Consider the following 47,524-nt stretch of genomic DNA (forward strand, 5'->3'; position numbering starts at 1 on the left):
GGTCGGCGTGTACGCCGTACACAGCACCACCTTCGATCTGGTGCTGATGATCGGCCTCGGCGTGTTCGGCTACCTGCTGCGCAAGCTGGACTTCCCGCTGTCGGCGGTGATCCTCGGTTTCGTCCTCGGCGAGCTGATGGAGGACAACCTGCGCCGCGCCCTGTCGATCTCGGCCGGCGACCTGAACATCCTCTGGGGCAGTCCGATCACCCTCATTCTGTGGGCACTCGCCGCGCTGATGCTCGCTTTGCCGGGCCTGCGCTGGTGGCGCAAGCGCCGCAGCCTGCAGGCGGCCCATGCCTAACTGGCTGCTCACCCCCGTCGCCGGCGCCGCCGGCGGCTACCTGGCCAGTCTGATCGGCTGGCCGTTGCCGTGGATGGTCGGATCGCTGCTGGCGGTGATCCTGCTGCGCTGCCTGGTGGGGCTCGATCTGCGCGAGGTTCCCGGTGCGCGCAAGAGCGGCCAGTGGCTGGTCGGTACCGGTATCGGTCTGCACTTCAGTCCGGCGGTGCTGGAGCAGGTGGTGCAACACGGCGGCCTGCTGGTCGCCGGCGCCCTGCTCACCAGCCTGACCTGCCTGATCGGCATCGCCCTGTTGCGCAGCGCCGGGCACGACCGTGCCACCGCCTACTTCGCCAGCATGCCCGGCGGCGCCAGCGAGATGGTCAACCTGGGCCTGCGCAATGGTGCCAATGCCGGCCAGGTGGCCGCGGGACAGAGCCTGCGACTATTGCTGGTGGTGCTCTGCGTGCCGGCACTGTTCCAGTGGTGGCTGGGCGTACCGCCCGCCCTGGCGCATGCCAGTGGCGCCGTGCAACCGGCCTGGCTGCTCCTGTTGCTGGCCGGCGGCGCCACACTGGCCCTGCTCGGCCAGCACCTGCGCCAGCCCAATCCCTGGCTGCTCGGACCGATTCTGGTCAGCGCCCTCGGTTGCGTGCTGTTCGATCTGGACCTGCGCCTACCGACCGGCACCAGCCAGGTGGGGCAATGGCTGATCGGCAGTGCCCTGGGTTGCCACTTCAGCCGTGAATTCTTCCGCGGCGCCCCGCGCTTCGTCGTCCTGGTGGTACTGGCTACGGGCCTGGCCATGCTCGCCGCCGGCCTGGCGGCAGAGGCCCTGAGCTGGCTCGGCAACCTCGACCCGCGCTCGCTGATGCTGGGCATGATGCCCGGCGGCATCGCCGAACTGAGCCTGACCGCCGAAGCCCTGGCCCTGTCGGTGCCACTCATCACCGGCCTGCAGGTGCTACGCCTGATGTGCGTGCTGTTCTTCGCCGAGCCGCTGTTCCGGATCTGGCAAAGAAGACTCTGAGACCACGTTTAGGCCCGCCCTGTGCGGGCCTCTTTTTATTCCCGGACACCACCGTTCAGGTGATCGCAACGCCGCCTCCGCTGATGATGGACAAGACTCCCGCTCGCCCAGACCAGGTCTTCACGCAGCAGAAAACACCAAACAGTTCTGCCGTAGCGAGGCGATCCGCTACCATGCGCGAACCTCCGCCATGCATGCCGCCATGTCTCACTCCGTCGACCCCATCGGTTATCTACACTCCTGCTTCAAGGAGAAATTCGCCATTCCTCGCCAGCCGCAACTGGCACCGGCTGCCCGTGGCGTGCTGGAGCTGGTAGCACCTTACGACCGGGCCGAGGCCATACAGGGACTGGAACAGGTCAGCCATGTCTGGCTGCTGTTTCTCTTTCATCAGGCGCTAGAGGACAAGCCCCGGTTGAAAGTGCGCCCACCGCGCCTGGGCGGCAATGCATCGCTGGGAGTGTTCGCCAGCCGCGCCACGCATCGCCCCAACGGCATCGGTCAGTCGGTGGTCAAGCTGGAGCGCGTGGAGCCTGGCCGACTCTGGCTCTCTGGTATCGACCTGCTGGACGGCACGCCCGTGCTGGATATCAAACCCTACGTACCCTACGCCGATAGCGTCGCCGAGGCGCGCAATGCCATCGCCGACGCCGCGCCTGCGCGAGTAACGGTGGCCTGGGAACAGAGTGCCCTGCAGCAAGCCCAGGAACATGGCCTGCGCCTGAACGAACCACTGCCAGAGTTGATTGAACAATGCCTGGCCCAGGACCCGCGCCCTGCCTACCAGATACCGCAGCCGGAACGCCGTTATGGTGTGCTGCTGTGGGATGTACAGGTGCGCTGGCACTACCCTGAACCGGGGCGGATTCTGGTGCTGGAAGTAGTGCCCGGCTAACGACCGACAGCCCTACTCGAACAGCTCCAGCTGCTCATGCCGACCGCGCAGGTCGTGCAGGCGCACGCCCACGCCGAGCAGGCGTACCGGTTTGTTGCCACGGCTGAAGGCCGCACTCAACAGCAGCTTGTAGCTGTCCAGATCACGGCGGGCGCCGGCCTGCTCCAGGGTGGTCTGGCTGAAGTCATGGAACTTGATCTTCACGAACGGCTTGTCCGGCCGGTAACTGGCGTCCAGCCGTGCCATGCGCGTGTCGAGCTGCGCCAGCAACTGCGGCAACTGCTCGAGGCAGGCCGCCAGGTCTGGCAGATCGTGATCAAAGGTGTTTTCCACGCTCACCGACTGCCGCCGACTGTTGATCTGCACGGCGCGCTCGTCGATACCACGGGCCAGGCTCCACAGACGCTCGCCAAAGCTGCCGAACTCACGCGCCAGGGCCAGCTTGCTCCAGCCGCGCAGATCCATGCAGGTGCCAATCCCCAGGCGCCCCAGCTTGTCGGCGGTAACCTTGCCTACACCATGCAGCTTGCCGACCGGCAGCTCGGCAACGAAGTCCTCGACCTGCTCGGGGGTGATCACGAACAGGCCATTGGGCTTGCGCCAGTCGCTGGCGATCTTGGCCAGGAACTTGTTGGGCGCCACTCCGGCCGACACTGTTATATGCAGCTCCTGCGACACGCGCCGGCGAATTTCCTGGGCAATGCGCGTGGCGCTGCCGGCGAAGTGCGAACTGGCCGAGACGTCCAGATAGGCCTCATCCAGCGACAGCGGCTCGATGATCTCGGTGTAGTCGCGCATGATCGCGTGGATCTCGCGCGACGCGGCCTTGTAGGCATCCATGCGCGGTTTGACCACCAGCAGGTCCGGGCACAGCTTGAGTGCCTGCCCGGTCGGCATCGCCGAACGCACGCCCCAGGCCCGCGCCTCGTAGTTGCAGGTGGCGATCACCCCGCGCCTGTCGGCCTGACCACCCACTGCCAACGGCCTGCCAGCCAGGCGCGGGTCGTCGCGCATCTCGATGGCCGCGTAGAAACAGTCGCAGTCGATATGGATGATCTTGCGCACGAATGCCCGCAAAGCCCCGTCTGGTATGCCCGGAAACCCCGAAGTCTACCACCCGTCTGGCGCTAAGCATCTGAAGGAAAACCACTTTTTCCAGGAAACAGGTTGACATCAAACACTTCGCCAGTAGAATGGCCGCCGCGGGATGGAGCAGTCTGGTAGCTCGTCGGGCTCATAACCCGAAGGTCGTCGGTTCAAATCCGGCTCCCGCAACCAGATACCCAAACGCCCCGATCAGGAAACTGGTCGGGGCGTTTTCGTTTGCGTCGACAAAATCCGCTTCCTCAGCCTTCCTTAAGGAAAGCAACGTTATGCTGCCGCACAGCCAGGCCACCATCGAGGACGCAACATGAGCTGGAAGAACACCGAACACCGTTACGGACACCTGTCCATCAGCCTGCACTGGCTGATGCTACTGCTGATCGCCGCGGTGTATTTCACCATGGAGTTTCGCGGGATTTTCCCCAAAGGCAGCACCGGCCGTGGCCTGATGATGCAGGCCCACTTCATGCTCGGCCTTACGGTATTCGCCCTGGTCTGGCTGCGCCTGCTGGCCAGGCTCGTGGCCCCCACGCCCAAGATCGTCCCCACCATTCCACTGTGGCAGGCCGCTCCCGCCAAACTCATGCACCTGGCCCTGTACCTGCTGATGATCGGGGTCCCCCTGGCCGGCTGGCTGATTCTCAGCGCCAAAGGCAAAGCCATTCCCTTCTACGGCCTGGAGCTGCCTGCGCTGGTCGGCAAGAACCATGACCTGGCCGAGCAGATCGAACACTGGCATGTGCTGGCCGCCGAAGCCGGCTACTGGCTGATCGGCCTGCACGCGCTGGCGGCACTGTTCCACCACTACGTCAGCCGCGACAACACGCTCACCCGCATGCTGCCCCGCCGCTCCTCATAACAAGTAGCGCATGACACGGAACGGCCCCGCCACCGGGGCCTACCGCTGGGCTAGAGTGAAATAGCAGTCTCCTCAGCCGGAACTCGCTCATGAGCCCAGCGCAGCAACGCCACCTCGCCAGCTCGCGCCCGAATCGGCAGCGCCACCCGTGAATCGCCCGCGCCCGCGGCTCTGGCTGCTCGGCCTCGCCCTGTCCAGCAGCCCGTTGCAGGCCGAAGAAATCGTGCTGGCCTCACCGTCCTACTGGTGCCCCTACAGCTGCACCGCCGGTGCGTCTGAAGAAGGCTTCACCATCGACATCATCCGCTGGATCTTCCAGCGCCACGGCATCGCCGTGCGTCTGGTCAACGAGAACTACAGCCGCGCCCTCAGTGATGTGCGCAGCGGACGCTACACCGCCTCGCCCTCGACCATTCCCGAGGAGGCGCCGGACTTCGTCTACCCGCAGGAGGCCGTGTCCTCCAACCGCTTCTGCTTCTATACCCGTGCCGACAGCGATTGGCGCTACCAGGGTCCGCAGAGCCTGGCCGGCAAGACGGCAGGCATCATCCAGGGTTACGCCTACGGCGAACGGCTGGACGCCTATATCCACGAGCATGGCGCCGACTTCCACAAACACACCGGTAACGACCTGACCCGCCGCCTGTTGCGTCAGCTGCAGCTGGGCCGTTTCGACACCTTCCTCGAAGAAGAAAACCTGGTCGCCTACACCCTGCGCCTCAAGCCGGGCAACGCCCCGCGCATGGCCGGTTGCGAACCGCGCAGCCTGGCCTACATGGCCATCGCGCCGGATCACCCCAGGGCACAGGCCTATGCCGACCTGTTTGATGAAGGCATGCGCGAAATGCGCGCCAGCGGCGCCCTGGCCGAAGTGCTCGGCCGCTATGGCCTGAGCGACTGGCAGGCCAGCCCCTAGCTAATCCTTCAGCCGCGGCTCGACCGGCCAGGCGTGACGGCCGTTGCGGCGATTGGGGCTACAGGTCTCGCGACATCAGGTGCTGCACCGCGCCCCAGGCCTGGAACTGCTCCAGCAAGGTCCAGCCACGCTTGGCGTAGTAGTCGGCGCGATCATGGGTGTGCAGGTACAGACGCGGGTATCCACGCGTACGCGCGGTGGCGCAGATGTGCTCGATCAGCCGCTCGGCCAGGCCCTGCCCCCGCGCCTCGGGGCGCACATACACGCAGGCCAGCCAGGGGCCAAGCTCAGCGCGCTGCGGCAGATCATCCCGGGCCAGGCCCGCACTGCCGAGCAACACATCGCCGTCCAGGGCGATAAGCATTTCCCACTCGCCGTTGTGCTGCCCGGCGGCAAACTCCGCCTGCCACTCGGCCAGTGGCTGCTCGGCGAACTCGTAGGGGAATTGCCGGTAGAGCCATTCGGCCAGCGGGGCGGCATGTGCGGGATGGTCACGAAGCCAGGCGAGAGTGGGCATGGGGTTCCTTGGCGACTGAGCGAAACGGGCCCGCACAATAGCGCACCGGGCGCCGCAGGACACAACCGTCGAGGCCGAAGGCAACAGCGCGCCATGCCGTACAGCAGGCGCGTAACAGACAGGGTGCAGGGCCTGCAGGCAGGCCCTGGCGGGGGATTAACGCAGCTTAGAGCTTGTCATCCTTCAACCCGGCGTACAGACGGGTCATCTCGTTGAGCTGGCGGAACATCGAGTCGGCGTTGACCGCCACGATGGTCGGCATGAAGGTCTTCGAGGAGAACGCCTTGCTGGTGAACTGCCACTTGGCGTCGGTCTTGCGCAGCGCCTCGGCGATCTCCGCGTTCGGCGCGCCGCTGGCCTGCAGCTCCTGCATGATGCTGCCGAACTCCGCGACCGAGGCGTTGAAGTCCGCATCCAGGTTCGGCGCCGCCACGCCCCAGGCACGCGCCATGTAGAACATCGCCGTACGCTGGGTCAGCACGCGGTTCCAACCGCTGCGGTTGATGGCATGTGAGGCGGCATCGCCGTTGTGCTGCTCGAACAGGTCGACCACCTGCTGGCACTGCTTGACCAGCTGCTCGGCAGACGCCAGCACGGCGGGCGCCTGGGCCTTGTCCGGTGCCGCCAGGATGCTCGGCTTGTAGGCATTCCAGGTGGTTTCGACCTGGGCCAGTGCCGCGCGAATCTCGTCGTTCGGGGCGTAGGCCTTGAGTTGCTGGTGGTGGTTCTCGAACAGGGCAATGCTTTCGGCGCGCTGGCGCGTGGCGTCTTCGACTTTCACATCGGAGCCGATCATCAGGTAGTCCTTGGCGATGATCTGGCCCAGGCTGCGCTGCAGCCCCGCCATGTTCATGGCCTCCAGCGGCGCCATCTGGGCCCAGCTGGCAAAACTCAACGACAAGCCGCAACCGAGCAGCAGTGCACGCAATACAGGTTTGATTGACACAGAAATTCCTTAATTCGCACGGGGCAAAGATCAAAAGAACATCGCTCACGACGCGAGCGGGGGCGCGGTGAGGACAGGGGATGCTGTTGAGTTCTTATGAAAATAGGCGCGCGTGATTGCGGAGCAGAACCACACCCGGCGCCGGCAGCAGGCGCGCATTCTACGCGATGCCCGGGGCTCGGGATGGATGGTGGAGAGAATTTGTTAGCCAACTAACAATAATGGTATGGGGAGGTTGACTGGGTTGTCAGGTATGGCGTTGGGCCATTATTTGGGGGTAAGGTCGGGCATCGACTAGCAGGGATGCGTTGTTCATGGCTGTGGCTGCCCGCCTGACTTCCTTGATCACTCCTGATGCCCCGAGCTTCACGGTGCGTTCTGCATCTGCGGCTGGCTCATTTCGGTATCGCCTGAAAGGCAGTTTTCGCCCTGCTGGGCGCCTCACTTTCTTTGCTTGTGCAAAGAAAGTAAGCAAAGAAACACACCCCGGCATCCGGGTCTCGCTGCGCTCGACTCCCCTCCTTCCGGTGCCGCTCCGGGGGCCGGCTTACAAGGGCCGTCCTTGGCCCTTTAAGCCTTTCGCCGCATCCATGCGGCTCACTCCCCTACGCAACACCTCCACTCGGCCTACTGACGGGGAGTTGGCGCGCATGAGGGTTTCGCGTTTCAGGCCGGTCGGAGTTGTCGGTTCGCTTCGGCGCGCGCTGATCGTGCCCACGCTCCGCGTGGGAACCATAAGAAAGGACATCTGAATGCCAACCTGGCTGATTACTCTGATCCCAACCATTTGCATGTTGGTACCGTGTGCGGGGCTATTCATTTATCTGAAGCGTCAGGAGCGGGAGGACAGAAAAAGTCCGCTGGTAGACGACCTTCTGCGCCTACCAGGCGAAACCCTGAATGAGCGCTTTCGCGAAGGCATCTTCGACCTTTGTGGTGTCTTTGCTGCATCGGTGCTCTTACCGGCAATTGGGCTATTAATGCTGCTCAACAGCTGGGTCGATCCAACGCGAATCAAGTTTGGCGCTACCGCAGTTATCGCCGCCGTGATGATTTTCGGTGGTGTGGCCTGGTCACTCTGGAAAGCTGTGAAAGTCCTACGAACGATCACTACGACAAAGCGTGGCCTGGAAGGCGAGCTAGCGACCGCGCAGCTACTCACCCCACTCTTGGCAGAAGGCTGGCAGCTATTTCATGACCTGCCGATGAAACGCAGCAATATCGACCATGTGCTGGTCGGCCCCACAGGCGTCTACGCCATCGAAACCAAGTACCGATCGAAGCGCCTGTCACTCAAAGGCAAGGAAAGCGCACAGGCCGAGTACGACGGCAGCTCTATTCGTTTTGCCGGCGGCGCGAACGAACACCTGCCGGTTCAGCAGGCGCAGGCAGTTGCTGGTGAGTTGAGCAAATGGCTACACGGCAAGCTCGGTGAGCCTGTGAGCGTGGCTCCCGTAGTCGCGCTACCAGGTTGGTTCGTAAAAACCACACATAAGCCCGGCAACGGCCAGGCGTATGTCATCAACCCCAAAGTCCATTACCTGTTCCAGAAGCGCCCCGCTCAGATCGAGCAGAGCATTCAGATACGCGTTGCGGCGGCATTGCGGGAACTCGCCGTACGCCCCGCCCCTGGCGCCAATCAATGACCGTACCTAAACACCAAAAGCTCGGGCCGGGATCGGGTCCCGTCAGGAGGCTGAGTGGAGTCGTTGCGTAAGGGGTTGAGCGGCATGGATGCCGCGAGAGCCGCGATGGGCCAGGGATGGCCCTTCGCGGCGGGCCCCTGGAGCAATGATGGAACGAAGGGAGTCTCGCGCAGCGAGACCCGGATGTCGGGTGTGCTTTCTCTTTGGTTACTTTCTCTTTGCACAAGCAAAGAGAAAGTGACTCGCCGGGAAGGCGAAAAACGAGACTATGATTCCGCTAGAGGTTTCGAACGTAAATCTGACCTTTTTTTCTAATGCATAGAGAAACCACAATGAACACCGAGGCAACGCTCGATAAAGCCATACAAAATCGAAAGACAGAAAACAAAATCGTCAAATCATCTGTAATAGCCTCTAGCACATGGACGACACTTATTGCCCCAATAATTATTGGCGCCGCAATAACCCGAGCGATACCAACCAACAACATAACACTTGCAGAAGGCATCTCCTACGTAACCTTTGCCGCCATACACATTCTATGCACAATTATAATATTCAGATCATCATCAATGCACTCACTATCAAATGACGCAGAAGAAATAATAGAAGAAAACAAAAAGCTGAACGAAGTACTTCTACCAGAAGCAATTCAATACTCTAAACTCCAGCAACTTCAAACAATCACATGCTACCTTGCAACATTAGAATTAGAACAAGCAATTGAAGAACTCAATAAATCAAAAAACCTGACTATCAGCGAGTTTATACAAACAGCAGACGGACACGTCGCAAGAATACTAAAACCTCTCAGCGACAATCGCGAAGACCTGTTCATGTACAAAGAGGGCTCTCTTTACAACATAGCTCTCTATATCCACGCACCCGAAACCAATCTTCTAAATATAAGATGGCGCGACTGCGATAAAAGACTTAACCAAACCAATAGAAGCTGGCAACCAGGCTTTGGACATGTAGGATTATCTTTCCTTCACAATGAAATCAAAATATGTCCAGACATATCAAAAAGCACTGAATTAACCAGTAGCTATACTGAGTCCGACACCAAACAATACCGTTCATTTCTGTCAGTGCCAATTTCTGAATGCCAGCGACCAGACCATGGGACAGATGGTGCTTCACAAAAACCTTTTGGAGTGATAGTTTTAACAAGTGCTGCGCCTGAGCAGTTCTCGCTACAGCGAGATAAAGTCTTGATGCTCACAATAGCCAAGCTACTATCTATATACATAGACAAGCTGCACAGTAGTTCCAGCATGATAGTCAAGGAGGAAAGCAATGAAGAGCAAGCCTAATTTCTTCTCGAACTATGTAAAGAGTGAACTTAGTACAGAAAAATCAATTTCAATGAGCTTTGAAGGCGAATTGATTAGCAGCCTCTCATCAAGCACATCCTTTGCAAAGGAATGGATCTCCACCGAGCAAGAGGAAGGAGCCAAATATTTGATTCATATCATGAAAGAAAAAGCAAAATTAGCCAGCTAATAACTCGTTGAGCCGTCGACAAAAAGGCCCGCTGTATAGCGGGCCTTTTTCTTTCAGTGTGAGTTTTAGAGTCACGCTAATGAGGTCGCCTCACTCCTCCGCTCAGACTTTCTCATCTGATACTCCCTCGCCGCCTCATGAAACGCCCCAATCAGCGCGTTGTAATCCGCCTTCTCCCAATAGCGATACTCCGGATGCCACTGCACCCCGACAGCAAACGCCTTGGCACCAATCACGCTGACCGCCTCGATCTGCCCATCCTCACACACCGCCTCGACCTGTAGCCCCTCACCGAGCCGATCAATCCCCTGCCCATGCAGCGAGTTGACGCTGATCTCGCGTTCGCCAAGCAGCTTGTGCAGCACGCCGCCTTCTGTGAGGCGAACACTGTGCATCGGCCCATAGGCCACATCATCCGGCACGCCCTTGCGCTCACGGTGGTCCATACGGCCTTCCACCTCATGCACCTCACGGTGCAGGGTGCCGCCGTACAGCACGTTGAGTTCCTGCGCGCCGCGGCAGATACCGAGGAACGGAATGCCACGCTCGATGCAGGCGCGCATCAGGCGCAGCACGGTGGCGTCGCGGGGTTTGTCGGCCAGGCCCAGGCCGGGGTGGTCGTCACCGTAGAAGCTCGGATGCACGTTGGACAGCGAGCCGCCGAACATGATGCCGGAGACGCTGTCGAGCACGGTGTCGAGGTCGAGATCGTCGGCGAAGGCCGGGATCATCAGGGGGAAGGCGTCAAAGCCAGTGACTGCCTGGATGTACTTTTCGCCGACCAGGTGAAACCAGCCGATGTCACGGTCGGTCAGCTGCCAGCGGCACAGGGGAAGGCCAATCATGGGTTTGCTCATTTGGGTAGTCCTCTTCTGAGAACCAGCCAGGAGTGATTGCGCGTCGGAAAAACTGCGTTAAAAGCGGGCTCGGGCTGCTCATTTACAGGGCGTAAACTCCGCGCCCTCGCCCGCTTTTGCCTTGTTTTTCTCTAGCGCACCCACTCCTGAACCGGTTCTAAATGGTTGAAGTGGGCTGCCCTTGGGAGAGCGGGCTAGCGGTTCACCAGAATCGTGAGTCCGCTCGCCCAAGGGGTGCCGCGTCCCGATCTTTGCCGGTTCACTGCACCAATGCCGCGCCCGCGCGGCAGGTTGTTCGGTGTTGCTTGGTGTTGCTCGGTCTGTGTGGGAGCGGCTTTAGCCGCGATTGAGACCCCGCTAAGAGCTATCGCGACTGAAGCGGAGTGCCGCCCAGCCGATCCCACAGAGGCGGCATTGGTGCTACCTGTGTCGCGGCCAAGGCCCCTCCTACAAATACAGAGCAAAAAAAGGGCCGGTCCGAAGACCAGCCCTGGTAGTGCTTAGCTGTTGCTGTTGCTCGGGAAGGCGAATTGCGCCGCCTCGTGAGTGGCGCGCTGCGGCCAGCGCTGGGTGATGGTCTTGCGCTTGGTGTAGAAGCGCACACCGTCCGGGCCGTAGGCTGCGAGGTCGCCGAACAGCGAGCGCTTCCAGCCGCCGAAGCTGTGGTAGGCCACCGGCACCGGCAGCGGTACGTTGACGCCGACCATGCCAACTTCGATCTCGTCGCAGAACAGGCGCGCCGCTTCACCGTCGCGGGTGAACAGGCAGGTGCCGTTGCCGTACTCGTGGTCGTTGATCAGCTTCATCGCCTCTTCCAGGCTGCCGACGCGCACGATGCACAGCACCGGGCCGAAGATCTCTTCCTGGTAGATGGTCATGTCGGCGGTGACGTTATCGAACAGGGTGCCGCCGACGAAGAAGCCGGCTTCGTTGCCCGCTACGCTCAGGCCGCGACCGTCGACCACCAGCTTGGCGCCTTGCGCCACACCAGCGTCAATGTAGCCCTTGACCTTGTCGCGTGCCGCGCCGGTGACCAGCGGGCCCATGTCCAGGCCGCAGGAGGTGCCGGCGCCGATCTTCAGGGCTTCGATCTTCGGTACCAGCTTCTCGACCAGCTTGTCGGCAACCTGATCACCCACCGCCACGACCACGGAGATGGCCATGCAGCGCTCGCCGCAGGAGCCGTAGGCGGCGCCCATCAGGGCATTGACGGTGTTGTCCAGATCGGCGTCCGGCAGGACCACGGCGTGATTCTTGGCGCCGCCCAGGGCCTGCACGCGCTTACCGCGACGGTTGGCCTCGGTGTAGATGTATTCGGCGATCGGCGTGGAGCCGACGAAGCTGATGGCTTTGACTTCCGGCGCTTCGATCAGCGCGTCCACGGCTTCCTTGTCGCCGTTGACCACGTTCAGCACGCCCTTGGGCAGGCCGGCTTCGTGCAGCAGCTGGGCGATCATCAGGGTCGAGCTCGGGTCGCGCTCGGACGGCTTGAGGATGAAGCAGTTGCCGCAGGCGATGGCCAGCGGGTACATCCACAGCGGCACCATGGCCGGGAAGTTGAACGGGGTGATACCGGCAACCACGCCCAGCGGCTGGAAGTCGCTCCAGCTGTCGATGTTCGGGCCGACGTTGCGGTTGTATTCGCCTTTCAGCAGCTCGGGCGCGCCACAGGCGTACTCGACGTTCTCGATGCCGCGCTGCAGTTCGCCGGCGGCGTCTTCGATGGTCTTGCCGTGTTCTTCGCTGATCAGGGCGACGATGGCGTCCTTGTTCTGCTCCAGCAGTTGCTTGAAGCGGAACATCACCTGGGCACGCTTGGCCGGCGGGGTGTTGCGCCAGGCCGGGAAGGCAGCCTTGGCGGTGTCGATGGCGGCGCGCAGGGTGGCCTGGTCGGCCAGCTCCAGCTGACGCACCGGCTCGCCGATGGACGGGTTGAAGACTGCCTGGGTACGACCGTTGCTGTGCACGATCTCGCCGTTGATCAGGTGTCCGATATTGCTCATGGGGCTATCTCTCGTATCTCGACTTAATTGGGTTCAGTCCCCTCTCCCAACGGGAGAGGGGTGGAAGCGGTGCATCAGTCCAGCTTGTTCAGGGTCTCGCCGACGGCGTTGAACAGGCGGTCCAGCTCTTCCGGCTTGGTGTTGAAGGTCGGGCCGAACTGCAGGGTGTCGCCACCGAAGCGCACGTAGAAACCGGCCTGCCACAGGGCCATGCCGGCCTCGAACGGGCGGATGGTCGGGTCGCCGTCACGCGGGGCCAGTTGCAGGGCACCGACCAGACCGCAGTTGCGGATGTCGATCACGTGCTTGCTGCCCTTGAGGCCGTGCAGGACGTTCTCGAAGTGCGGTGCCAGGGCAGCGGACTGCTGCAGCAGGCCGTCGCGCTCCAGCAGCTCCAGGGTGGCCAGGCCGGCGGCGCAGGCGACCGGGTGGGCCGAGTAGGTGTAGCCGTGGGTGAACTCGATCATGTGCTCAGGGGTGGCCTGCTGCATGAAGGTGTCGTAGATCTCCTTGGAGGCGATCACCGCGCCCAGCGGGATGGCACCGTTGGTGATCTGCTTGGCGGCGTTGATGATGTCCGGGGTGACGCCGAAGTATTCCGCGCCGCTCCACTTGCCCATGCGGCCGAAGCCGGTGATCACTTCGTCGAAGATCAGCAGGATGTTGTGCTGGGTGCAGATCTCGCGCAGGCGCTCCAGGTAACCCTTCGGCGGGATGATGGCGCCGGCGGAGCCGGACAGCGGCTCGACGATGACGGCGGCGATGTTGGAGGCGTCGTGCAGTTCGATCAGCTTGAGCAGCTCGTTGGCCAGCTCCACGCCGCCGGTCTCGGCCATGCCCTTGGTGAAGGCCAGGTGCGGCTGCAGGGTGTGCGGCAGGTGGTCGGCATCCATCAGCTGGCCGTACATCTTGCGGTTGCCGCCGATGCCGCCGAGGCTGGTGCCGGCGATGTTGACGCCGTGGTAGCCACGGGCGCGGCCGATGAACTTGGTCTTGGTCGGCTGGCCCTTCAGGCGCCAGTAGGCCTTGGCCATTTTCACCGCGGTGTCGGCGCACTCGGAGCCGGAACCGGTGAAGAACACGTGGTTGAGCTCGCCCGGCATCAGGTCGGCGATCTTCTCGGCCAGCTTGAAGGACAGCGCGTGGCCGTACTGGAAGCCCGGCGAGTAGTCGAGGGTGCCGAGCTGCTTGGCCACGGCCTCCTGGATTTCCTTGCGGCTGTGGCCGGCGCCACAGGTCCACAGACCGGAGAGGCTGTCGAACACGCGACGGCCCTTGTCGTCGATCAGGATGTTGCCTTCGGCGGCCACGATCAGGCGCGGGTCGCGCTTGAAGTTGCGGTTGGCGGAAAACGGCATCCAGTGCGCGTCCAGCTTGAGTTGGCTGGCCAGGGACGGGGTTTCGGTCTGCGGCATGTTCATCGTGGCTCTCCAGAGCGGCACTGTGGTCTTGTTGCAACGAAAGGTGCCACGGGCATAAAGTCACGAAAATCCAAATCTTCGAATATTTACTTTAGCTACGAGTAAACAATGAGCACACGCCGCCAAGACCCGCTGGCCCAGGTCAGTGATTTCGAGATTCGCCTGCTGCGCCTGTTCCGCAGCGTGGTCGAGTGCGGCGGCTTCTCCGCCGCGGAAAGCGTGCTGGGCATCGGCCGCTCGGCGATCAGCCAGCAGATGAGCGACCTGGAGCAGCGCCTGGGCCTGCGCCTGTGCCAGCGCGGCCGCGCCGGCTTCGCCCTGACCGAGGAAGGCCGCGAGGTGTACCAGTCGGCGCTGCAGCTGTTCGGCGCGCTGGAGAGCTTTCGCAACGGGGTCAACGGCCTGCACCGCGAGCTGCGCGGCGAGCTGCACATCGGCCTGACCGACAACCTGGTGACGGTGCCGCATATGCGCATCACCCATGCGCTGGCGCGGCTGAAAGAGAAAGGCCCGGACGTGCGCATCCAGATCCGTATGACGCCGCCCTCGGAAGTGGAACAGGGCGTGCTCGACGGCAGCCTGCATGTCGGCGTGGTGCCGCAGAGCCATCCGCTGTCCGGCCTGGAGTACCAGCCGCTGTACGGCGAGCGCTCGCTGCTGTACTGCGCGGTGGGCCACCCGCTGTTCTACGTGGATGACGAGCAGTTGGCCGAAAGCCGCCTCAACGCCCAGGAGGCCATCGCCCCGACCTTCCGCCTGCCCGCCGAGGTGCAGACCCAGTACCAGGTGCTCAACTGCACCGCCAGCGCCTCGGACCGCGAGGGCATGGCCTTCCTCCTGCTGACCGGGCGCTACATCGGTTATCTGCCGGATCACTACGCGCAGCAGTGGGTGCAGCAGGGGCGCCTGCGCGTGCTCAAACCCAACACCCGGTTCTATGATCTGACCTTGGCCTCGGTGACGCGCAAGGGCCGGCGCCCGCAGCTGGTACTGGAAACCTTCCTCGAAGCCCTCGCCGGCACCGGCGCCTGACAGGAGCAAGCCCCATTCACGCCAAGGATGCACCGCAGCAAGAGGCAGAACAGTTCTTCGCCCAGTTCGCCCACGACTTCGCCGCCGCCGACGGCGCGCTGATCGCCCAGCGCTACGGCCTGCCCTACCTGGCACTCGGCGGCCGGGGCGAAGCACGGGTGTTCACCACTGCGGCGCAGGTCGGCGCCTACTTCCAGCAGGTGCTCGACGACTACTTCCAGCGCGGCTGCCGGGGCTGCCGCTTTCACGAGCTGCAAGCCCAGGCGCTGGGCAGCGGCAATCTGTTCGCCAGCCTGACCTGGGAGCTGACCGATGCCACGGGCGCGGTGCTGCTCAGCTGGCGCGAGTCCTACACCCTGACCCGCACTGACGCGGGGCTGCGCATCCACAGTTCCGCCGATCACGCCGAGTAAGCTGGAACGCCCGTACCACATGGCTTTGCGCCGATTTTCCAGCACAAGCAACTGACCAGAACAGTCGATTTTCTGGCGCACTTCGGCCGACTTCTACCGGTACAGTTGCACTCCCCCTCAAAAAGCACACGTTTTTGACACGCAGGGGTTGTTTCATGACCCGTCGTGGGGTATCTGTGCGCACACGAAACCGATTACTCAGTACGGACTCTCAGATGCCAGCTGCTTCCTCCCCTGCCTCCAGCGCCGACAAGCCCGCCGGCCGCATCCGCCAGAAGAACGAAAAGGCCATCATCGCCGCCGCCGAAGTCGAGTTCGCCCGCCACGGCTACAAGGGCACCAGCATGAACAGCATCGCCCAGGCGGTGGGGCTGCCCAAGGCCAACCTGCATTACTACTTCAGCAGCAAGCTGGGGCTGTACATCGCCGTACTGAACAACATCCTCGATCAGTGGGACGCCACCTTCAGCGGCCTGAGCGCCGAAGACGACCCAGCTGTGGCGCTGTCGCGCTATATCCGCGCCAAGGTCGAGTATTCGCGCACCCAGCCACTGGCCTCGCGCATCTTCGCCATGGAAGTGATCAGCGGCGGGCAATACCTGACCGCCCACTACAACCAGGACTACCGCGACTGGTTCCGCCAACGCTCCGCCGTGTTCCAGGCCTGGATCGACGTCGGCAAGATGGACCCGGTGGACCCCGCCCACCTGATCTTCCTGCTCTGGAGCAGCACCCAGCACTACGCCGACTTTGCCAGCCAGATCAGTCTGTTCACCGGCAAGAGCAGCCTGAAGAAGGCCGACTTCGAGGACGCCGCCAACAACCTCGAACGCATCATCCTCAAGGGTCTCGGCCTGACGCCGCCGACCCGCAGCTGATTCCCTCCGCCTTACGCCTTCATGCCCAAGGCGCCTGCGCCAGCAACGTGGCGCAGCGCTGCTGGAGAAATTCGCGCAGCAGGCGCACCGGCATGCTGAGCTGATCACGATGGGCGCAGATCAGGTTGAGCGGCGTCGACTCGCCCTGCCAGCCCGGCAGCAGTAGTCGCAGGCGCCCCGCCGCCACATCACCGGCCACATCGAGCCAGGACTTGTACACCACGCCCTGCCCAGCCAGTGCCCAGCGCCGCACCACGTCGGCATCGTCGCTGGCGCGGTTGCCGCTCACCGAGAGCACCTGGGTCTGCCTGCCCTGGGTGAAGCTCCAGCGTTCGTGAACCCGGCCACCGAGCATGTACAGCAGACAGTTGTGCCGGCGCAGGTCGTCCGGCTGTTGCGGGGCCGCATGCCGTGCCAGGTACTCGGGCGCGGCACAGAGCACGCGGCGATTGGCACTGGCTACCGCCAGCGCCACCAGGCTGGAGTCTTCCGGTTCGCCGTAGCGCAGGGCCAGATCCACCGGTTGGCGGAACAGGTCGGTGACCCTGTCGCTGAGCAGCAGGCGCAGGCCCAGCTGCGGATGCTCGGCCTGAAAGCCATCGAGCCAGGGCAGCAACACGTTGCGCCCGAAATCCGAGGGCGCGGCCAGTTGCAGCACGCCATCGAGGCGATCCTTGCCACCGGCCAGCTGCTGGCGCCCGGCCTCCAGGCTGGCCAGTGCCGCGCGAGCGTGGGCCAGGTACTGCTCGCCTTCCAGGGTCAGGCGCAGGCTGCGCGTGGAGCGCAGCAGCAGGCGCGTTTGCACCTCCTGCTCGAGGCGCTTGAGGGCGGCGCTGGCCACGGCCGGCGAACAGTCCAGCTCGCGGGCGGCGGCGGACAGGCTGCCCAGTTCGGCGGTGCGCACGAACAGGGCCAGGTCATCGAAACGCAGCACGCGACACTCCTTTTTCAAAAAATAATTGAAAGAGACTCTATGGCAGCCGGGTTTTTCTCGCCAGAAAGATAAAAGAACATGCCGCCAACGCAGACTAAGCTGCATGCCACCGACTTCGCGGAGTGATCAGATGAAAGCCATCGCCTACTACCAGAACCTGCCCATCGACCAGCCCGAGGCGCTGCTCGACATCGAGCTGGCGGCACCTCAGCCCGGCCCGCGCGACCTGCTGGTGGAAGTGCGCGCCATCTCGGTCAACCCGGTGGACACCAAGGTCCGCCGCAACGTGCCGCCGGAAGCCGGCCAGGCCAAGGTGCTGGGTTGGGACGTGGCCGGCGTGGTGGTCGCGGTGGGCGCCGAGGTCAAGCAGTTCCGCCCCGGCGACCAGGTGTTCTACGCCGGTGCCATCGACCGCGCCGGCGCCAACAGCGAGCTGCATGTGGTGGACGAGCGCATCGTCGGGCGTATGCCCGGCTCGCTGGATTTCGCCCGTGCCGCCGCCCTGCCGCTGACCGCCATCACCGCCTGGGAGCTGCTGTTCGATCGCCTGCAGGTGCGCGAGGGCCAGGGCGATGGCCAGAGCCTGCTGGTGCTGGGCGCGGCCGGCGGGGTCGGCTCGATCCTGGTACAGCTGGCGCGCAAACTCACCGGCCTGACCGTGATCGCCACCGCCTCGCGTCCGGAAACCCAGGCCTGGGTACGCGAACTGGGCGCCCACCAGGTCATCGACCATAGCCAGCCACTGGTGCCGCAACTGCAGGCCCTCGGCATTGCCCAGGTGGATATGGTCGCCAGCCTGACCCATACCGACCAGCACTTCGACGAGCTGGTGGAGGCCCTGGCGCCGCAGGGCAAGCTGGCGCTGATCGACGACCCGGTGCAGCTGGACGTGGTCAAGCTCAAGCGCAAGAGCCTGTCGCTGCACTGGGAGTTCATGTACGCCCGTTCGCTGTTCCAGACCACCGACATGATCGAGCAGCACCGCCTGCTCAACCGCGTTTCGCAGCTGATCGACGACGGCGTGCTGCATACCACGCTGGGAGAACACTTCGGCGCAATCAACGCCGCCAACCTGCGCAAGGCCCACGCCCTGCTGGAGAGCGGCCGGGCCAAGGGCAAGATTGTGCTGGAAGGTTTCGTCGATCACGTATGACAAAGTGCCAGCAGCCGCGACGACAGCTACTAGACTGAAGCGAACCCGGAGCGGCCAGGCCGCTCCGGGGGGATGCAATCAGTGACTGTCGAGGGTTCAGGATGCAACCCACCCTTTCCCGCCCGCTGCGTGTGGCTGGGGCCTACCTGGCCTTCAGCATCGCCTGGATATTGCTCGGCGACCTGCTGCTGCAGGCCCTGCCGGTGGATGCGGCGACCCAGGCCATGCTGCAGACCGCCAAGGGCCTGTTCTTCGTCGCCCTCAGCAGCCTGCTGATCCTGCTGCTGTGCCGCCATGAACTGCGTACCCAGCAACAGCTCGAACAGGGCCTGCGCCAGCGCGTGCTGTTGTTACAGCAGACCCAGCGCGATGTCGGCCTGGGCAGCTGGGAATACGACGGCCGCCGACTGCACTGGTCGGCCGAGGCCCTGCGCCTGTTCGAGCGCCCGGACAGCGACAACATCGGCAGCCTCGACGAGCTGCTCAACTGGCTCTACCCGGCCGACCGCAACGCCGTTCAGCGTGCCCTGGATGCCACACTGGAGGCCGGCGCACCGCTGCTGGTCAATGCCCGTCTCAATCGCCCGAACAACGAGACGCCGGTGTGGCTGATGTTGCGCGGCAGCGCAGACGCCGGTGGCAGCGCCCACGGCAGCGTGCAGAACATCAGTACGCAGAAGCGCGACGAACAGGCCCTGCGCGAGAGCGAGCAACGCTTCCGCCAACTGTTCGAGCAGACCCCGCGCATCGCCGTGCAGGGCTACGACCGCGAGCGCCGGGTGATCTTCTGGAACCAGGCCAGCACCCAGCTCTACGGCTACAGCGTGAGCGAGGCCATGGGCCGGCGCCTGGAGGAGCTGATCATTCCACCGGCCATGCAGAGCCAGGTGGTCAGCGCCATTAATTCCTGGATGATCGGCGGCCCGGCCATCCCCGCCGCAGAGCTGACCCTGCGCCACCGCGACGGCAACGAGGTGCACGTCTACTCCAGCCACCTGATCATCCGCAACGCGCGCAACCAGCTGGAGATGTACTGCATCGACATCGACCTGGGTCAGCAGAGAAGTGCCCACCATGACCTGGAAGCCAGCGAAACGCGCTATCGCGAGCTGGTGGAGCAACTGCACGAGGCGATCTTCCTCACCGACACGGGCGGGCGCCTGATCTTTCTCAACCCGGCCTGGCAGACCATCACCGGCTACAGCATCCAGGAAAGCCTCGGCCGGCCGCTGCTGGACTTCATTGAAGAGGACTATCAGGCGCTGCTTGCCGAGCAGGTATCGGCCATCCTCGCGCGCCAGTCCAGCGCCTGGCTCGGCGAGTTGCGCCTGCGCGACGCCAGTGGCCGCCAGCTGTGGGTCTCCCTGCGCCTGGCCGCCGAATCGCAGCACGACCTGGGCCTGCGCGGCAGCCTCAGCGACATCGAGGAGCACCGCAACAGCCAGGCCCTGCAGGAGGCCCGCAACGCCGTGCTCGATCGCATGCTGGCGCAACGGCCACTGCCGGAAACCCTCACCGACATGGCCCTGCGCCTGGAGCGCATCAGCCCGGAGATGCTGGTGGCGGTGCTGCTTGCCGAGCATGACGAACTGCAAGTGCTGGCAGCGCCCAGCCTGCCCGCCAACTACAGCGAGCTGGTCAACGGCTCGCCGGTGCAGCTCGACATGGGCAGCGGTTGCCATGCCGCCGCCAGTGGCGAGCTGACCATCATCGAGGACATCGCCAGCCATCCGAACTGGGTGACGCTGCGCGAACACGCCAGCCTGGCCGGCATACGCTCCGGCTGGTCAATGCCGTTCAAGAGCGACCAGGGCGATGTGCTCGGGGTATTCGCCATCTACTACCGCAACCAGGCTCGCCCCGCCCCGGAAGACATTGCTCTGGTAACCGAATTCACCCGCCTGGCCGGCCTCGCCGTACGCCAGCATCAGCGCACCGCCGAGCGCCTGCAGAGCGAACTGCGCTTTCGCGCCACCTTCGAACAGGCTGCCGTCGGCATCGCCCACCTGGCGCCGGACGGCCACTGGCTGCGGGTCAACCAGCGTCTGTGCCAGATGCTCGGCTACAGCCGCGAGCAGCTGCTGGAGCTGACGTTCCAGGACATCACCCACCCGGATGACCTGCTCAAGGACCTGGAGCAGACCCAGCGCCTGCTGCGCGGCGAGATCAATCGACTGACCCTGGAGAAGCGCTACCTGCGCCGCGACGGCAGCACGCTCTGGACCAATCTGAATGCCACCCTGGTGCGCCACACCAACGGCGAGCCGCACTACTTCATCTCGGTGGTGGAAGACATCGGCCTGCACAAACAGCACGAACTGGCCCTGCGCCAGGCCGCCACCGTGTTCGAAAGTACCCAGGAGGCGGTGGTGATTCTCGATGCCAGGCGGCGCATCATCACCTGCAATCCGGCCTTCAATCAGATCACCGGCCTCAGCTCACACCAGGCCATCGGTCAGCGCCTGCCACTCAAGCCCGGCAATGGCCTGGAGCGTGAGCGCTACCGCAACCTGTGGCGCAAGGTCCGCGATGGCGAGAACTGGCAAGGCGAGCTGAGCGGGCGCCGCCCGGATGGCTCGTCCTTCCCCTTCTGGCTCACCGCCAGCCGGGTACGCGACTGCGACCCCCAGCAGCCGCAATACGTCCTGACCTTCACCGACCTCAGCCAGTACCGCGACAGCCAGGAGCGCCTGGCCCACCTGACCCACTTCGACACGCTCACCGACCTGCCCAACCGCCTCTATGCCCTGGAGCGCCTCGGCCACGCGCTGGAGCACGCCCAGCGCCACAAGGAACGAGTCGCGCTGTTGTACTTCGACCTAGACAACTTCAAGACAATCAACGAGAGCCTCGGCCACAAGGTTGGCGACGAGCTGCTGGTGGCCGTGGCTCGGCGCCTGCAACAACGCCTGCGCAACGAAGACACCCTGGCCCGCCTGAGCAGCGACGAATTCCTGGTGGTAGTGGAAAACCTGCAACGCCCGGAGGAGGCCGCCGCCATCGCCCGCACCCTGATCGAGCTACTGGAGCGCCCCCTGCCGCTGGGCAGCGGTGGGCGCGAGGCCTATCTGAGCGCCAGCATCGGCATCAGCCTGTACCCGGACGACGGCCTGAGCAGCGACGACCTGCTGCGCAATGCCGACAGCGCCCTGCACCAGGCCAAACAGGAGGGGCGTAACACCTATCGTTTCTACACCCAGGGGCTGACCCACCAGGCGCACACCCGCCTGACCCTCGAAGGTCGCCTGCGCCAGGCGCTGAAGCGCAACGAGTTCACCCTGCACTACCAGCCGCTGGTCAACGCCACGGACGGCAGCGCCATCGGCGTGGAGGCGCTGCTGCGCTGGAACAGCAGCGAAGGCATGGTCTCGCCGGCGCAGTTCATTCCCCTGGCCGAGGACACCGGGTTGATCGTGCCCATCGGCACCTGGGTCCTGCGCGAAGCCTGCCGGCAGATGCAGTTCTGGCGTCAGCAGGGCCTGGCCTTGCAGACCCTGGCGGTGAACCTGTCGCCACGCCAGTTCCGCCAGGCCGATCTGGTCCAGCAGGTGCGCGAAGCCCTGCACGACAGCGGCCTGCCGGCCGAGCATCTGGAACTGGAGATCACCGAAGGCGCCCTGATCGAAAACCTCGAACAGACCCAGGCCACCCTGGCCGCCCTCAAGGGCCTGGGTTTGAAGCTGGCCGTCGACGACTTCGGCACCGGCTACTCGTCGCTGGCCTACCTGCGGCGCTTCCCGCTGGACAAACTGAAGATCGACCAGAGCTTCATGCGCGGCGTGCCGGAAGACCAGGCCAACCTGGAAATCGCCGCCACCATCATCGGCCTGGCGCGCAACCTCAAGCTGCGTGTGCTGGCCGAAGGGGTGGAGACCCATGAGCAACTGCAGGCCCTGCGCCAGCTGGGCTGCGAGCAGTGCCAGGGCTACCTGTTCAGCCGCCCGCTGAGCGCCGTGCAGCTGGCCCACTGGCTACGCAGCGGGCATCAGTCGGCGGGTTGATCCAGATCATGGCGGCGCGCCGACTGGCGCCTAGACTGCATGCTCCGGCTCACTCTGGAGAGCAGCGATGGACATCCACATCCGCCCCCTGAAAACCGCCAACGGCACCCGCTGGCAGGTCTGCATGGATCAACATGGCGTCAGCTTTCGCAGCGAAGCCGAAGCGCAGGACTTCGTGCGCGTCCTGGAGGCGCGCCTGAAGGCCCCACATCCCCTGCCCTGGCGCGGCATACCGGCGATACGCAGCGCCAGCTGAGCGGCTCAGAACTCCAGCGACAACTTGCGCGCATGCCGGGCGGTGAAGAACGCCAGCACCACGGTCAACACGCCGCACAACATGATGACCAGCGCCATCGGCCGTGCCGTACCGTCGTGCAGCACACCGACCAGGATCGAAGCTCCCGCCGCCACACAGAACTGCAGCGAACCCATCAGCGCCGAGGCACTGCCGGCCTGGGCGCCCTGCCCGGCCATGGCACAGGCCGAGGCATTGGGCAGGATGCACGATAGGCTGGCCATGCATACGAACAGCGGCAGCAGCAGCGGCCACAGCTGCGCCGGTTGCGCCATGGCCACCAGCAGCAGTCCCAGTGCCGCGCTCAGGTAGACCCAGACCGTGCGCTTGAGCCAGTACCCGGGGCCATGGTGGCGCAGCAGCCAGCCATTGAACTGGGCGGTGAGGATAAAACCGGCGGCATTCATGCCGAACAGCCAGCCGTAGTTCTCCGCCGACACCCCATACAGCTCGATGAAGACAAAGGGCGAGCCGGAGATGTAGGCGAACATGCCGGCCATGGCCACGCCCCCGGTCAGGCCGTGGCCGATCAGCAACGGGTCGCGCAGCAGGCCCCAGTAGCGGCCCAGGGCGCCACTCAGGGGTTGCACCGGCAGCGCGGGCGAGCGCGTTTCCGGCAACCACAGCAGCACGCCGAACAGGCACAAGGCACCGAACAGCATCAGGCCGTGGAAGATCGACTCCCAGCCGAACAGGCGCAGCAGGATGCCGCCGCCCAGGGGCGCCAGAATCGGCGCCACGCCCATGACCAGCATCAGCTTGGAGAACGCCTTGGCCGAAGCCAGCGGGTCGCACAGGTCGCGAACCACTGCCCGCGAGATGACCATGCCGGCACAGCCACCCAGCGCCTGCACGAAGCGCGCAACGATCAGCCACTCCAGACTCTGCGCCAATGCACAGGCCAGCGACGCCAGGACGAACAGCGTCACCCCGACCAGCAGCGGCTTGCGCCGGCCGAAGCGATCGGCCAATGGGCCATAGATCAGCTGACCGAGCGCGACGCCGGCGAAGTAGGACGCCAGCGACAGCTGGACATGCTCGACATCGGTCGCAAAGGCCCTGGCCAGAGCCGGAAAGCTCGGCAGGTAGAAATCGATCGCCATGGGCCCGAAAGCACTGAGGGCGCCAAGGATCAACAGAATACGAAAGCTCATGACTCATCCACTGTGGGGCGTACCCCGGAAAACCAAGGGCGCCCAAGGCCCTGTACGAAAACGCCTGCGCTCGGCGACTTTTCGTAAGGAACCTACAGGCGCCCGGTGCTTGCAACTGCAACTCTGGTACGGCGACTCACCTGGCCGGCCGATCAATGCGGCTCCACGGCCTTGCCCTTCTTCCTGCCCAGCTTCTCGCCCAGGGATTCCACCAGCAGGTAGAACATCGGGATCATGAAGGTGGCCAGCAGGGTCGCGGCCAGCATGCCGCCGATCACCCCGGTGCCGATCGAGTGGCGGCTGGCAGAGCCGGCGCCGGTACTGATGGCCAGCGGCACGCAGCCGAGGATGAAGGCCAGCGAAGTCATCACGATCGGCCGGAAACGCAGCTTGGCCGCCTCGAAGGCCGAATCGAAGATACCCTTGCCCTCGGCGCGCAGCATCACGGCGAACTCGACGATGAGGATGGCATTCTTCGCCGCCAGACCGATCAGGGTCACCAGGCCGACCTGGAAGTACACGTCGTTCTGGATGCCGCGCAGCCACACCGCGAGAATTGCGCCGAACACGGCGAACGGCACCGCGGTGACCACCGCCAGCGGCAGGGTCCAGCGCTCGTACTGGGCGGCGAGAATCAGGAACACCATGATCAGGCCGAATATGAACGCCGTACTGCCCGAACCCTGGGTCGCCACTTCCTGATAGGCGGAGCCGATCCAGCCCAGGCTGTAGTCACTGCCGAGCACCTCGTCGGCGACTTCCTGCATGGCCGCCAGAGCCTGGCCGGAGCTGTAGCCTTTTGCCGGGCCGCCGAGAATCTTGGCCGCCGGGTAGACGTTGAAACGCGCATAGGTGTCCGGGCCGAGGATACGCCGCACCTTGATCAGGGAGGTCAGCGGCACCAGATCGCCACCGCTGGCGCGCACGTAGACCTGGGACAGGTCCTCCGGCTTGCGCCGGAATTCCGACTCCGACTGCAGGCTCACCTGCCAGGTACGTCCGAACAGGGTGAAGTCGTTGACGTAGTAACTGCCGAAGGTCGACTGCATGGCGGTGAACACATCGCTGATCGAGACATCCAGAGCGCGAGCCTTGGTGCGGTCGAGATCGATGTAGTACTGCGGCACGTTGGCACTGAAGGTGCTCTGCACCCCCGCCAGCTCCGGGCGTTTGCTCGCCGCCTCGGTAAACGCCCGCACCTTCTCCGCCAGTTGCTGGACGCTGCCGCCGGCACGATCCTGGATGTAACCCTCGAAACCGCCGGTGGTACTCATGCCGGTAATCGGCGGCGGGTTGAAGCTCATCACCACGCCGTCTTTCTCCGTCATGCCCATGCCCATGAATTCGCGGGTCAGGTTGCGCGCATCGAGTTCAGGTGTGGTGCGCTCCGACCAGTCCTTGAGGGGTACGAAGGACACGCCGGCATTGGTGCGGTTACCGAAGGTGAGTACGTCGAAACCGGCGAAGGTCACCACATCCTCCACCGCCGGGTGCTTCATCAGCTTCTCGGTGAAATCGTGGGTCAAGGCGTCGGTACGATTGACCGAAGCGGCTGGCGGCAGGAAGTAGGCATTGATCACATAGCCCTGATCCTCGTCCGGCACCAGCGAGCCTGGTACCCGCGCGAACAGCAGCACCATCAGGCCGATCATGCCACCGAACAGCAGCAGACCAACCGCCGAGCGCTTGAGGAAGAACGCCACACCGGCGCCATAGCCGTCGGTCATGCGTTCGAAAAAACGGTTGAACAGACGGAAGGGCGCGGCCGGCTCGCTGTGATCCTCCTTCAGCAGCAGGGCGCACAACGCCGGCGACAAGGTCAGGGCGACGATACCGGAGATCACCACGGAGACGGCGATGGTGATCGCGAACTGCTTGTACATCTCACCCGCCAGACCACCGAGGAAGCCCACCGGGACGAACACGGCACACAGCACCAGGACGATGGCGATGATCGGCCCAGTCACCTCCTCCATGGCCTCGATCGCCGCCTCACGCGCGCTGAGTTTCTTGGTGCGCATGACCCGCTCGACGTTCTCGATCACCACGATGGCGTCGTCGACCACGATGCCGATGGCCAGCACCATGCCGAACAGGCTCAGCAGGTTGATCGAGAAGCCCAGGGCGTACATGCCGGCGAAGGTGCCGACCAGCGACACCGGAATGGCCAGCACCGGAATCAGCGTGGCGCGCCAGTTCTGCAGGAAGATGTATACCACCAGCACCACCAGCAACAGGGCCTCGAAGAAGGTGTGGATCACCTCCTCGATGGAGACCTCGACGAACTTGGTGGTGTCGTAGGGGATCTTGTAGGTGATGCCTTCCGGGAAGCGCTTGGCCAGCCGTTCCATGGTGGTGACCACCGCCTCGGCGGTGTCCAGGGCGTTGGCGCCGGGCTGCAGGTAGATACCGAACGCGGCGTTCTGCTGGCCGTTGAGCGAGGTGACCAGGGAGTAGTCCTGCGCGCCCAGCTCGATGCGGGCCACGTCCTTGAGCAGCAGGCTGGCACCCGTCGGGTCGGAGCGCAGGATGACGTTCTCGAACTCTTTGGGATCCTTGAAGCGACCCTGGGTGGTCACCGTGTAGGTGAAGTCCTGCGGTGTCTGCAGCGGTTGCTGACCGAAACTGCCGGCGGCAAATTGCGAGTTCTGCTCACGGATGGCGTTGACCACGTCGGTGGGGGTCAGATCGTACTGCGCCAGCTTGTCCGGCCGCAGCCAGATACGCATCGAGTAATCCTTGGAGCCGAACTGACGGGCATCACCGACGCCGGGAATACGCTTGAGCTCGTCGATCACGTTGATCAACGCATAGTTGGAGATGAATACCGGGTCCTTGGAACCGTCCGGCGAATACAAGGTGATCACCTGGAGAATGTCCGAGGACTTCTTCTCCACCTTCACTCCCTGTCGGCGTACCTCTTCGGGCAGCTTGGCCAGGGCGGCCTGCACCCGGTTGTTGACATCGATGGTGGCCTGATCCGGGTCGCGACCCACCTCGAAGTACACCGACAGACTCATGCTGCCGCTGCTGGCCGAGTTGGACAGCTGGTAGATCATGCCCTCGACGCCGTTGATCTGCTGCTCCAGCGGCGCGGCCACGGTTTCGGCGATGACCTGAGCACTGGCACCTGGATAGCTGGCGGTGACCGAGACCTGCGGCGGCAGGATCTGCGGGTACTGGGCGATGGGCAAGGCGCGCATCGCCGACAGGCCGGCCAGGATGATGACGATGGAAATGACTGCGGCGAACACCGGCCGGTCGATGAAGAACTTGGAGATCACTGGCGGCGCTCCTTATTGCTGCGCGGCGGCAGGCTTGTCCACTATCTTCACCGGGGCATCGGCATGCACCTTGGGCAGTCCTTCGACTATCACCCGGTCACCAGCGGAGAGGCCGCTGTCCACGACCCAGCGGCCGCCAGAAGTCTGCGCAGTGGTCACCGGGCGCATGCGCGCCAGGCCCTGATCATCGACGATGAACACGAAGGTGCCATTGGGGCTCTGCGAGACGGCCCGCTCCGGCACGGTGATGGCGTTGGGCTTGTTGATGCCCTTGATCAGCACGCGCACGAACTGGCCGGGCAGCAGGCTCTGTTCCGGGTTGGGCACCACGGCACGGGCACTGACGGTACCGGTGCTGCGGTCGACCAGGCTGTCGGTGAAGTCCACCTTGCCTTCCAGCGGATAAGTGCTGCCGTCGCCGAACTTGATCACCGCGCTGGCGTGGTACCCCTCGCGCAGCAGGTTGCCGCTCAGCAGGCCGGCGCGGACGCGCTCCACATCGCGGTCCGCGGCGGCGAAGTTGACGTAGATGGGGTCGAGCTGGGTGATCTGGGTCAGCAGGCTGGCATTGGGATCGCCGGCCACCATCAGGCTGCCCTCGGACACCGTTTCCTTGCTGGTGATGCCGGAGATCGGCGCCTTCACCGTGGTGTAGTCGAGGTCGATCTGCTTGGCCTGCACCTCGGCCTTGGCCGCCTCGATATTGGCCTTGCTCTGCTCGAAGTTGGAGATGGCATTGTCCAGCTCGCTCTCACTGGCAAAGCCCTTCTTCTGCAGCTCGCGGATACGCTTGAGATCGCGCTCGGTCTGCCGGTAGCGCGCCTGTTCCTGAGCCAGGGCGCCCTTGGCCCGCCCCAGCGCGGCCTCATAGGGACGTGGGTCGATGCGGAACAGCACCTGGCCCTGCTTGACCTGGCTGCCTTCCTGATAGGTGCGCTCCTGCAGGATGCCGCTGACCTGGGCGCGCACCTGTACCTCACGGTAGCCGGCAGTACGTGCCGCATACTCCAGCTCCAGCGGCACGGTTTCGGTCTTGGCTTCCTCAACCACCACCTCGGGCGGCGGCATCTGCTGCGCACCGGGCTCTGCCGCCTGCAATGAAGAACCAAACAGCAGCCCGAGAGCTAGAGTTCCGAGGGCGAATGGAAGCTGGCGCGCAAGCATGTGTCGTCTCCGTGACTTCGGATCGGGCAATTGCCCGGAAAGGTGCAATGCTAATTACATACACAAATGTCTGTAAACCAAAGTGTGGCGCAAATATCGCTACACTGCGTTCCCCAGCACAGAGCCTAGCCCGAAACCCACGACTCAACATGCGCAGAACCAAAGAGCAAGCCGAACAGACTCGCGTCGCCATCCTCGCGGCCGCCGAGCAGCTGTTTCTGGAAAAGGGCGTCGCCCACACTAGCCTGGAGCAGATCGCGCGCGCCGCCGGCGTCACCCGCGGCGCCGTGTACTGGCACTTCGAAAGCAAGGCCCACCTGTTTCACAGCATGCTCAACCAGGTGCGCCTGCCCCCGGAGCAGATGGCCGAGCGCTTGGGCGACTGCACGGACGGTGACTCGCTGCTGGCCTTGCGCGAGCTGTGTGTGGAAGCTATCGAGAACCTGGCCCGCGACGAGCAGCGGCGGCGCATCTTCACCGTGCTGCTGCATCGCTGCGAATTCACCGATGAATTGCGCGAAGCCAAGGAACGCCACGACGCGTTCATCAACCAGTTCATCGCTCTGGTGGAGAACCTGTTGGCCCAGCCGCACAACCTGGCGCGCCTGCGACCCGGCATGACGCCGCGCCTGGCCGCACGGGCACTGCACGCGCTGATCGTCGGCCTGTTCACCGACTGGACCCGTGACCCGAGCCTGTTCGACCCGCTCGCCGACACCGGCCCGCTGATCGATGCGCAACTGCATGGCCTGTTGCGCGAGTGGCAGCCGCCAACCTCTTAGCAGGGCTGGCGCACAGGGGCACCCCAGGACAAGGTGACCCCAAGGGCTATCAAGCCGCGTCGGCCTCGTAGCCCTTGTCGCGAATGGCCTGCAGCAAGGCCTCCAGGCTCTGCCGCCCCTCAACCTGAACCTCGCCGGCGCCGAGGTCGATCTGTACCTGCGCCGCCGGGTCGCCAGCCTGCAGCGCACGGGTGATGGCGCGTACGCAGTGGCCGCAGGACATGCCGGAAACTTTCAGAACATGCATGGTGTGTACCTCTTGCTCGGGTGACAGTGAGCCTCCAACGGGCTCTGCAACCAGCCTCAGGCCTGCCACGATGGCAAGGTCAAGCCCGCGACTTGTCCTGCGCGCCGGCCTGGACCAAGCTGCTGGGAGACTCGGAGATTGCCGCATGCGCCTATTACCCGCCCTGCTCTGCCTGTTGTGCCTGCCCGCTCTGGCCGACGAAATGGTGCCGGAGCCACCCGCCGCACCCACCAATCCGGTGCAGATGGCGCCGATACCGCTGGCGCCCATGACCCTGTCGGCGCCCATCGACTACGGCGTGCTGACGGTGTCGCGCGAGCGCCTGGAAGTCTCCACCCCCTGCGACATCGGCCTGTACCTGCAGGGCAACCTGGCGGCGCGCTTGTACCAGGGCCAGTCGGTGACGCTCAACCTGCCGCCGGGTGAGGTTCAGGTGCGTCTCGGCCAGCTCGGCGGTGGCGCCTGTCAGCCGCGCTTCGAGCAGCTGCGCAGCCAGACCCTGCACATCAATACCGGCGAGGTGCTGAAGTACCGCATCGCCATGGACGCCAACGGCATACGCCTGATCCCGGCGCCGCTGAATTACTGAGTGCGGCATCGCACCGCTTGACCTTACCCAGGCGGCAAGGTTGATCCTAGGGGCATATCCATTGGAGTCGTCCCGATGAGCAATCTGCAGACCTTCGACATCCCCATTCGCGGCATGACCTGCGCCAGCTGTGCCGGACGCGTCGAGCGCGCCCTGCGCCAGGTGCCCGAGGTGCAGCAGAGCAGCGTCAACCTGGCCAGCGAACAGGCCCGGGTAACGGCGCCGCGCGAGCGCCTCGACGAACTGCTGGCCGCCGTCGACCACGCCGGTTACTCGGTGCCGCTGCAGCGCCTGGAACTGTCCATCAGCGGCATGACCTGCGCCAGCTGCGTCGGCCGCATCGAGCGCGCCCTGAGCAAGGTGGCGGGCGTGCGCAGCGTCAGCGTCAACCTGGCCAGCGAGCGGGCCCATGTCGAACTCTTGCAGGGCACGGCCAGCAACGCCCTGCTCGCCGCCGTGGAGCAGGCCGGCTACCAGGCCAGCCTGGTTAGCACCGACAAACGCGCGGACAGCGGGCTGCAGAGGGAGCGCCTGCACCTGTTCCTCGCCCTGCTGCTGGCAGCGCCCCTGATGCTGCCGATGTTCGCCGAATGGGCCGGCCTGCACTGGATGCTGCCGCCCTGGGTGCAGTTCGCCCTGGCCACGCCGGTGCAGTTCGTCCTCGGCGCGCGCTTCTACAAGGCCGCCTGGAAGGCCATACGCGCCGGCAGCGGCAACATGGACCTGCTGGTGGCCCTCGGCACCAGCGCCGGCTATGGACTGAGCCTGTACCTGTGGGCCAGTGCGGGTGAGCATCCGCCACACCTGTATTTCGAGGCCTCGGCCGTGGTCATCGCCCTGGTGCTATTAGGCAAGTACCTGGAGAGCCGCGCCAAGCGCCAGACCGGCGCCGCCATCCGCGCCCTCGAAGCATTGCGCCCGGAACAGGCCACACGGCTGATCGACGGCCACGAAGAAAGCGTCGCCATTACCGCCCTGCAACTGGGCGATCAAGTCGTCGTGCGCCCCGGCGAACGCTTCCCGGTAGACGGCGAAGTGCTCGAAGGCCACAGCCAGGCCGACGAGGCGCTGATCAGCGGCGAAAGCCTGCCACTGAGCAAGGGGCCGGGCGATCCGGTGATCGGCGGCGCCATCAACGGCGAAGGCCGGCTGATCGTGCGCGCCACAGCCCTGGGTGGAGAAAGCGTGCTGGCGCGCATCATTCGCCTGGTGGAGGACGCCCAGGCCGCCAAGGCACCGATCCAGAAGCTGGTAGACCGCATCAGCGCGGTGTTCGTCCCGGTCGTGCTGCTGATCGCCCTCGCCACCCTGGGTGGCTGGCTGCTGGCCGGCGCCGGCCTGGAACAGGCACTGATCAATGCCGTGGCGGTGCTGGTCATCGCCTGCCCCTGCGCCCTCGGCCTGGCCACGCCGGCGGCGATCATGGCCGGCACCGGTGTGGCCGCGCGCCACGGCATTCTGATCAAGGATGCCGAAGCCCTGGAACTGGCCCAGCAAGTCTCGGTGGTGGCCTTCGACAAGACCGGCACCCTCACCTCCGGCCAACCGCGCATCGTCCATCTGGCCACCATGGGTGGCGAAGAAACCGAGCTGCTGCGCCTGGCCGGCGCCCTGCAACAGGCCAGCGAGCACCCGCTGGCGCATACCGTACTCAAGGCCGTCGAGGAACGCACCATCACCCTGCCGGCCGTAACGGCCAGTCAGGTGCTGGCTGGCCGCGGTATACGTGGCGAGGTGGAAGGCCAGGTGCTGGCCCTGGGCAACCAGCGCCTGCTCGATGAATTGAGCCTGAGCAGCGACCTGCAGGAAAACGCCACGACCTGGGAAGCCGAGGGCCGCACCCTGTCCTGGTTGCTGCAACTGCAGCCGCAGCCGCAGGTAATGGGCCTGCTGGCCTTCGGCGACAGCCTCAAGGAAGGCGCGCAACCGGCCATCGCCGAGCTGCACCGACGTGGCATCGAATGCCACCTGATCAGCGGCGACAACGCCGGCAGTGCCAACGCAGTCGGCCGCGCCCTGGGCATCGATCAGGTGCACGCCCAGGTGCTGCCAGCGGACAAGGCCGCGCACATCGCCGCGCTGAAACAAGACGGCACGCACGTAGCCATGGTCGGTGATGGCATCAACGACGCCCCGGCCCTGGCCGCCGCCGATGTCGGCATCGCCATGGGCGGTGGCACCGATGTGGCCATGCATGCTGCCGGCATCACCCTGATGCGCGGCGACCCGCGTCTGGTACCGGCCGCCCTGGAAATCAGCCACCGCACCTGGCGCAAGATCCAGCAAAACCTGTTCTGGGCCTTCGTCTACAACCTCGTGGGCATCCCACTGGCCGCAGCCGGCCTGCTCAACCCCATGGTCGCCGGCGCCGCCATGGCGCTGTCCAGCGTCAGCGTGGTGAGCAATGCCCTGCTGCTGAATACCTGGAAGCCAGAACAGTAATTGGGTGAACCATCTTCACTCCGGCACCTCGACACGCACCCGCACCGCGTCGTGGCGCCAGTATTCCACGTCGCAGTCAATGATCCGTCCATGCTGGTCGCGATTGACGCGGGTAATGCACAGCGCCGGGCTACCCGGTGCCGCCTTCAGGTTGGCTGCGGCGTCGGCAGGCAGGGCCGTCGGCAGTATGTCGAAGGCCACGCGCCCGTAATGAATGCCGTACTGGCTCTCGTACATCTCGGTCAGCGAGGCGGTCAGGTCGTTATCGAGGATGCCGGGGAAATAGGCCGGGTTCAGGTAATGCTCGACATACAGCACCAGACGACTGTCGATACGCCGCACCCGACGAATCTGCTGTACCGCCGATAACGCCGGCAAGCCCAGACGCGCACAGATATCCACTGGCGCCGGCATCAGTCGCGCACTCAATACCTCGGTGGACGGTACCCGCCCCTGCTCGCGGACCATGGCATGGAAGTGGCTGCGCACCAGCGGGTTGTAGTCCAGCCGCCGCGGTGAAACGAACCAGCCACGTCGTTCCTCGCGATAGATCAGTCCCTCCGACTCCAGTTGCCCGAGCGCCTCGCGCAGGGTGATGCGCGTGGTTTCGAACAGCTCGCTGAGCTTGCGCTCAGCCGGTAGCTTGCCGCCTTGCGGCAGCAGGCCATGGTCAATCTGCTCCTGTAGCGCACGGCAGATGGCGGTGACGGTGCGAGGCGCTTCTTCGCGCATGCATTTCTCCATTCTGGAATAGACCAGCACCAGGAAGGTGCATGGCCGCTGGGCAGTGGCGCCATGCTAGGCAGCCTATATGACTGATAGATGACAACTCCAGCGGCTGTCCACATACCTGCATGCCGCGTGCCATGGTTATCGGCACAAATCAGGTAAATCAGTTACTTAGCCATGGTCTACGCTTTCCTGCGCGGTGCGCCGGATGAAGATCGCCGCTCACTCGCCATAAAAGCGTCACAAAAGGCCTCTAGATTTGGCCTGGGTCTTGCTGATCTAGACCAACCGTTCATCTGACAAGGAGCTCCACATGAAACGCCTGCTGCTGGCTTCACTGATGGGATCGGCCATTGTTCTGGGCAACCAGGCCATGGCCAGCGACGACTTGAAAGCACTGGAACAAGCCGCCCGCGCCGAGGGCGAAGTGAACAGCGTCGGCATGCCCGACAGCTGGGCCAACTGGAAAGACACCTGGGTCGACCTGGGCAAGCTGTATGGCCTCAAGCACATGGACACCGACATGAGCTCGGCCCAGGAAATCGCCAAGTTCGATGCCGAGAAAGACAACGCCACCGCCGATATCGGTGACGTCGGCGCGGCCTTCGGCCCCATTGCCGTACAGAAAGGCGTGACCCAGCCCTACAAGCCGAGCACCTGGGAGCAGATCCCGGCCTGGGCCAAGGATCAGGACGGCCACTGGATGCTGGCCTACACCGGCTCCATCGCCTTCATCGTCAACAAGCAACTGGTCAAGCAGCCGCCCAAGTCCTGGGCCGAACTGAAGCAGGGCAAATACAAGGTCGCCATCGGTGATGTCAGCGCCGCCGCCCAGGCGGTCAACGGTGTACTGGCTGCAGCCATCGCCAACGGCGGCGACGAGAAGAACATCCAGCCGGGACTGGACTTCTTCGCCGACATCGCCAAGCAGGGCCGCCTGTCGCTGTCCAACCCGACCATCCAGACCCTGGAGAAAGGCGAAGTGGAAGTCGGCGTGGTGTGGGACTTCAACGGTCTGAGCTACCGCGACCAGATCGACCCGAGCCGTTTCGAGGTACTGATCCCGTCCGATGGCTCGGTGATCTCCGGCTACACCACCGTGATCAACAAGTACGCCAAGCACCCGAACGCGGCCAAGCTGGCGCGCGAGTACATCCTCAGCGACGCCGGCCAGATCAACCTGGCCAAGGGCAACGCCCGGCCGATCCGCGCCGAGCACCTGACCCTGCCGGCCGAGGTGCAGGCCAAGCTGCTGCCCAACGAGCAGTACGCCAAGGTCCAGCCGATCAAGGATGCCGCCGCCTGGGAAGCCACCTCCAAGGCCCTGCCGCAGCTGTGGCAGGAAAACGTGATCATCGAAATGCAGTAAGCGGTACTTCCGAGGGCGAGCCCCGTCACTGGACTCGCCCTCGGATGCCTCTGGAGAAACTCGATGAAGCACAAAGTCATTCTGGTGGTCCTGGATGGCCTCAACTACGAGGTCGCCCGGCATGCCCTGGGCCATCTGCAAGCTTACTGCGGCGCCGGCCGCGCCATGCTGTACAAGCTCGAATGCGAGCTGCCCGCACTGTCGCGGCCGCTCTACGAATGCATCATGACCGGCGTGACGCCGATCGACAGCGGCGTGGTGCATAACGATGTGGTGCGCCTGTCCAAGGAACGCAGCATCTTCCACTATGCCCGCGAGGCCGATCTGACCACCGCTGCGGCGGCCTATCACTGGATGAGCGAGCTGTATAACCGCGCGCCCTTCGTCGCCGCCCGCGACCGCCACACCCACGACGCGGCGCTGCCGATCCAGCATGGTCACTTCTATTACGTCGACCACTATCCGGACTCGCACCTGTTCGCCGATGCCGAAAGCCTGCGCCTGGCGCATACACCGGATTTTCTGCTGGTGCACCCGATGAACATCGACGACGCCGGGCACAAGCACGGCCTCGACTCACCGCAATATCGCAACAGCGCGCGCATGGCCGACGTCATCCTCGCCGACTATCTGCAGGGCTGGCTGGATGCCGGTTATCAGGTGCTGGTGACCGCCGACCACGGCATGAACAACGACCGCTCGCACAACGGCCTGCTGGCCGAAGAGCGCGAGGTACCACTGCTGGTATTGGGCGAAGCCTTCAGCCTCGACCCGCACGCCCGCCCACGGCAGACCGAGCTATGCGGCACCGTCTGCACCCTGCTCGGCGTGGCCCACGACAAACCCCTGTGCAAGGAACTGCTCAAGTGACAGTCGCACTACGCGGCAAATGGTTGGCCCTGTTGTGCCTGCTGCCCTTTGCCGTCTTCTTCTTCGCCTTCCAGATCGCCCCGCTGTTGTGGGTCGCCATCAACAGCCTGATTGTCGGTGACGCCTGGAGCCTGGGTAACTTCAGCAAGATCTTCGCCTCCAAGTTCTACCTGCAGGCGATCAAGCACAGCCTGCAGATCGCCTTCTGGTCGAGCCTGTTCGGCATCATCATCGCCATCCTCGGCAGCTATTCGCTGCACCAGGTGGACTCGAAGCTGCGCGACTTCGTCATGGCCTTCTCCAACATGACCAGCAACTTCGCCGGCGTGCCGCTGGCCTTCGCCTTCATCATCCTGCTCGGCTTCAATGGTGCGCTGACCCTGCTGCTCAAACAGGCCGGGCTGATCGAGGACTTCAACCTCTACTCCAAGGCCGGGCTGATCGTGCTCTACACCTACTTCCAGATTCCCCTCGGCGTGCTGCTGCTCTACCCCGCCTTCGATGCCCTGCGCGAGGACTGGCGCGAGTCGGCCCAGCTGCTCGGCGCAGGTACCTTGGACTTCTGGCGCCATATCGGCCTGCCGGTGCTGACCCCGGCGCTGCTCGGCACCTTCGTCATCCTGCTGGCCAACGCCCTGGGCGCCTACGCCACGGTGTACTACCTGACCACCGGCAATTTCAACGTGATGCCGATCCGCATCGCCGGCCTGGTGGCTGGCGACATCAGCCTAGACCCCAACCTGGCCAGCGCCCTGGCCATGGTCCTGGTCGGCCTGATGGCGCTAATCACTGCAGTCCACCAGTGGCTGCTGCGCAGGAGTTACCACGATGCGCGCTGAAGCCCGACCCGCTGCCCTCTACCACCGCGTGGTGGTCTGGCTACTGTTCCTGATCCTGCTGCTGCCACTGGCCGCGACCTTTCTCTACTCCATCTCCACCAGCTGGTCGGCGACCATCCTGCCGGATGGCCTGACGCTCAAGTGGTATCTGGCGCTGTGGAGCGACAGCCGCTTTCTCGCCGCCTTCGGTCAGTCGCTGCTGGTGTGCTTCGGTGCACTGCTGCTGGCGATAGTGCTGATCCTGCCGCTGCTGTTCGTGGTGCACTACCACTTCCCCAGGCTCGACGCGCTGATGAATATCCTCATCCTGCTGCCGTTTGCCGTACCACCGGTGGTGTCCTCGGTGGGCCTGTTGCAGGTGTACGGCTCCGGCCCGCTGGCGATGGTCGGCACGCCGTGGATCCTGATCGGCTGCTACTTCACCGTGGCGCTGCCGTTCATGTACCGGGCCATCACCAACAACCTGCAGGCGATCAACCTGCGCGACCTGATGGACGCCGCCCACCTGCTCGGCGCCAGCACCTGGAAGGCCGCCTTTCTGGTGGTGCTGCCCAACCTGCGCAACGGCTTGATGGTGTCGCTGTTCCTCTCCTTCAGTTTCCTGTTCGGTGAGTTCGTGTTCGCCAACCTGCTGGTCGGCACCCGCTACGAGACCCTGCAGGTTTACCTGAACAACATGCGCAACAGCAGCGGCCACTTCAACAGCGCACTGGTCATCTCCTACTTCTTCTTCGTACTGGTCTTCACCTGGGCGGCAACCCGCCTGAATAAGGACAAGGCATGAGTTACCTCTCCATTCGCAATCTGCACAAAAGCTACGGCAGCACCTCGATCTTCAGCGACATCAACTGCGAGATCGCCCAGGGCGAGTTCGTCACCCTGCTCGGCCCCTCCGGCTGCGGCAAGTCCACCCTGCTGCGCTGCATCGCCGGCCTCACCGAAGTGGATGGCGGACAGATCCTGCTCGGCGAAGAAGACCTGGTGCCACAGGCACCACAGAAACGCGGCATTGGCATGGTGTTCCAGAGTTACGCGCTGTTCCCCAACATGACCGTGCAGCAGAACGTCGCCTTCGGCCTGCGCATGCAGAAGGTCGGCAAGGACGAGACCGCGCAGCAGGTCGCCGAAGTGCTGCGCCTGGTGGAACTGGGCGACTTCGCCGCGCGCTACCCGCACCAACTTTCCGGCGGCCAGTGCCAGCGTGTGGCGCTGGCTCGCTCGCTGGTCACCCGCCCGCGCCTGCTGCTGCTCGACGAGCCGCTGTCGGCGCTCGACGCGCGCATCCGCAAGCACCTGCGCGAGCAGATCCGCGCCATCCAGCAGGAGCTGGGCCTGACCACCATCTTCGTCACCCACGACCAGGAAGAAGCGCTGACCATGAGCGACCGCATCTTCCTTATGAACGCCGGTAAGATCGTCCAGAGCGGCGATGCCGAGACCCTCTATACCTCTCCGGTGGATGCCTTCGCGGCCGGTTTCATCGGCAACTACAACCTGCTCGACGCCGACGCCGCCAGCCGCCTGCTGCTACGCCCGGTGCACAAGCGCATCGCCATTCGCCCGGAAGCCATCCAGCTGCACGACAGTGGCGCCATTGCCGCCGAAGTGCTCGGTCACAGCCTGCTCGGCAACGTGGTGCGCTACAGGGTGTCGGCCAACGGTGTGGAGCTGCTGGTCGATGTCCTCAACCGCAGCGAAGGCGCGCTGATCGGCAAAGGCCAGTGCATCGGCCTGACCATAGACCACGACGCGATCCGGGAGGTGGCGTGATGGCCCTGGCGATCTTCGACCTCGACGAGACCCTGATCCACGGTGACTGCGCCTCGCTGTGGGCGCAGCATATGGCCGCCATCCAGTGGGTGGATGCTGACAGTTTCCTCGCCCGCGAACAGGAGCTGATGACGCTCTACTCCAGAGGCGAGCTGGCCATGGAGGACTACATGGCCTTCACCCTGTCACCGCTGGTCGGGCGTACCCCGGAAGAGGTCGAATTCATCGTCGGCCCCTTCGTCGAGGACGCCATCGAACCGATCATCTATTCCGACGCCATGCGTTGCCTGGCCAGCCATCGCGCCGCCGGCGACCGCCTGCTGGTGATCTCCGCCTCGGCGCATTTCCTGGTCAGCGCCATCGCCGAGCGTCTGGGAATAGACGAGGTGCTGGCCATCGACTGCGAACTGCAACACGGCTGCTACAGCGGCAGGACCCAAGGCGTGCTGACCTACCGCGAGGGCAAGGTCACCCGCCTGCAGGCCTGGCTCGCCGAGCAGGGCGAGACGCTGGCCGCGGCGCACTTCTACTCGGACTCGCGCAACGACCTGCCGCTGCTGCAACAGGTACCGCACCCTCATGCGGTCAACCCCGACGCGACGCTCAGGGCCCATGCCGAGCAGCATGGCTGGGAGATCCTCAGCTGGAAGTAAACCAGGAGCGCGCTCTGCTCGCGACGCCGGCGCACGGCACTGCTTCGCGGGCAGAACCCAGTTCTGGCCAGATCACCCTCAACTCAGGCTTTCGTCGAGCAGCAACACCAGCTTGCCATTGACCTGGTTGCTGGCCAGCGCGGCGAAAGCCGCTTCTGCATCCTTCGCCGCGTAGGCCTGTTCCAGTTGCGGTTTGAGCCGGCCCTCGGCGAACAGCGGCCAGACATGATGCTGCAGGTCGGCCAGCAACTCGGCCTTGAACTGTTCGTCGCGGTTGCGCAGGGTCGAACCGATCAAACGGGCGCGTTTGCCCAGCAGTTGCGCCATGTCCAGCGGCGCCTTGCTGCCACCCATCAGACCAATGCATACCCAGCGCCCGTCGAGCGCCAGCAACTGCAGGTTGAACTCGGCATAGCTGGCGCCTACCGGGTCGAGGATCGCATCGTAAGGACCGAAGTCGCGCAGGCTTTCCAGCTCCTCGCCGCGGATGGCACCGCCCTGGGCGCCCAAAGCCTCGCAATAGGCCAGGCGCTCGGCCGAGCCGACGCTGACCCAGCAGGGGTTGCCGAAGGCCTTGCACAACTGGATGGCCGCAGAGCCCACGCCGCTGGCACCGGCATGCAACAGCACCTTCTCGCCCGGCTTGAGCGCGGCCAGCTGGAACAGGTTGAGCCAGGCGGTGGCATACACCTCGGGCAACGCGGCCGCCTCGACCAGGGAAACGCCTTCCGGCACCGGCAACGCGTGGCGCGCGTCGACCAGCACCTCCTCGGCCATACCACCGCCCGCCAACAGGGCGCACACCCGCTCGCCGACCTGCCACTGGCTGCCGGCACCGGCCTCGACCACCACGCCCGAGCACTCCAGGCCCAGCGTGTCACTGGCCCCCGGCGGTGGCGGGTAATGGCCGGCACGCTGCAGCAGGTCGGCACGATTCAATCCAGCCGCCGCAACACGAATGCGGACCTGGCCCACATCACAGCCAGGAAGCTCCCGTTCCACCCACTCCAACTGCCCCTCGACGCCTTGCAATGCCTTCATGCTGCCTCCATAGTGAATGAGACCCCGGCGTAGACGGCATGCGGCTTGCGTCGTCCAGCGCTGGGTTTTTGCATTTTGCCGCTCGGCTCCAACGGAACCGGCGCCCTACTAGACGGCCTAATATGCGTTATCACCAGCCTTCGCGTCGAACCACTATGCAGCGTTTTCTTCCCGCCACCGCCCTCGCTCTGCTTATCGGCCTGCACAGCCTGCCCGCCGCGGCCAAGGCCGCCGCCGAGAACTGGGCCTACCTGCAACCGGATCGCGAACAGGTGATTGCCAGCCTCAACGTGGTCGAGCTGCTCAAGCGCCACCACTACAACAAGCCCCCGCTGGACGATGCCCGCTCGGAGAAAGTCTACGAGGGCTACCTGAAGATGCTCGACCCGGCACGCAGCTATTTCACCGCCGGCGACATCGAGAAGTTCGACCGCTGGAGCAAGCGCTTCGATGATCTGCTCAAGAGCGGCGACTTGGAACCCGGCTTCCTCATCTACCGCACCTACCTGCAGCGCTCCGAAGAACGCCTCGACTATGTCGAAGCCCTGCTGCAGAAGGGAGTCGACGCCTTCGATTTCAGCATCGACGAAAGCCTGCTGGTCGATCGCAAAGATGCGCCTTGGGCCAAGGACAACGCCGAACTGGATGACCTTTGGCGCAAGCGGGTCAAGGATGAAGTGTTACGCCTGAAGATCGCCGGCAAGGCGCCCAAGGACATCCAGGAGCTGCTGCTCAAGCGCTACCACAACCAGCGCAAGCGCCTGGCCCAGACCCGTGGCGAGGATGTGTTCCAGGCCTACATCAACGCCTTCGCGCAGACCTACGATCCGCACACCAACTACCTCTCCCCGGACAACGCGGAGAACTTCGACATCAACATGAGCCTGTCGCTGGAAGGCATCGGCGCCGTGCTGCAGAACGACAACGAGTACGTCAAGGTCGTGCGCCTGGTACCGGCCGGCCCGGCAGAGAAGAGCAAGCTGATCGCTCCGGCCGACAAGATCATCGGCGTCGCCCAGGGCGACAAGGAAATGGTCGACGTGATCGGCTGGCGCCTGGACGAAGTGGTCAAACTGATTCGCGGCCCGAAAGGCTCCAAAGTGCGCCTGGAAGTGATCCCGGCGACCAACGCGCCGAGCGACCAGACCAGCAAGGTGGTGACCATCGTCCGCGAAGCGGTCAAGCTCGAGGAGCAGGCCGCACAGAAATCGGTGCTGAAGCTGCAGCACGAGGGTCGTGAGTACAAGCTCGGGGTGATCAAGGTTCCAGCCTTCTACCTCGACTTCAAGGCCTATCGCGCCCAGGACCCGAACTACAAGAGCACCACCCGCGACGTGAAACGCCTGCTCGGCGAACTGAAGAAGGAACAGGTCGACGGCGTGGTCATCGACCTGCGCGACAACGGCGGTGGCTCCCTGCAGGAGGCTACCGAGCTGACCGGCCTGTTCATCGACCAGGGCCCCACCGTGCTGGTACGCAACAGCGACGGCCGCGTCGACGTGCTCGCCGACGAAGAGCCCGGTGTGTTCTACAACGGCCCGATGGCCGTGCTGGTAGACCGCCTGTCCGCCTCTGCCTCGGAAATCTTCGCCGGTGCCATGCAGGACTACCACCGCGCGCTGATTCTCGGCGGCCAGACCTTCGGCAAGGGCACGGTGCAGACCATCCAGCCGCTCAACCACGGCGAGCTGAAACTGACCCTGGCCAAGTTCTACCGGGTTTCCGGGCAGAGCACCCAGCACCAGGGGGTACTGCCGGATATCGCCTACCCGGATATCGTCGACACCAAGGAAATCGGCGAGAGCGCCCTGCCCGAAGCCATGCCCTGGGACAGCATCAAGGCGGCGGTGAGCCCCGACAGCAATCCCTACAAGCCCTTCCTGGCCGAACTTAAGGCGCGCCACGATTCGCGTACCGCGAGCAATCCGGACTTCGTCTTTACCCGTGATCGCCTGGCCCTGTCCCAGCAACTGATGGCCGAGACCAGCGTCAGCCTCAACGAGGCCAAACGCCGCGCTCAGCACGCCGATATCGAGAAGCGCCAGCTGGCCCTGGAGAATGCCAAGCGCAAGGCCAAGGGCGAGGAGCTGCTCAAGGAGATCAAAGCGGAAGACGAGGATGCCGCCCCGGTCGAGCCGGAGAAGACCAAGCCGGAAGACGACGCTTACCTGGCCGAGAGCGGACGCATCCTGATCGACTACCTGGGCCTGGAGGCAACCCTGGCCAAGCATTGACGGCACGCCACGCAAGGCGTCATCAAACAGTCATTGAACTGTCGTGAAATAAGGGCCGGTAGCGATACCGGCCCTTTTCTTTTCCGGCAGATCGAGACACCTCATGACCGTCACCGAGCAGTTGAGCGCCCTGGAATCCATCCTCGCTCACGGCGACCTTCACAGCCTGTTCCAACCCATCGTCAGCCTGTCCGAGCGGCGCATCCTCGGCTACGAGGCCCTGACTCGCGGCCCGTCGAACAGCCCTCTGCACGCCCCCATCGCCCTGTTCAGCGTGGCCCGTAACGCTGGCCGCCTGAGCGAGCTTGAGCTGCAGGCCCGCAAGAGCGCCTGCCGGCGCTTTCGCGAACAGAACCTCAACGGCAAGCTGTTTCTCAACGTATCGCCGGAATCGCTGCTGGAGCCTAGCCATCAGCCAGGCCGCACCCTGAAACTGCTGCAGGACTACGGCATTCCGCCCGACCAGGTGGTAATCGAACTCACCGAGCAGGCGCCGATCGATGACTTCACCCTGCTCGACACCGCCCTGCACCACTACCGCGCCATGGGCTTCTCCATTGCCCTGGACGACCTCGGTGCCGGTTATTCCAGCCTGCGCCTGTGGTCCGAGCTGCGCCCTGACTACGTGAAAATCGACCGTCACTTCATCGATGGCATTCATCAGGATGCGGTCAAGCGTGAATTCGTCGACTCCATCCTGAAAATGGCCCGCGCTTCGCGCGCCCAGGTGATAGCCGAAGGCATCGAGCTGGCCGAAGAACTCTCCACGCTGATCGAGATGGGTGTCGACCTGGTGCAGGGCTACCTGCTCTGCCGCCCCCAGGAGCAGCCGCCGCGAGATGCGCAGAAACTGCTGCCGCGCCTGGATCATCTGGCGCCCGCACTGGGGGAAGACAGCAGCGACCTCTCCGCCCTGCTCAACGAACAGCAGGCAGTCCCCCAGGACACCGCTATCGCCGTGGTGCTGGAAGCCTTTCGCGCCCAGGCCAACCTCAACTCCCTGGCCGTGCTCGACGAACAGCAGCAGCCGGTGGGCATCGTGCACCGCCACTCGTTGTCGGATGCCCTGCTCAAGCCTTTCGCCACCGACCTGTTCGCGCGCAAGCCGATCAGCCGACTGATGAGCGAGGACTTCCTCGCCGTGGATATCGGCCAGTCGCTGCAGCAGGTCAGCCGCCTGCTTACCAGCCGCGCCCGCCAGCGCATGGAGGAAGACTTCATCATTATTCAGCAGGGCCGCTACCGCGGCCTGGGCCGGGTGATCGATGTGCTCAAACTGATTACCGAGCTGAAGATCCAGCAGGCCCGCCACGCCAACCCGCTGACCCTGCTGCCGGGCAACGTACCGATCCAGCAATGCCTTGCCCGGCTGCTGCAGCAAGGTCGCGAAGCCGTGGTCTGCTACGTGGATATCGACAGCTTCAAGCCGTTCAACGACCTCTACGGCTACGCCAAGGGCGACGAGGTGCTGCTATGCCTGGCACAGTGCCTGAACGAGCGGGTCGACCCCAGCCGCGACTTCGTCGGCCATATCGGCGGCGACGACTTTCTTCTGGTGCTGGGTTCGCACGACTGGCGCAAGCGCCTCAATCAACTACTGGAAGACTTCCAGGCGCAGTGCCGACGCTTCTACCGCGAGGAACACCTGCAAGCCGGCTGCTTCGTCAGCCACAATCGCCAGGGCAAACGCGAGGAGTTTCCGCTGCTGTCGCTTTCGGTTGGCGTGGTGCACTTGCATCCACAGAGCTGCCAGCAGCTGGACGCCAGCCAACTGGCCGGGCTGGCCTCGGAAGCCAAGCGTCACGCCAAGGCCGTGCCGGGCTACAGCCTGCACATACTCGACACCCTCAGCCTGTCGGCCTGATACCAAGCCGCTCGGCACGTCGCTCATACTGCTCGGCCAGGCCGGCATCGACCTCCAGCCCCGGCCCACCCTCGCGATAGAGTTGGGCCAGGCGCTGCGCCGCCAAAGGATGTCCGGCGTCGGCAGCCAGTGCCCACCAACGTGCGGCAGTCAAAGCGTCGGGCGCCTGGCGACTGTCGCCGGTCAACGCCTGTACGCCGACCTGATAGGCCGCCTTGCCATCCCCACCCTCGGCAGCCTGGCGCAACAGGCGCAAACCTTCCTCTCGCGCCCCCAAGCCCTGACCGCGAAACAGCAGGATATGACCATAGAAGCTCTGTGCCGGCACATCGCCCAGCGCGGCCATGCGTGCAAACTGCCCCTGCATCCAGCCCCAGGCACGCGGTTGCTGCAGCAGCCAGCGCCAATGGAACATCCGCCGCGCCACCCAGTAGCCCAGGCGGGCACGCAGACGCCAGAGCATCAGGGCTCCTCGGGGTAGCTGAATTCGAATACCCGCGCGACCTCGGCAGCATGCCATGAGGCCGCGGCGATACCGTCGGAAGGACCGGTGAAGCGCCCGAGCCGCGTCACGCACTCGAAGAAACCGGTACGCGGCAGGCGGCTGGCGCCCTGACTGATGACCAGAGCACTGCGCAACGGCCGCTCGGCGCGCGCATCGAGGGCCGCCAGGTGCTCCAGGGCGGCGGTCAGGGTCTGCATCGCGGGCGTCGGCAGCTGCAATCGCTCGATCAATGCCCGGTAGGTCAGCAGGTGGCGTTGACGACGGGCATGCTCCAGCTCGCCGAGCAGGGCCTGCCAATGCTGCCGATGGATTCGCACGCTCAAGACGACTGCTCCCAGTCAGCCACTTCCAGCACTCGCCCCAGTGAACGCAGGATCGCACCATCAGGCTCGCGCTCACCGCTCTCGAACAGGCCCAGATAGTGCGGGCTGATACCCACGGCACGTGCCAGGTCGGCCTGGGACATGCCCTTGGCTTCGCGCAACTCGCTCAACTGACTGAACCGCGCGGAGACTCCCGCGCGGTCTGCGACAGGTGCCTGGCCAGCCGCCTGCAGCAGGGTCTGGTATTCGGCCCAGGGCAGCACCGCGTACTCCGGCGCACCCTCGCGCATGATCACTTGCACACTCATACAGCACTCCGTGAAACACAGCGCCGACAGGCTCGGCGCTTCCCTTGCAGGCCCCATGGTAACAGCCCGGTTATGGGGCAAGCGTGACCTATACTGACTCCGCAGACAAGAGTCGGGAGGCCGCATCAGGATGGCGATACGCACTGCTCTTATCGGGCTCCTGCTCACTTGGGGGCAGCATGCCAGCGCAGACCTGTTGTGGGGGTTCGGCCCATTGGACGGCATGCCCTACGTGGCGGTCCGCGAACAGCAGCTGACCGGCGGCTTTACCCGCCTGCTGGGTGAACGAGTCGGTCGCGAACTCGCCATGCCGGTACGCTTCATCGAGACACCGAACAATCGCCTCGAAGGCTTCCTGCAGGACGGCCGCATCCAGGTGATCTGCAATGCCAATCCCGAATGGATGAGCCAGGCAAACCGCCTGCACTGGTCCGCGCCACTGTATCAGGAGGAAGACGCCCTGCTGCAGCACACGCAACCGCCTGCCTTCACCGACCTTGCCAGCCTGCACGGTAGAACCCTGGGCACCAGCCTGGGCTTCGTCTACAGCCCGCCGCTGATGGCCGCTTTCGCCGATGGCAGTGTGCAGCGCAAGGACTTTCGCGACCTCGACACTCGCCTGCACATGCTCAGCCTGCGGCGCCTGGATGCGCTGATCGACATGCGTCGCACGCTGACTTACCGCCTGGCTCGCAATCCCGAACTACCGGTGCGCTTCAGCACCTGGGTCGTGCAACGTTACTGGATGCACTGCGCCTACGGCCCACACCTGGAAGTCGCCGCAGAGCAGCTCGACCAGGTGCTACTGAAGCTACGCGAGCGCGGGGAGATCGATACCCTCCTGGAGCAGGCCGCCCGCGAAAGCGACTAACCTCCAGCACCTTCCTGCGGCAATGCCTCGATACGCGCCAGCTCCTGCGGCGTTTGTCGCTCCCGCCAGGAGGCATAGGCCTGCAACTCACCCTCCCAGGTACGCAGCACCCAGGCCAGTACAGCCAGGTCGTCGAGCAAACCGACACCCAGCAACCAGTCCGGCACCGCGTCCAGCGGCATCAGGAAGTACACCAGAGCCGCCACCACCGCTAGCAAGGCCTGGGCACTGATGGCGCGATACTCACCACGCCACCAGGCCGCACACAACCCCTGCAGCTGCTGCAGGTCGTCACGCAGGCGGGCGAAGCGTTCGCTGCTTGCGCTCTTTCGGCTGACAGAGAGCAGCAGCGCCGGTAGCCGCCCGCGACTCAATACACGCTGCGCCAGACGTAGGTAACGACTGCCAATTCCGGGAAAATTCATCGTCGCCTCCACCAATACCGCACCATTGCTGGGCCGCTTCGGGTTATCCACCAATGCTGTGGATAACCCTGTGAACAGTTCCATCACAACAGCAGCAAATGCCCATGCCACGGGGCCTACCTACAGATCGGACATTTTTTATCCAGGAACAAAAATCCATATAAATCAGATATTTATGATATGGGCGTTGCGCATGAAAACCGTAACAGTCGTGACAAGAAGAGTAACCGACGGAATGTGCATAAGCGTAACACCAGCCCCACCTCCTACCCCGATCAGACCGGCGAGTCGTCGATAAATCCGGCACCAACGAAAACGCCCCGACAAGCGGGGCGTTGGTGACCGGTAAGCCGTGTTATTGGGCGGCAGCCGGGTCCTTGATCGCCAGCAGTTCCAGGTCGAACACCAGCACCGAGTTGGCCGGGATCGCCGGGCTCGGGCTCTGTGCGCCGTAGGCCAGTTCGCTGGGGATGTACAGCTTGTACTTCTCGCCGACATGCATCAGCTGCAGACCTTCGACCCAACCTGGGATCACGCCGCTGACCGGCAGATCGATCGGGCTGCCACGCTCGATGGAGCTGTCGAACACGCTGCCATCGGTGAGCTTGCCTTCGTAGTGAACGGTCACTACGTCGGTGGCCTTGGGCTGGGCGCCGTCGGCTTTCTTGATGATTTCGTATTGCAGGCCGGAAGCGGTGGTGACCACGCCTTCCTTCTTGCCGTTTTCTTCGAGGAATTTCTTGCCGGCAGCGGCCGATTCCTCATTGAGCTTGGCCATGCGCTCCTCGGCGCGCTTCTGCAGGAAGGCGAAGGCCTCGGACAGCTCGTCATCCTTGAGCTTCTGCTCTTTCTTGCCGATGGCGTCCTCGATACCCAGGGCCACAGCCTTGGAGTCCAGGTCATCCAGGCCTTCCTGGGACAGGCTCTTGCCCATGTTCAGACCGATACCATAAGAGGCCTTCTGCGCAGGAGTCTTCAGTTCCACTTCGCTGGTCTGCGCATCGCAGCCGGCCAGAACCAGGCCGACCAGGGCAACCGCCGCCGCAAGACGATGTTGTTTCATGCTTGTTCCTTGTTATGCCGCGAGGGGCGAAAGAGAGAGCGCGAGCTTAGCAGCCTGCGACAAGCACTGGCTACGGCACATTAGGAGCGATGGAAAGCCGATTAGTTCAGCCCATGCGGGCCATGAATGCCCTTGCGGCAGCGGCATGGATAAAATCGCAGGCAAAAAAAAACGACCTTTCGGTCGTTTCTTCCAGTCTTGGTCTTCAGTCTAACCAAGGCTTATATATGGCGCAGCGGACGGGACTCGAACCCGCGACCCCCGGCGTGACAGGCCGGTATTCTAACCGACTGAACTACCGCTGCGCGT

Annotated in this window: 44 protein-coding genes and 2 tRNA genes (1 of these 46 running past the window's edge); 27 read left to right on the plus strand and 19 right to left on the minus strand. The window is 64.1% G+C overall.

Annotated elements, in window-relative coordinates:
• The 3 genes from AYB31_RS02505 to tsaA form a co-directional block, all read left to right on the plus strand.
• A protein-coding gene (locus tag AYB31_RS02505; RefSeq protein WP_068825470.1) for a tripartite tricarboxylate transporter permease crosses the window boundary here: on the plus strand, positions 1-304 show its 3' end. 1,205 nt of this gene lie to the left of the window's left edge; only the last 304 of its 1,509 coding nucleotides appear in the window; the start codon falls outside the window, past its left edge; it ends in the stop codon at positions 302-304.
• A complete protein-coding gene (locus AYB31_RS02510; protein ID WP_068825472.1) occupies positions 297-1,313 on the plus strand; it encodes an AbrB family transcriptional regulator in 1,017 nt (338 codons plus the stop codon). Before AYB31_RS02505 ends, AYB31_RS02510 begins: the two co-directional genes overlap by 8 nt.
• A gap of 202 nt (positions 1,314-1,515) precedes the next feature.
• Complete coding sequence (tsaA, locus tag AYB31_RS02515) at positions 1,516-2,208, plus strand: tRNA (N6-threonylcarbamoyladenosine(37)-N6)-methyltransferase TrmO (protein WP_068825800.1); 693 nt, start codon at positions 1,516-1,518, stop codon at positions 2,206-2,208.
• 12 nt (positions 2,209-2,220) lie between these two features.
• On the opposite strand, the gene dinB is transcribed toward tsaA, so the two are convergent.
• Complete coding sequence (gene dinB / locus AYB31_RS02520) at positions 2,221-3,273, minus strand: DNA polymerase IV (protein ID WP_082805183.1); 1,053 nt, start codon at positions 3,271-3,273, stop codon at positions 2,221-2,223.
• A 136-nt stretch (positions 3,274-3,409) separates the two neighbouring features.
• Here dinB and AYB31_RS02525 point away from each other — a divergent pair.
• From AYB31_RS02525 to AYB31_RS02535, 3 genes are all read left to right on the plus strand, one after another.
• Positions 3,410-3,486, plus strand: a tRNA-Met gene (locus AYB31_RS02525).
• A 133-nt stretch (positions 3,487-3,619) separates the two neighbouring features.
• Complete coding sequence (locus AYB31_RS02530) at positions 3,620-4,171, plus strand: cytochrome b (RefSeq protein WP_068825474.1); 552 nt, start codon at positions 3,620-3,622, stop codon at positions 4,169-4,171.
• Between the two features lie 148 nt (positions 4,172-4,319).
• Complete coding sequence (locus AYB31_RS02535) at positions 4,320-5,087, plus strand: substrate-binding periplasmic protein (RefSeq protein ID WP_068825476.1); 768 nt, start codon at positions 4,320-4,322, stop codon at positions 5,085-5,087.
• Positions 5,088-5,145: 58 nt separating this feature from the next.
• Here the strand turns inward: AYB31_RS02535 and AYB31_RS02540 are convergent, their stop codons facing one another.
• Together AYB31_RS02540 and AYB31_RS02545 are read right to left on the minus strand one after the other, a co-directional pair.
• On the minus strand, positions 5,146-5,604 hold the full coding sequence (locus AYB31_RS02540) for a GNAT family N-acetyltransferase (RefSeq protein WP_068825478.1): 459 nt from the start codon (positions 5,602-5,604) through the stop codon (positions 5,146-5,148).
• 166 nt (positions 5,605-5,770) lie between these two features.
• The gene (locus AYB31_RS02545; RefSeq protein WP_236715491.1) at positions 5,771-6,550 is read right to left on the minus strand and encodes a type IV pili methyl-accepting chemotaxis transducer N-terminal domain-containing protein; all 780 of its coding nucleotides are present in this window, start codon (positions 6,548-6,550) and stop codon (positions 5,771-5,773) included.
• A 752-nt stretch (positions 6,551-7,302) separates the two neighbouring features.
• Between AYB31_RS02545 and AYB31_RS02550 the strand changes: the two genes are divergently transcribed.
• The 3 genes from AYB31_RS02550 (at position 7,303) to AYB31_RS02555 (ending at position 9,702) form a co-directional block, all read left to right on the plus strand.
• Positions 7,303-8,196 carry a nuclease-related domain-containing protein gene (locus AYB31_RS02550; protein ID WP_068825479.1) on the plus strand — a complete coding sequence of 298 codons (894 nt, stop codon included), beginning with the start codon at positions 7,303-7,305 and terminating at the stop codon, positions 8,194-8,196.
• A gap of 332 nt (positions 8,197-8,528) precedes the next feature.
• Positions 8,529-9,512, plus strand: a complete 984-nt coding sequence (locus AYB31_RS21330) for a hypothetical protein (RefSeq protein WP_153020627.1) — start codon at positions 8,529-8,531, stop codon at positions 9,510-9,512.
• On the plus strand, positions 9,496-9,702 hold the full coding sequence (locus AYB31_RS02555) for a hypothetical protein (RefSeq protein ID WP_068825481.1): 207 nt from the start codon (positions 9,496-9,498) through the stop codon (positions 9,700-9,702). Before AYB31_RS21330 ends, AYB31_RS02555 begins: the two co-directional genes overlap by 17 nt.
• Before the next feature lie 71 nt (positions 9,703-9,773).
• Here AYB31_RS02555 and AYB31_RS02560 read toward each other — a convergent pair whose 3' ends face one another.
• From AYB31_RS02560 to AYB31_RS02570, 3 genes are all read right to left on the minus strand, one after another.
• Entirely contained in the window at positions 9,774-10,559 is a 786-nt protein-coding gene (locus tag AYB31_RS02560; RefSeq protein WP_068825483.1) for a gamma-glutamyl-gamma-aminobutyrate hydrolase family protein, read from the minus strand.
• Between the two features lie 500 nt (positions 10,560-11,059).
• Complete coding sequence (locus AYB31_RS02565; protein ID WP_068825485.1) at positions 11,060-12,562, minus strand: CoA-acylating methylmalonate-semialdehyde dehydrogenase; 1,503 nt, start codon at positions 12,560-12,562, stop codon at positions 11,060-11,062.
• Positions 12,563-12,636: 74 nt separating this feature from the next.
• Positions 12,637-13,983, minus strand: coding sequence for an aspartate aminotransferase family protein (locus AYB31_RS02570; protein ID WP_068825487.1), 1,347 nt, complete (start codon positions 13,981-13,983; stop codon positions 12,637-12,639).
• Between the two features lie 108 nt (positions 13,984-14,091).
• On the opposite strand from AYB31_RS02570, the gene AYB31_RS02575 reads away from it, so the two are divergent.
• From AYB31_RS02575 to AYB31_RS02585, 3 genes are all read left to right on the plus strand, one after another.
• Positions 14,092-15,015 (plus strand): LysR family transcriptional regulator, encoded by a 924-nt coding sequence (locus tag AYB31_RS02575; RefSeq protein ID WP_068825489.1) that lies wholly within the window; start codon positions 14,092-14,094, stop codon positions 15,013-15,015.
• Between the two features lie 158 nt (positions 15,016-15,173).
• Positions 15,174-15,428 (plus strand): hypothetical protein, encoded by a 255-nt coding sequence (locus tag AYB31_RS21865; RefSeq protein WP_201787416.1) that lies wholly within the window; start codon positions 15,174-15,176, stop codon positions 15,426-15,428.
• 215 nt (positions 15,429-15,643) lie between these two features.
• Positions 15,644-16,306, plus strand: coding sequence for a TetR/AcrR family transcriptional regulator (locus AYB31_RS02585; protein WP_068825493.1), 663 nt, complete (start codon positions 15,644-15,646; stop codon positions 16,304-16,306).
• Positions 16,307-16,325: 19 nt separating this feature from the next.
• Here the strand turns inward: AYB31_RS02585 and AYB31_RS02590 are convergent, their stop codons facing one another.
• Positions 16,326-17,240: a LysR family transcriptional regulator gene (locus AYB31_RS02590; RefSeq protein ID WP_068825495.1), complete on the minus strand. Its 915-nt coding sequence runs from the start codon at positions 17,238-17,240 to the stop codon at positions 16,326-16,328.
• Between the two features lie 130 nt (positions 17,241-17,370).
• On the opposite strand from AYB31_RS02590, the gene AYB31_RS02595 reads away from it, so the two are divergent.
• From AYB31_RS02595 to AYB31_RS02605, 3 genes are all read left to right on the plus strand, one after another.
• The gene (locus AYB31_RS02595) at positions 17,371-18,393 is read left to right on the plus strand and encodes a zinc-binding alcohol dehydrogenase family protein (RefSeq protein WP_068825498.1); all 1,023 of its coding nucleotides are present in this window, start codon (positions 17,371-17,373) and stop codon (positions 18,391-18,393) included.
• A gap of 101 nt (positions 18,394-18,494) precedes the next feature.
• A complete protein-coding gene (locus AYB31_RS02600; RefSeq protein ID WP_068825499.1) occupies positions 18,495-22,394 on the plus strand; it encodes a bifunctional diguanylate cyclase/phosphodiesterase in 3,900 nt (1,299 codons plus the stop codon).
• A 67-nt stretch (positions 22,395-22,461) separates the two neighbouring features.
• Complete coding sequence (locus AYB31_RS02605) at positions 22,462-22,650, plus strand: hypothetical protein (protein ID WP_068825501.1); 189 nt, start codon at positions 22,462-22,464, stop codon at positions 22,648-22,650.
• 5 nt (positions 22,651-22,655) lie between these two features.
• On the opposite strand, the gene AYB31_RS02610 is transcribed toward AYB31_RS02605, so the two are convergent.
• The 3 genes from AYB31_RS02610 to AYB31_RS02620 all read right to left on the minus strand — a co-directional run bounded on the left by AYB31_RS02610 (position 22,656) and on the right by AYB31_RS02620 (position 28,195).
• On the minus strand, positions 22,656-23,843 hold the full coding sequence (locus tag AYB31_RS02610; RefSeq protein WP_068825503.1) for a multidrug effflux MFS transporter: 1,188 nt from the start codon (positions 23,841-23,843) through the stop codon (positions 22,656-22,658).
• 152 nt (positions 23,844-23,995) lie between these two features.
• Entirely contained in the window at positions 23,996-27,127 is a 3,132-nt protein-coding gene (locus AYB31_RS02615) for an efflux RND transporter permease subunit (protein WP_068825505.1), read from the minus strand.
• 12 nt (positions 27,128-27,139) lie between these two features.
• Positions 27,140-28,195: an efflux RND transporter periplasmic adaptor subunit gene (locus AYB31_RS02620; RefSeq protein ID WP_153020628.1), complete on the minus strand. Its 1,056-nt coding sequence runs from the start codon at positions 28,193-28,195 to the stop codon at positions 27,140-27,142.
• Between the two features lie 245 nt (positions 28,196-28,440).
• Between AYB31_RS02620 and AYB31_RS02625 the strand changes: the two genes are divergently transcribed.
• Entirely contained in the window at positions 28,441-29,073 is a 633-nt protein-coding gene (locus AYB31_RS02625) for a TetR family transcriptional regulator (RefSeq protein ID WP_068825507.1), read from the plus strand.
• 49 nt (positions 29,074-29,122) lie between these two features.
• Here AYB31_RS02625 and AYB31_RS02630 read toward each other — a convergent pair whose 3' ends face one another.
• Positions 29,123-29,320 carry a heavy-metal-associated domain-containing protein gene (locus AYB31_RS02630; protein ID WP_068825509.1) on the minus strand — a complete coding sequence of 66 codons (198 nt, stop codon included), beginning with the start codon at positions 29,318-29,320 and terminating at the stop codon, positions 29,123-29,125.
• Positions 29,321-29,564: 244 nt separating this feature from the next.
• Between AYB31_RS02630 and AYB31_RS02635 the strand changes: the two genes are divergently transcribed.
• Both AYB31_RS02635 and AYB31_RS02640 read left to right on the plus strand, forming a co-directional pair.
• On the plus strand, positions 29,565-29,909 hold the full coding sequence (locus AYB31_RS02635) for a hypothetical protein (RefSeq protein ID WP_153020631.1): 345 nt from the start codon (positions 29,565-29,567) through the stop codon (positions 29,907-29,909).
• A 75-nt stretch (positions 29,910-29,984) separates the two neighbouring features.
• On the plus strand, positions 29,985-32,351 hold the full coding sequence (locus AYB31_RS02640; RefSeq protein ID WP_068825511.1) for a heavy metal translocating P-type ATPase: 2,367 nt from the start codon (positions 29,985-29,987) through the stop codon (positions 32,349-32,351).
• A 15-nt stretch (positions 32,352-32,366) separates the two neighbouring features.
• Here AYB31_RS02640 and AYB31_RS02645 read toward each other — a convergent pair whose 3' ends face one another.
• Positions 32,367-33,083 carry a UTRA domain-containing protein gene (locus AYB31_RS02645; RefSeq protein ID WP_068825513.1) on the minus strand — a complete coding sequence of 239 codons (717 nt, stop codon included), beginning with the start codon at positions 33,081-33,083 and terminating at the stop codon, positions 32,367-32,369.
• Between the two features lie 310 nt (positions 33,084-33,393).
• Here AYB31_RS02645 and AYB31_RS02650 point away from each other — a divergent pair, with 310 nt between their 5' ends.
• From AYB31_RS02650 to AYB31_RS02675, 6 genes are all read left to right on the plus strand, one after another.
• A complete protein-coding gene (locus AYB31_RS02650; protein WP_068825515.1) occupies positions 33,394-34,449 on the plus strand; it encodes an ABC transporter substrate-binding protein in 1,056 nt (351 codons plus the stop codon).
• A gap of 63 nt (positions 34,450-34,512) precedes the next feature.
• On the plus strand, positions 34,513-35,319 hold the full coding sequence (locus AYB31_RS02655) for an alkaline phosphatase family protein (protein WP_068825517.1): 807 nt from the start codon (positions 34,513-34,515) through the stop codon (positions 35,317-35,319).
• Positions 35,316-36,158, plus strand: coding sequence for an ABC transporter permease (locus tag AYB31_RS02660; protein ID WP_068825519.1), 843 nt, complete (start codon positions 35,316-35,318; stop codon positions 36,156-36,158). The genes AYB31_RS02655 and AYB31_RS02660 overlap by 4 nt, the downstream gene beginning before the upstream one ends.
• Positions 36,148-36,942 (plus strand): ABC transporter permease, encoded by a 795-nt coding sequence (locus tag AYB31_RS02665; protein ID WP_068825521.1) that lies wholly within the window; start codon positions 36,148-36,150, stop codon positions 36,940-36,942. Before AYB31_RS02660 ends, AYB31_RS02665 begins: the two co-directional genes overlap by 11 nt.
• On the plus strand, positions 36,939-37,928 hold the full coding sequence (locus tag AYB31_RS02670) for an ABC transporter ATP-binding protein (RefSeq protein WP_068825523.1): 990 nt from the start codon (positions 36,939-36,941) through the stop codon (positions 37,926-37,928). Before AYB31_RS02665 ends, AYB31_RS02670 begins: the two co-directional genes overlap by 4 nt.
• Complete coding sequence (locus AYB31_RS02675; RefSeq protein WP_068825525.1) at positions 37,928-38,581, plus strand: HAD family hydrolase; 654 nt, start codon at positions 37,928-37,930, stop codon at positions 38,579-38,581. Before AYB31_RS02670 ends, AYB31_RS02675 begins: the two co-directional genes overlap by 1 nt.
• 78 nt (positions 38,582-38,659) lie before the next feature.
• Here the strand turns inward: AYB31_RS02675 and AYB31_RS02680 are convergent, their stop codons facing one another.
• Complete coding sequence (locus tag AYB31_RS02680) at positions 38,660-39,622, minus strand: NAD(P)H-quinone oxidoreductase (RefSeq protein ID WP_068825527.1); 963 nt, start codon at positions 39,620-39,622, stop codon at positions 38,660-38,662.
• 155 nt (positions 39,623-39,777) lie between these two features.
• Here AYB31_RS02680 and AYB31_RS02685 point away from each other — a divergent pair, with 155 nt between their 5' ends.
• Positions 39,778-41,856, plus strand: coding sequence for a carboxy terminal-processing peptidase (locus AYB31_RS02685; protein ID WP_068825529.1), 2,079 nt, complete (start codon positions 39,778-39,780; stop codon positions 41,854-41,856).
• A 103-nt stretch (positions 41,857-41,959) separates the two neighbouring features.
• A complete protein-coding gene (locus AYB31_RS02690) occupies positions 41,960-43,720 on the plus strand; it encodes a bifunctional diguanylate cyclase/phosphodiesterase (RefSeq protein WP_068825531.1) in 1,761 nt (586 codons plus the stop codon).
• On the opposite strand, the gene AYB31_RS02695 is transcribed toward AYB31_RS02690, so the two are convergent.
• From AYB31_RS02695 to AYB31_RS02705, 3 genes are read right to left on the minus strand one after another with little or no spacing between them, the layout of a single operon-like run.
• Positions 43,704-44,183, minus strand: coding sequence for a tetratricopeptide repeat protein (locus tag AYB31_RS02695; RefSeq protein ID WP_068825533.1), 480 nt, complete (start codon positions 44,181-44,183; stop codon positions 43,704-43,706). The genes AYB31_RS02690 and AYB31_RS02695 overlap by 17 nt on opposite strands.
• On the minus strand, positions 44,183-44,548 hold the full coding sequence (locus AYB31_RS02700) for a hypothetical protein (RefSeq protein ID WP_068825535.1): 366 nt from the start codon (positions 44,546-44,548) through the stop codon (positions 44,183-44,185). The genes AYB31_RS02695 and AYB31_RS02700 overlap by 1 nt, the downstream gene beginning before the upstream one ends.
• Positions 44,545-44,856: a helix-turn-helix transcriptional regulator gene (locus AYB31_RS02705; RefSeq protein ID WP_068825537.1), complete on the minus strand. Its 312-nt coding sequence runs from the start codon at positions 44,854-44,856 to the stop codon at positions 44,545-44,547. Before AYB31_RS02705 ends, AYB31_RS02700 begins: the two co-directional genes overlap by 4 nt.
• A gap of 130 nt (positions 44,857-44,986) precedes the next feature.
• On the opposite strand from AYB31_RS02705, the gene AYB31_RS02710 reads away from it, so the two are divergent.
• Positions 44,987-45,727: a substrate-binding periplasmic protein gene (locus AYB31_RS02710; protein ID WP_068825539.1), complete on the plus strand. Its 741-nt coding sequence runs from the start codon at positions 44,987-44,989 to the stop codon at positions 45,725-45,727.
• Here AYB31_RS02710 and AYB31_RS02715 read toward each other — a convergent pair.
• The 3 genes from AYB31_RS02715 to AYB31_RS02725 all read right to left on the minus strand — a co-directional run bounded on the left by AYB31_RS02715 (position 45,724) and on the right by AYB31_RS02725 (position 47,520).
• A complete protein-coding gene (locus tag AYB31_RS02715; RefSeq protein ID WP_068825541.1) occupies positions 45,724-46,152 on the minus strand; it encodes a DUF1232 domain-containing protein in 429 nt (142 codons plus the stop codon). The two genes, AYB31_RS02710 and AYB31_RS02715, sit on opposite strands and share 4 nt — an antisense overlap.
• Positions 46,153-46,507: 355 nt before the next feature.
• The gene (locus AYB31_RS02720) at positions 46,508-47,215 is read right to left on the minus strand and encodes an FKBP-type peptidyl-prolyl cis-trans isomerase (RefSeq protein WP_068825543.1); all 708 of its coding nucleotides are present in this window, start codon (positions 47,213-47,215) and stop codon (positions 46,508-46,510) included.
• Positions 47,216-47,443: 228 nt separating this feature from the next.
• Positions 47,444-47,520 (minus strand) — tRNA-Asp (locus AYB31_RS02725).
• Between the last annotated feature and the right edge of the window lie 4 nt (positions 47,521-47,524).

This window comes from Pseudomonas sp. BMS12 (assembly GCF_001592875.1).
GTDB lineage: Bacteria > Pseudomonadota > Gammaproteobacteria > Pseudomonadales > Pseudomonadaceae > Aquipseudomonas.

Excerpts from the sequence above, each read along its gene's own strand:
- AYB31_RS02555 (WP_068825481.1), top strand. The coding sequence starts at position 9,496 with ATGAAGAGCAAGCCTAATTTCTTCTCGAACTATGTAAAGAGTGAACTT.
- AYB31_RS02655 (WP_068825517.1), top strand. The coding sequence starts at position 34,513 with ATGAAGCACAAAGTCATTCTGGTGGTCCTGGATGGCCTCAACTACGAG.
- AYB31_RS02670 (WP_068825523.1), top strand. The coding sequence starts at position 36,939 with ATGAGTTACCTCTCCATTCGCAATCTGCACAAAAGCTACGGCAGCACC.
- AYB31_RS02630 (WP_068825509.1), bottom strand. The coding sequence starts at position 29,320 with ATGCATGTTCTGAAAGTTTCCGGCATGTCCTGCGGCCACTGCGTACGC.
- AYB31_RS02600 (WP_068825499.1), top strand. The coding sequence starts at position 18,495 with ATGCAACCCACCCTTTCCCGCCCGCTGCGTGTGGCTGGGGCCTACCTG.
- tsaA (WP_068825800.1), top strand. The coding sequence starts at position 1,516 with ATGTCTCACTCCGTCGACCCCATCGGTTATCTACACTCCTGCTTCAAG.
- AYB31_RS02620 (WP_153020628.1), bottom strand. The coding sequence starts at position 28,195 with ATGCCGCCGCCCGAGGTGGTGGTTGAGGAAGCCAAGACCGAAACCGTG.
- AYB31_RS02510 (WP_068825472.1), top strand. The coding sequence starts at position 297 with ATGCCTAACTGGCTGCTCACCCCCGTCGCCGGCGCCGCCGGCGGCTAC.
- AYB31_RS02645 (WP_068825513.1), bottom strand. The coding sequence starts at position 33,083 with ATGCGCGAAGAAGCGCCTCGCACCGTCACCGCCATCTGCCGTGCGCTA.
- AYB31_RS02650 (WP_068825515.1), top strand. The coding sequence starts at position 33,394 with ATGAAACGCCTGCTGCTGGCTTCACTGATGGGATCGGCCATTGTTCTG.
- AYB31_RS02585 (WP_068825493.1), top strand. The coding sequence starts at position 15,644 with ATGCCAGCTGCTTCCTCCCCTGCCTCCAGCGCCGACAAGCCCGCCGGC.
- AYB31_RS02570 (WP_068825487.1), bottom strand. The coding sequence starts at position 13,983 with ATGAACATGCCGCAGACCGAAACCCCGTCCCTGGCCAGCCAACTCAAG.
- AYB31_RS02575 (WP_068825489.1), top strand. The coding sequence starts at position 14,092 with ATGAGCACACGCCGCCAAGACCCGCTGGCCCAGGTCAGTGATTTCGAG.
- AYB31_RS02530 (WP_068825474.1), top strand. The coding sequence starts at position 3,620 with ATGAGCTGGAAGAACACCGAACACCGTTACGGACACCTGTCCATCAGC.
- AYB31_RS02680 (WP_068825527.1), bottom strand. The coding sequence starts at position 39,622 with ATGAAGGCATTGCAAGGCGTCGAGGGGCAGTTGGAGTGGGTGGAACGG.
- AYB31_RS02710 (WP_068825539.1), top strand. The coding sequence starts at position 44,987 with ATGGCGATACGCACTGCTCTTATCGGGCTCCTGCTCACTTGGGGGCAG.
- AYB31_RS02610 (WP_068825503.1), bottom strand. The coding sequence starts at position 23,843 with ATGAGCTTTCGTATTCTGTTGATCCTTGGCGCCCTCAGTGCTTTCGGG.
- AYB31_RS02695 (WP_068825533.1), bottom strand. The coding sequence starts at position 44,183 with ATGCTCTGGCGTCTGCGTGCCCGCCTGGGCTACTGGGTGGCGCGGCGG.
- AYB31_RS02565 (WP_068825485.1), bottom strand. The coding sequence starts at position 12,562 with ATGAGCAATATCGGACACCTGATCAACGGCGAGATCGTGCACAGCAAC.
- AYB31_RS02675 (WP_068825525.1), top strand. The coding sequence starts at position 37,928 with ATGGCCCTGGCGATCTTCGACCTCGACGAGACCCTGATCCACGGTGAC.
- AYB31_RS02665 (WP_068825521.1), top strand. The coding sequence starts at position 36,148 with ATGCGCGCTGAAGCCCGACCCGCTGCCCTCTACCACCGCGTGGTGGTC.
- AYB31_RS21330 (WP_153020627.1), top strand. The coding sequence starts at position 8,529 with ATGAACACCGAGGCAACGCTCGATAAAGCCATACAAAATCGAAAGACA.
- AYB31_RS02550 (WP_068825479.1), top strand. The coding sequence starts at position 7,303 with ATGCCAACCTGGCTGATTACTCTGATCCCAACCATTTGCATGTTGGTA.
- AYB31_RS02540 (WP_068825478.1), bottom strand. The coding sequence starts at position 5,604 with ATGCCCACTCTCGCCTGGCTTCGTGACCATCCCGCACATGCCGCCCCG.
- AYB31_RS02715 (WP_068825541.1), bottom strand. The coding sequence starts at position 46,152 with ATGAATTTTCCCGGAATTGGCAGTCGTTACCTACGTCTGGCGCAGCGT.
- AYB31_RS02685 (WP_068825529.1), top strand. The coding sequence starts at position 39,778 with ATGCAGCGTTTTCTTCCCGCCACCGCCCTCGCTCTGCTTATCGGCCTG.
- AYB31_RS02640 (WP_068825511.1), top strand. The coding sequence starts at position 29,985 with ATGAGCAATCTGCAGACCTTCGACATCCCCATTCGCGGCATGACCTGC.
- AYB31_RS02635 (WP_153020631.1), top strand. The coding sequence starts at position 29,565 with ATGGCGCCGATACCGCTGGCGCCCATGACCCTGTCGGCGCCCATCGAC.
- AYB31_RS02720 (WP_068825543.1), bottom strand. The coding sequence starts at position 47,215 with ATGAAACAACATCGTCTTGCGGCGGCGGTTGCCCTGGTCGGCCTGGTT.
- AYB31_RS02560 (WP_068825483.1), bottom strand. The coding sequence starts at position 10,559 with ATGAGCAAACCCATGATTGGCCTTCCCCTGTGCCGCTGGCAGCTGACC.
- AYB31_RS02690 (WP_068825531.1), top strand. The coding sequence starts at position 41,960 with ATGACCGTCACCGAGCAGTTGAGCGCCCTGGAATCCATCCTCGCTCAC.
- AYB31_RS02705 (WP_068825537.1), bottom strand. The coding sequence starts at position 44,856 with ATGAGTGTGCAAGTGATCATGCGCGAGGGTGCGCCGGAGTACGCGGTG.
- AYB31_RS02595 (WP_068825498.1), top strand. The coding sequence starts at position 17,371 with ATGAAAGCCATCGCCTACTACCAGAACCTGCCCATCGACCAGCCCGAG.
- AYB31_RS02625 (WP_068825507.1), top strand. The coding sequence starts at position 28,441 with ATGCGCAGAACCAAAGAGCAAGCCGAACAGACTCGCGTCGCCATCCTC.
- AYB31_RS02605 (WP_068825501.1), top strand. The coding sequence starts at position 22,462 with ATGGACATCCACATCCGCCCCCTGAAAACCGCCAACGGCACCCGCTGG.